Source organism: Vannielia sp. (assembly GCF_029212645.1).
GTDB lineage: Bacteria > Pseudomonadota > Alphaproteobacteria > Rhodobacterales > Rhodobacteraceae > Vannielia.
The window spans coordinates 1-44,166 of record NZ_JARGND010000024.1 but is presented as its reverse complement, the minus strand read 5'-3'; the positions used below and the strand labels follow the sequence as shown (position 1 = coordinate 44,166).

Sequence of the window (44,166 nt, the reverse complement as noted above, 5' to 3'; positions counted from 1 at the left end):
GGAAACAAGGCAGGCGTCATGCGGCTGACAAGGCGAACAAATCTGGCCATGCGGGTGCTGATGTATTGCGCCGTCAACGACGATGGGCCGCATCGCTCGGCGGATATCGCGGTGGCTTGCAATGTGTCGGGCAACCACATGATGCAGGTGGTGCCGGTGCTGCACCGCAATGGCATGGTGCTGGCGTCTCGGGGCCGTTTCGGCGGCGTCAGCCTTGGCCGCGCCGCCGATCAAATCGCTGTCGGGCAGGTGTTTCGCCTGTTTGAAAGCGGCCTGCCCTTTGCCGAATGTTTTGAGGCCAAGCGCAATACCTGCCCGCTCGTGGCCCACTGCCGCCTCAGGGTGGCACTGAAGGCGGCGCTTGAGGCCTTTTATACCTCGCTTGATGAGATCACCGTGGCCGACCTTGTCGAGGACAATAGCGGGCTTGAGGCGCTATTGGCCTTTCAGCCCAGCACCCCGCCCGCCTGCGCCAGCCCCACCGCGCATTAATCCGCGCCGCTGCGCCCCTTTGGCAATACCGGCGCCGTTGTCTCCAGCGCCAAATCAGCATCCGAAAAGCGCCACGGCCCGCGCAGCCCCGGCACGCCCTCCGGTGCAATCTGCATCCCGCGTGCCTTTACCTGCGGGTCTTCCAGCGCCTCGGCGATCGAGTTGATCGGCCCGGCCGGCACCGTCGCCTTTTCCAGCGCCGCCAGCAAATCTGCCGCGCCCCAGCCCCTTGTTTTGCCCTCTATCAGCGTGATCAGCGCCTCGCGGTTCGCTATCCGGTCGCTGTTGATCGTAAAGCGGCTGTCCGTAAGCAGCTCTTCCAGCCCCAGCACCCCGCAGAGCCGCACAAACTGCCCGTCATTGCCAGTGGCGATGATGATATGGCCGTCTGCCACCTCGAACACCTGATAGGGCACCAGATTGGGGTGCCAATTGCCTGTCCGCACCGGGCTTTCGCCGGTGGCAAAGTAGTTCATCGCCTGATTGGCCAGCAAAGCGGTTGCGCAATCCAGCAGCGACATATCCACATGCTGGCCGCGCCCGGTGCTGTGGCGTTGCTCCACGGCGGCCAAAACGCCGATGGCGCCGTAAAGCCCGGTCACGATATCTGTCACCGCGACGCCCACCCTTTGTGGCGTGCCCTCCGGCTCCCCGGTGATCGACATCAGCCCAGCCATGCCCTGGATCAAATAGTCATAGCCCGCCCGCCCGGCATAGGGGCCATCCTGGCCAAACCCGGTCACCGAGCAGTAGATCAGCCGGGGGTTCAGCGCCCCAAGAGCGGCGTAATCCAGCCCGTATTTCGCCAGCCCGCCCACCTTGAAATTCTCGATCAGAATATCCGCATCCGCCGCCAGCTCGCGCACCCGCGCCTGCCCCTCCGGCGTGCGAAAATCGACCACCTCACACCCCTTGCCCCGGTTTGCCGCGTAGTAATAGGCCGCCGTGCGATCTCCCTCGCGCTCAATGAAGGGAGGGCCCCATTGCCGCGTGTCATCCCCTTGCGGAGACTCCACCTTCAACACCTCGGCCCCCAGATCGGCCAGCGCCTGGCCAATCCACGGCCCGGCCAGAATCCTCGCCAGTTCAACAACCTTCAATCCTTCGAGCGGCTTCATCCGCACCTCCCTTGTTTTGCGCCAGCGTGCCCGCCTGCGCCTGTTGCGGAAACACTGCGTTTCCTCTTCGCGCGCCTCCAACCCCTTGGGCGACTCACCCAACCCGGCCTATGCCATGGCGCAACAGGACTTACCGGTAACGCGCCATGAAATTTGCTGCCCTCGCTCTGGCGCTTGCCGCCGGGTTTATATCTGCCGCCCCCGCCGCCGCAACCGAGCGTGATCTGCTCGATTGGGGCCGCTTTTTCACCAATGACGTGCTGGGGGATGGCTATGACCGTTGGCGCACCGGGGCCTATACCGTCTCCATCGCCTATGGTCCATCAAACCACCTTGATGAACTGACAGACCGCTGGGGCGAGATGCTGGAGTTTCGCATCCGCTCCGAAATCATCGCCCCTGCCAGCTTGCAATCGCCCTCCGCCAGCGACCGCCCCTTCGCGGGCACCGTCAGCTTTGGCGTGCACAGCCACTCGATGCTGGGGCAGGCGCAGCTTCGCACCGGGTTTGATCTGGTGTTCGTCGGGCCTCAAACCGGCATGGGAGAGTTTCAAAACGCCCTGCACACCACCTTAGGGCTGAGCGAAACCAAAATCCTCGACGATCAGCTTTCCGATGCGGTCTACCCCACGCTCTCGGGGGAGCTTTCGCGTGATTTCACCATTGGCCGGGCCCGCCTGCGCCCCTTTGCCGAGGTGCAGGCCGGGGTCGAAAGCTTTGCCCGCATCGGTGCCGATCTGACCCTGGGCAGCTTCGGGCAGGGGGCCCTGCTCACCCGTGATGCCACCACCGGCCACCTCTACCAGGTGATCCGCTCTCGCAGCGACCGTGGCTTCTCCTTCGTGCTCGGCGGCGATATCGCCCGCGTCTGGTCGTCCGAGTTTCTGCCCGAGGATATGGGCTATGCGGTGAAAGACACCCGCAGCCGCTTGCGCGCCGGGGTGAACTACCAGGGGGATCGCTACGGTGCCTACTACGGCCTCACATGGCTCACCGAAGAGTTCGAGGCCCAGCCCGAAGGCCAGCTTGTCGGCGCACTCCAGCTTCGCCTCTTCTTCTGATTGTATTGCGCGCCCTGCCGCAGTTTTTTCTTGGTCCGGTGATTCGCGTCGTGTTAACGTTTTGGCAATAAAACGATAAAAACACGAAACGGCAGGCATACAGGCAATGAAAACGGGCTTTCTCGGCACGTTTGTCATCCCCTGGTCGCAGACGGAAACAGATGGGCACGCCGGAGCACCGGTAAAAAGCCTGCTTCCGGGCGCGACCTGGCGCTGGAGCGGGCGCTCTCTTCGGGTCGATGGGCCCAATGAGATCGCAACGCTCGCAGAGGCTGAGGGTGTGGCAGACCTCCACAAACGCGCGGCACGCAAGGTGCGCCGCTTGATCGTCAACCAACGCGCCGCCCTGGCCGAGATGGCCGCTTCTCCGCAAGAGGCGCAGCGCCAGGTGCTTCGGCAAGAGGCCCGCAACGAAGCACTGGCCAAAGATGGGCTGATGGTGGAACAAAGCTTCGCCGTGACCGATGGCACACGCGCCTGGATGGGCACCTGGGTTGAAACCGCGCCCGATGCGCCGGTGCTGTTGATGTTTGTCGGCGAGGTGCCGCCCGAGGGGCGTGATCTGTGGGTGAGCCGCGCCGCAAGCTTTGCCGCCGGGCACCTCCCGTTTGGTGAAACGCCGCAGGGCGGGGTGATCTGCTTCACCGCTGGCACCCGGATCGCCACCCCCGATGGCCCCCGCGCGGTTGAAAGCCTGCGTGCCGGTGACCTTGTGACCACCGCCGATGACGGCGCCCAGCCGATCACATGGCGCGGTGCGCGCCGGATGACAGGCGCCCGCTTCTTTGCCCTGCCAAAGCTCCGCCCGATCCGCCTTGCCGCGGGCGTTCTGGGGCCAGACGTGCCCGAGGGAGACCTGCTGGTTTCGCCCAATCACCGGATGATCATCCGCGGCGCGGCCGCGCGCGCCCTGTTCAATGAGGCCGAAGTGCTGGTCCGCGCCCGTGACCTTGAGGGGCTTCCCGGCATCCGGATCGATACCCAACTGCTGGAGGCAACCTATGTGCACCTGCTGCTGGAGCGCCACCAGATCCTCTTTGCCAACGGCGTGGCGACCGAAAGCTTCCACCCCTCCGAGGCCGATATGGGCACCCTCGATCCCGGTGATCGCGCCCGCCTGATAGGTATGATGCCCGGCGTCGATACCCGCCCCGATGGCTATGGCCAACCCGCCCGGCGCGGCCTCACCGGGGCCGAAGCGGCCATCCTCAAACACGGCCTCAACACAAGCGGCCCGCTCGCCGCTTGACAGGGCAGGGCAGGGCTGTATAAGCCGCCCATTCGCCGGGGTTCATGCCCCGGTGTCTTCATTGGTGTTGGCGGCCCCCGCAAGGGGATGCCCTGTCGCTCCGGCAAGATCCGGGGAGAGGACAACGCCCTTCCTGTCCACGGCCCGAAAAGTGGGAACCGGTTTTCGGACCAAGCCGTGGAAGCAAAGTGAGAAGGAGATCAGCCGTGACCAAACGCACGTCTGCCAAGTACAAACTCGATCGCCGCATGGGCGAAAACATTTGGGGCCGCCCCAAATCCCCCGTCAACCGTCGTGAATATGGCCCCGGCCAGCACGGTCAGCGCCGCAAGGGCAAACTGTCCGACTTCGGCCTCCAGCTGCGCGCCAAGCAAAAGCTGAAGGGCCACTACGGCGACCTGACCGAAAAGCAATTCCGCCGAATCTTCTCCGAAGCCGAACGCCTGCGTGGTGATACCGGCGAGCAGCTGATCGGCCTGCTGGAGCGCCGCCTTGATGCGGTCGTCTACCGCGCCAAGTTCGTGGCCACCGTCTTTGCCGCCCGCCAGTTCGTAAACCACGGCCACGTCACCGTGAACGGCAAGCGCGTCAACATCCCCTCCTACCGCGTGAAAGAGGGTGATGTGATCCAGGTTCGTGAAAAGTCGCGCCAGATGGCCGTGCTGCTTGAAGCCACCCAACTGCCCGAGCGCGACGTGCCCGAGTATATCGAGGCCGACCACTCCAAGATGAGCGCCACCTTCGTGCGCACCCCCGGCCTTTCGGACGTGCCCTACGCGGTGCAGATGGAACCCAACCTCGTCATCGAATTCTACGCCCAGAACTAAGGGCTCAGGGTGGGTTGCACCCACCCTACGGACATTTTTAAAGGGCCGCGCCGGGCAACTGGCGCGGCCCTCTTTGTTTCTGCCCCATGGCAAAACACCCCAACCCCATCAAAAGGCCCCGGTGCAAGGCCATTTCAGCGCCCATTCCGCGCGCCCCGCCTTGGACAATCGCGCAACACAGGCTACCCTCGCCCGGTAACATCGCGCAGGAGCCTCCCCCATGACCTACCCCGTCTACCACCGCATCGACGGCCCCATCGTGATGATCGGCTTTGGCTCCATCGGCAAAGGCACATGGCCGCTGATCGAGCGCCATTTCGAGTATGATCCAAGCCAGTTTCTGGTGATCGAGCCTGATGCCCGCCAGCACGGCTTCCTGCGGGAGCATGGCATCCGCTTCATCGACACCGCGCTCACCCCCGCGAACTACCAGCAAACCCTCTCCGCCCTCTTCCCCGAGGGCAAAGGCTTTTGCGTCAACCTCAGCGTCGATACCTCCTCACTCGATCTCCTCAAGCACTGCCGCAAAATGGGCGTGCTTTATATTGATACCGTGGCCGAGCCTTGGGAGGGCTTCTATTTCAACACCCAAAACAACGCCGAGCGCACCAATTACGCGCTGCGACAGGCGGTCCGTGATGAGGCGGCGGCCAATCCGGGCGGCACAACGGCGGTCAACTGCTGCGGCGCCAATCCCGGCATGGTTTCATGGTTCGTCAAGGAGGCGCTGCTCACCCTGGCCCGCGACACCGGACATGAGGCCACCGCCCCCACCAGCCGCGAAGGCTGGGCGCGGCTCATGCAATCGCTCGGGGTGCAGGGCGTCCACATTGCCGAGCGTGATACCCAGGCCCGCCTCAAGCCCCGCCCGCGCGGCACCTTCGTCAACACATGGTCGGTTGAAGGGTTCATCTCTGAAGGGTTCCAACCGGCCGAGCTTGGCTGGGGCACCCATGAGCCGTGGTTCCCGCCCAACGGCCACCGCCACGAAACCGGCTGCCAGGCTGGTATCTGGCTCGATCGCCCCGGTGCCGTCACCCGCGTGCACACATGGTGCCCCACGCCGGGGCCGCAGTTTGGCTTCCTCGTCACCCATAACGAGGCGATCTCGATTGCCGACTATTTCACCGTGGGGCAGGGGGCCGAGCCTGAGTATCGCCCAACCTGCCACTACGCCTATCACCCGGCGGATGACGCGGTGCTGTCCCTGCACGAGATGTTCGGCTCCGGCGAGCAGCAGGCCACCCATCACATCCTCACCGAAGACGAGATCGTTGAAGGGGTCGATGAGCTTGGCGTCCTGCTCTACGGCCACGAGAAAAACGCGCTCTGGTTCGGCTCGCGCCTCTCCAACGATGAAACCCGCGATCTGGCGCCTTACCAAAACGCCACCGGCCTTCAGGTCACCTCTGCGGTGCTCGCGGGCATGGTCTGGGCGCTCGATAACCCCAATGCCGGGATCGTCGAGACCGACGAGATGGACCACGCCCGCTGCCTTGAGGTCCAGCGCCCCTACCTTGGCCCGGTCGAGGCGCATTACACCGATTGGACCCCGCTGCAAAACCGCTGGGAGCACTTCCCCGAAGGCCTCGATGAAACCGTGCCTTGGGCCTTCCGCAACGTGCTTGCCACCTGAGCCGCCGGGCGGGTTCGTGGGCTTGCGGGCCTGCCTTGCGTAAATCCCTGTGCGTGGCGCATTAACCTGTCGTCGTTTTGCAAATTTGCATATGTATGGGTTGTGCATTGGGTGTGCATGGGGTGTGGCCCTTCCAAATTCGCGGTTAACGGCCAAAATCCCGCCCCGCCTTGCAGAAATCCCCGTACCCGTTAGAACCCCGTGAACGGAGATCAGTATGACAGCCCCCACACCCCAACCCGGCATTCTTGATATCGCCTTGTATCAAAGCGGAAAATCCGCGTTTGAAGGGGTGGAGAATCCGGTCAAGCTATCGGCCAACGAGAACCCCTGGGGCGCCAGCCCCAAGGCGGTTGAGGCGATCAAGGCCGCGCTGCCCTCGCTGCACCGCTACCCCGGCACCGACCACCAGATATTGCGGGACGCCATCGCCGAACACCACGATCTGCCCGCCTCGCAGGTGATCTGCGGCGTCGGCTCCGATGAAATCCTCCACCTGATCGCTCAGGCCTACGCCGCGCCGGGCGATGAGGTCGTCTATACCGAGCACGGGTTTTCGGTCTATCCCATCGTCGCCAAAGCCGCCGGCGCCACCCCGGTTGTGGCCGCTGAAAAGGACCGCGTGGCCGATGTGGACTCGATCCTAAGCGCCTGTAACGACAACACAAAAATCGTCTACATCGCCAACCCCAACAACCCCACCGGCACCATGATCGGCGGCAATGAAATGTCCCGTTTGGCCGCCGGATTGCCCGCTGGCTGCCTTCTGGTGATCGACGGGGCCTATGCCGAGTTTGCCGATGGCTATGACGGCGGCGCATCCATGGTTGAAACCCATGATAACGTGTTGATGACACGCACTTTTTCCAAGCTCTACGGGCTCGGCGGGCTGCGCGTTGGCTGGGGCTATGGCCCGCAAGACATCATTGATGTACTCAACCGCATCCGTGGCCCGTTCAACCTGTCCAACATGCAGATCCAAGGGGCCATCGCCGCCCTGGAAGACGTTGAATTTACGCAACAATGCCTGCGTGACACTCTGCGCCTGCGCGCCCGCCTCGCCGCAGATCTCGCCGCAATCGGTATCCCTTCCGATCCGTCCAACGCCAATTTCGTCCTCGCCCGCTTCGCCGATGAGGCCGAAGCCGAAGCCGCCTTTAATTTCGTTGGAAAACAAGGCTTTATCCTGCGCCAGGTTGGTGGATACGGCCTACCGGATTGCCTGCGCATCACCGTGGGCGACGAGGCCTCTTGCGCAGGCGTCACCCAGGCCCTGCGCGCCTTCAAGGAGGCCCAAGCATGAGCACCCAAATCTACAACCGCGTTGCCCTGATCGGCCTTGGCCTCATCGCATCTTCCATGGCCCACGCCACCCGCCGCGCGGGCCTGGCGGGCGAGATTGTCGGCACTTCGCGCTCCGCTGAAACCCGTGAAATCGCTCAGGAAATCGGCCTCTGTGATCGCATCGTCGATACCGCCGCCGAGGCCGTTGAGGGCGCAGATCTGGTCATCCTTTGCGTGCCGGTCGGGGCCATGGAAGCTGTCGCCAAGGAGATCGCGCCGCACTTGGCCGAGGGGGCCACGGTCTCTGATGTCGGCTCGGTCAAAAAGGCCGTCATCGCCGCCATCGCCCCGCATCTGCCGCCCCACGCCCAGTTCATCCCCGGCCACCCCCTCGCCGGGACCGAGCATTCCGGCCCGCGGTCGGGCTTTGCCGAGCTGTTTGACAACCGGTGGACAATCCTCACCCCGGTTGAAGGTGCTGACCCCCAAGCAACTGAAAAGCTGCGAAGTTACTGGGAAGGCCTCGGCGCAAATGTTGATGAGATGGAGCCCGATCACCACGATCTGGTGCTCGCGGTCACCTCCCACTGCCCGCACCTCATTGCCTATACGATGGTCGGCGTGGCCGATGATCTGCGCCGCGTTACCGATAGCGAAGTCATCAAGTATTCCGCCGCCGGGTTTCGCGATTTCACCCGCATCGCCGCCTCTGATCCAACGATGTGGCGCGATGTTTTCCTTAATAACAAGGAAGCCACGCTCGAAATTCTGGGCCGCTTCACCGAAGAGCTTTTCGCCCTCCAACGCGCCATTCGCACCGGCGATGGCGACGAGTTGTTTGATTATTTCACCCGCACCCGCGCCATCCGTCGCGGCATTATCGAGGCCGGGCAGGATACCGACGCGCCCAATTTTGGCCGGATGAGCAAAAAGTGATCCGCGCCGCGCTGGTCCTGCTGCTCACCGCCGCGCCAGCCCTCGCCAAAGGGCCGGATGCCTCGCTGCGGCCTCTGCCGCGCCCGGTTGAAACGCCTGATACCAAAGAGAAAACCGTAATCTCCAGCAGCGGCGGCAGCACCATTGCGCCGCTTACCGCCACTGGCCTTGTGCGTGGCCCCGACCTGCCGCCAACCCGGCCACCGGCCCGCCCCGCGCAGCCCAAAGCGCCCGTCACCCCGGATGATGCCGCGCGCGTGCCGGTCTTCGGTGCGCCCACGTTGGCCGCCTTTACCCCCCGCGCCAAGCCCCCGGCGGCGCTGCCGCAATTCACCGCCACCACGATCGCTTTCAACACCGGCGCCCCGCGCGCACAGGCGCGCCCCAGCTATATTGCGCGTCTTGTTAAGGAACAGGCAACGCTTACTGAGGTAAGGTTCGGGCGAAAGGACTCAGTCTGCGGCATCAACGCGATCAAAGGCACTGCGGGCAAGACATTCGGCAAGCCAAACTCTGGCTGCGGCATCGCCAATCCGGTGAAGGTGACCTCGATCCAGGGGATCACGCTCACCCAAACGACCACGGTTGATTGCCAAACCGCCAAGGCGCTGAACTCTTGGGTCAGCAAGGGCCTCAAACCTGCCATCGGCTCCAAGGGCGGCGGGGTGAAGCAAATCAAGGTTGTGGCGCATTACGCCTGCCGCAACCGGAACAACGCGAAAACCGGGCGTCTTTCGGAACATGCGAAAGGCCGCGCGGTGGATATTTCGGGCATTGTGCTAAGGGATGGCACTTATGTTTCGGTGCTCAAAGGCTGGGGATCAAAGGCGTGGTCAGCGGCGCTGAAGAAGATGCACAAGCAGGCCTGCGGGCCGTTTGGAACGGTGCTCGGCCCCAATGCCAACCGCTTCCACCGTGATCATTTCCACTTTGATACCGCGCGCTACCGCTCCGGCTCCTACTGCCGGTAAGCGCCTGTTATTCCCGGATTTCATCCGGTTTCACGCCCCAGAGGTCGGTCTTTTTAACCCAGCCTCTCGCGGAGCCAGAGGTGATCCAGCACCACTCGGGCCGGCACTCGCCCAGCTTGGCCACAACCCCGGCTTCCGACCGCGCGTTTGTGGGGGCATCATTGCTGGGGCGCATCCGCAGAGCGGCCATATCCTCCTGCACGATCACAGTGCGAACGCCGGAAATCAGCGAGTAATGCACCCAGCCCCCAGCCCCTTCCTGATCGCGCACGCGCCGCCAGTGGCCAAACTCGGCGGTCACTTCCAGCGGCATGTTGCGGCGCTTGAAAACCCAATCAATCCGGTGGCTTAGCGCTGGTCCGCGCCGCACATTGCCCTCATCTGTCTTGAGAGACACATAGCGCGGCAGCGGCAGGTTGGTGACCGGCCCGCGCTCCTCTGCCGCATGGGTTTCGCCCGCACTCATCCCGATGGCGACCAATCCCCCGAGAATGCTCAGTAAAACCCGGCGCAATGCGTGTCGATGCCCCATGCCCAAAACCTGCTTTTGCCTCATCCGGCGCTTGTAACCCGCGCCTTTTCTTGCGCACACTCTACGCGAAGAATGAGCGTTGTTAAGCAGGAGGATAAGAATGATGGGCGCAGAGCGGCTGAGTGTTGTCGTAACGCGACGGTTGCCGGAGGCGGTCGAAACGCGGATGAGCGAGCTTTTTGATGTGCGCCTGCGTGAAACCGACGATCCGATGACCCGCGAAGAGCTTTTGGCCACCATCCGCGAGGCCGATGTTCTGGTGCCCACGATCACCGATACGGTGGATGCCGGTTTGATCGGGCAGGCGGGCGACAAGCTGAAACTCATCGCCAATTTCGGCGCGGGGATTGACCATGTGGATGTGTCCACGGCGCGCCAGCGCGGCATTCTGGTGTCCAACACGCCGGGCGTTGTGACCGAAGATACCGCCGATATGGCGATGGCGCTGATCATCGGTGTCACCCGCAACATGCCCGCCGGAGCCGCAGTTATGAAGAAGGGCACCTGGAAGGGCTGGAACCCGAACTCGTTTCTTGGCGGGCGGATCGCCGGGCGGCGTTTGGGCATCCTTGGGATGGGGCGGATTGGGCAGGCGCTGGCCCGCCGCGCACGGGCCTTCGGGATGCAAATCCACTACCACAACAGGCGGCGCCTGCGCCCCGAAATCGAGGAAGAGCTGGAGGCAACCTATTGGGAAAGCCTCGACCAGATGCTCGCCCGGATGGATGTCGTTTCCGTCAACTGTCCGCACACGCCCAGCACGTTCCACCTGCTCAATGCGCGGCGGTTGAAGCTGCTCAAGCCCTCGGCGGTGGTGGTCAATACCTCGCGCGGCGAGGTGATTGACGAGAACGCGCTCACCCGGATGCTGCGCGCCGGTGAGGTTGCCGGAGCCGGGCTGGATGTGTTTGAAAAAACCATGGACGTGAACCCCCGCCTGCGCGAATTGCCCAATGTGCTGCTGACCCCGCATATGGGTTCGGCCACCCATGAGGGCCGCATGGAGATGGGGGAGAAGGTGATCATCAACATCAAAACCTTCGCCGACGGCCATCGCCCGCCGGATTTGGTTGTGCCGTCCATGCTCTGACAGGCCGGAAAGGCGGGGAATGTCGCTTTTGGCTGCAAGGTGTCGAAACCCCGTGGAATGCGGCGCGGGTTTTCGCCAGATTACCTGTCAGTAGCCTAGCTCCGGAGCCCCTGCGCCATGAAGACCCACGTCAAAGCCCTAGTCGTCGGCGGTGGCGCCGTTGGCACGTCGATCGCCTATCACCTCGCCCGCGCGGGGTGGCAGACCATGCTGCTGGAGCGCGACGAGTTGACCAGCGGGTCCACCTGGCATGCCGCCGGGCTTTTGCCGCTGTTCAACATGGGCTACGCCACCAGCCATATCCATGATTACTCGGTGCGGTTCTACAAAACGCTTGAGCAGGAAACCGGCCTCAATCCGGGGTTCTATGTGGTTGGCAACCTGCGGATGGCGCAATCGAGCGCCCGGATGGATGAGTATCAGCTTTACGCCTCCACCGCCGAAACCGTTGGTATCCCTTATGAATTTCTGAGCGCGGCACAGATCAAGGAGCGCTGGCCCCTGTTGCGCACCGATGATCTGGAGGGCGCGCTTTTCCACCCGACCGATGGGTACATCAACCCCGCCGATGTGACGATGGCCATGGCCAAGGGCGCGCGCCAGCACGGCGCGGTGATCGAGCGCCGCTGGCAGGTGGATGGCTATGAATGGACGGGCGCAGAATGGCGCGTCACCGTCACCAGGATGGTCGAGCAGGGGGGCAATCTGGTGCCCTCCGAGGAGCAGGCGGTGATCATCGCCGAGCATGTGGTGACGGCCACGGGCAACCACGCGCAGCGCACCGCCCGCCTGCTGGGGCTGAAGATCCCGGCGATCCCGGTTGAGCATCAGTTCATCGTCACCGAGCCTGATCCGGCGCTGGTGGAATACCGCGCGGCGGGCAACCCCGAGCACCCGGTTTTGCGCGATGCCGATGCCAAGTGGTATGTGCGCGAAGAGCGGCGCGGCTGGATCCTTGGCCCCTACGAAAAGAACGCCCCCGCCCGGTTTGAATACGGCGTGCTCGATAGCTTCAGGGCTGATCTCTTCCCGCTTGATCTGGAGCGCATCGAAGAGGAATACATGAGCATGATCCACCGGATTCCCACGTCGGAAACCGTTGGTTTGAAAGATGATTTCAACGGCCCGATCTGCTACACGCCGGATGGCAACCCGCTGGTTGGCCCCGCGCCGGGGCTGCGCAACATGTGGCTGGCCGAGGGCTTTTCCTTTGGCATCACCGCAGCGGGCGGCACCGGCCATTACCTTGCGCAGATGATGGTGGAAGGCGAGGCCGAGATTGATATGGCGAGCCTCGATCCCAAGCGTTTTGGCCCGTGGATGACAACGGAATACGCCGCCCGCAAGAACGAGGAATGTTACGATCACGTCTATGTTTTGCACCACCCCGATGAAGAGCGCCCCGCCTGCCGCCCGCTGAAAACCGCCCCCTGTTATGACCGGATGAAAGCCCGTGGCGCGCAGTTTGGCTGCGTCAACGGCTGGGAACGGCCCAACTATTTTGGCCCGCTCGATGCGCCTGACAGCTTTGACCATGACGCGCGCAGCTTTCGCCGTGGCGGCTGGTGGCAATATGCTGTGGAAGAGGCAAAAGCAGTGCGCGAGGGGGTTGGCTTGATTGATGCAACGGCCTTCACCAAGCATGTGCTCAAAGGGCCGGGCGCCGCGGCCTTCCTTGATTGGTTCACCACCAACAAGCTGCCTAAAGTGGGGCGGATCAACCTCACCTACGCGCTCACCGAGGCGGGCACCACGCGCACCGAATACACGATTGTGCGCCACGCCGATGACCACTTCACGCTGATCTCTGCCGGGGCATGGCAGGCCTATGATGCTGATTTCCTGAAAAAATCCATTGAAGACACGCAACAACGCTTTGGTGGCATGATCCTGATGGATGTGACCGCGCAGCGCGGCGTTTTTGCGATTGCCGGGCCAAAGGCACGCGATGTTCTGGCCGGGTTGATCCGCGACCCAGATCCCGCAACCGCGCTGTCCAACAAGCGCTTCCCGTGGCTTTCGGCCCGCGATATCGAGCTGATGATGTGCCCGGTCCACGCCATCCGCGTCGCTTATACCGGCGAGTTGGGGTGGGAGCTGCATCACCCGATGGAGATGCAGAATTACCTTTTCGATCAGCTCATGGAGGCCGGTGAAAAACACGGGCTCAAGCTGGTGGGCGCACGGGCGCAAAACTGGCTGCGTCAGGAAAAAAGCTACCGCGCCTTTGGTACCGAGCTGGGCCGTGATGCCACCCCGCTTGAGGCTGGCCTCACCCGGTTTGTCGACCTGTCAAAAGACTTCAACGGCAAGGCGGCGATGGAGGCCAAGGGCATTCGCAGCACCTGCGTGACCGTGTTGATCAATGGCCCGGCGGACGCTGATCCATGGGGCCGCGAGGCGCTGTATCATGGGGAGTCCAAGGTGGGTCGGCTTACCTCGGGCGGCTATTCGGTGGCGTTCGGCAAGTCTATCGGCATGGGCTACGTGACGCCCGAAATGGCTGAGGTTGGCACCAGGCTCAAGGTGCGGATGCAAGGCCAGCTATGGGATGCGGATGTGGTCGAAGACAGCCCTTACGATCCAAAAAATGTGGCGATCCGGGTGGACGGTTAAACCGGCGCTGCGGCCGTCTGAAAGTGTATGATCTGGCCCTCACCGGCGGGCCAGATCACATGTTGCAAGCACAGCGGCTTTTGAGCCGCGCCCTAATAGTCCCTCTCAAAGAAAATCCCGATGCCCGCATTGCCATCGGTCGAGGTAGAGCCCTTGGCGGTGACATTGGGCGAGATTTGCAGGTTGAGGTTTAGCTCCGTCGTGCCATCACTCTCAACCACCACGTCTGAATAAATGTTCTTGCTCAGGTATTTACCCGCCCGCACCGCGGTGTCGCCATCGTCGGTTTGGGTCACATCCAAGTCATCAAGCCCAAAGTTTTGCCGCAGGTTGGCAACGATCCCACCGCCCCCGCTCCCGGCCAGCGTCGCCACCGCGTTGGCCAGTTCGAGCGCCTGCAAAGGCGAAATGGTTGAAAGGTCGCGGCCAAAGATCAACTGCGCCAGCACCTCTTCTTCGGGCAGTTCCGGTGAGGAGGTGAAGGTGATTTCCGGGTCAGAGGGCGATCCTTCAACGATGATCGAAATGGTGGTGCCGTTCTTTTCGGTGGTGGCAACCAGCCGCAGCGCGGCATCAAAAGAGCCGGTCATCCGCGCCGACCCTTCCGTGAGGTTGAAGCGTTGTGAAAGGATATCAAGCCGCCCGCGCACCAGCTCAAACGCGCCCACCGGGATCACGTTTTGGGTGGTGCCGGTGAGCCGCAATCGGCCACCCAGTTCCGCATCCAGCCCACGGCCCCGCACATAAACCTGATTGGGCGCGCTGACCCGCAGATCAAGCGCAATCCGCCCACTCCCGCCGCCGCCCGTGCCGTCACTTTCGGTCGCGATCAGCCCGGCCTTTTGCTGCGTGCTTGTTACCCCGGCCCGTTCACCCACATGGGTGATGTCCGGGATATCCGAAAGGCCCGTCATGCCACTGGAAGGAATGCGGATTTCGCTGGCACCAAGGCTGAGTTGCCCGTTCAGCAGCGCCCCGCCGGAGAGCGGCCCGGCGAGGGTGACCGTGCCATCGACCGAGGTGTCATAAAGCGCCGGATCGCGCAGCTTAAAGTCTTGCGCGGTAACGGTCAGGTCGGCCTCTTGCGGCGCTGAAAGACCAACCGAGCCTGTCACCCCCAGCCGCCCGCCTTCGCCGCCACGTGCGCCGATATCAATCAACGCGCGCCCGCCTGAAAGCGTCACCCCGCCGGTGATATCCTCCAATGCGACGCCAAAGCTGGTATCCACCGCGCGCGCGCCCGATGTACGCACCGTGCCGCTCAGGCTTTCCAGCCCCGGCGTGCCTTGCATCGTCAGGTCCAGCGTTGCGCGGCCATTCAAACGGCGCGGTGCGATGAACGAATTGGCTACCCCGAGCGGCGCATCGCCGGTGATCCGCAAGTCGGCCTGCCCCCCCGTCAGCCCGCCTGTCACGTTCACCACACTGCCACCGGGGCCAGAGGCGCGGATATCAAGGCCGATGGTGCCACCTTGCGACGTGACGGTGCCGCTGGCGGTGGCGGGGCCGGAAAAATCAGAGGCGATGAGGCCCAGATCGGCAAGTCGCGCGTCCAGCGTGATCCGCTCCGGGGTGCCGGAGGCGGTCACATCCAGATTGGGCGCATCAAGGCGCGCGCTTTGAATGGTGAGCGGCGCATCGGGGCCGCTGCGGGCCACCTCAGCCGCAATCGTGGCCGTCCCGGCGAGCAGGGTATCAACCACATCGGTGCCAATGCCAAGGCTGGTCAGGGTGCCACCAAGGCGCGCTTCAAAACTGCCCGCGCTGGCGTTCACGCGGCCCGTCGCGGTGATATCCGCCGCACCGCTCAGCGGCAGCCCGGCGAGGCCGGAAGCTTGCGAAAGGGTGGGGGCCTTCAGCGCCAGATCATAGCTTGCATTGCCGTCGCCATAGGGCAGGGCGAGGGTAAGCGCGCCCGTCGCAACCGTGTCTCCTGCGGCCACCCGCAGCGCATTCAGTTGAAGCGGATCGCCCTCGGCATAAGAAAGCGTTGCGTCAAGCGTCACCTGTTCGCCCAGCGCCTGCGCCAGCCCGGCGTCATCGGCGCTCAGCCCGTTCCCGGTGAGCGAAATTTCCCCCTGAAGCGCCGTGACGATGCCATTCTCGGCCTGCGTCAGCACCCCTTCGCCCTGGAGCGTCAGCGCCTCGGCCCCATAGCCGGGCAGGGCGGTTTCGCGCAGCAGGCCAGACAGGCTCCAGCGCTGCCCTTCGGCGGTGTAATCGAGCCCCAGCGTGCCGCCGTCGAGCCGCAGATCGCCCGAGGGGATGCGTACCTGGCCCCCGTCGGGCGCACTTAGCAGAACCGTCAGCTTTGCGGTGTCAAGCTGGGTGCCCGCGAGCGTCACCTTGCCCGAAAGCCTTGCGCTGCCGCTGGCCTCTTGCCCCGGATAGAGCGGCGCAAAATCGGGGACAGAGGCGCTTAGGTCAAGCGCCGTTGCCTCGCTCGCCACCGTGCCGCTGGCCTGCACAACACCATTTGCGGTGCGGGCCGAAACATTGCGCACCGTCAGCCCGGTTTCATCGCGCTTGGCGCTCACCTCAAGGGTGCCATCGCCCGCAAGTAGCGCATCAACCTGTTCTTGCCCGATGGCGAGGTTGGTCGTGCTGCCCGCAATCTCAAGGTCAAACCCGCCTGAAAGCGGCGTTATCGCCCCGGTGATTTCCAGCTCTGCCGCCCCGGTCAGGTCGGCCCCGGCCAAGGGGCCAAAACGGGCGATGCTTTCGGCTTTCAGAACCATGTCGAGCGTGCTGGCCAAGCCGGTGGATACCCCGTCGATCGCGGCGCTCCCGGTGAGGGCAAAGTCGGCCCCGTCCAGCGCCAAACCGGTGATCTGCACCGGCGCATCCTCGGTGTAGGCCAGATCAAACCGCCCGCTCACCGCCTCGCCTATCGCGCGGGCCAGCGCTTCATCTTCCGAGGAAAGGCCCTTTGCGGCGAGGTCCACCACCGCCTGAACCGCTCCCTGCGCCGCGCCGTCGCCCTGGGTGATCGTGCCCTTTGCGCCGATGGTCAGCGCATCGGCCACGAAACCGGTTGTGCGAAAGCCCTTGGTTTCGGCGGTGAGGGTAAATTCGCTGCCCTCGTCGGCGTCAAAGGCGAGCACCACCGAGGCGCTCGAAACCTGTGTTTCACCGTCGCCCGTGGGCAGGGTGACAGGCGCCTTGCCCGGATCGGCGATTTCGGCGCGCAGAGCCATCCGTTGCGGCCAGCCTTCGGGCGACACCACAAAATCGCCCTCGATCACGGCCGTGCGCGCGGTGAGTGAGAGGCCGGAAAGCGCATAGGCCCCGTCATCCCGCTCTGCCGCGCGGGCCGTCAACTCTACGTCCTGGCCAAAGAAATCCCGCATCCCCGGTGCAAAAAGCGGGGTCACATCGCCTGCAATATCAAGGTCCACGGCCCAGCCGGGGCTGGCCTCGTCGCCATTGGTGAGCCGGATGGTGCCGCCCAGCCGCTCCGCGCCCTCCGAGGCCACGCTGAGGCGCGTGGTGAGGTCGCTCACCAACCCCTCGCCCTTGAGCGTGACGTCCAGCGCCGGCGCATCGGGGATGCTGAGCGCCGTCGCGGCAATGCCGCCTGCGGCCTCCTGCATCACCAGATCAATCGCTGCCTCGCCGCTTTCGGGCGCATAGCGAGCGATGAGAGAAATCTCGCCTTCCACCCCGTCCTGGCGCTCCAACGCGAGCGAAACATCCATGCCGCCGCCTTCCAGATGCGCCTCCCCGGTGAGGGAAACCGTGCTCGCCTGCCCCAGCACCGGCGCGCCAAATTCGGCCCGCGCCACCGCCAGCTTTGCGATATCCACCGATACCGGCAGGCTGGGGATGCTAAAGGGCGTTGCCTCGGGCGATGGCGGCGCGTCGCTCACCGGGCCGCGCGGCATCACCACGCGTTCGGCGGAAAACTCGGCCACTTCCAGCCGCCCGCTCAGCAGGGCGGCGCGGTTCCAATCCAGCACCACGCCCTCCACGGTCAGCCATATGCCCTCGTCATCGGCAATGCTGAGGCGCTCGATCGTGGCGCGGGATGAAAGCGCCCCTTCAAACCCGTCGATCACCACGGCGCGGCCCGCGTCTGACAGGGTGCTTTGCAACAGGTTCGTCAGGTAGCCCTTATCCGCCTCTTCCGAGGCGCTGTCTTGCGCGACGGCGGCGAAGGGGAAAATCAGGCAAAAGGCGAGGGTGAACAGCCGCATCCTAAAACGCCTGCCCGATGCCAATGTAGAACGCCACGTCATTGCCATCATCCTCCGGCCCGCTGACCGGGGTGGCCACGTCAACGCGGATTGGCCCGATCCCCGTTTGGTAGCGAATGCCAAAGCCCGCGCCGGAATGGCTGTTGCCACTGTCACCCGGCGTGCTTTCAGAGCCGATCATGCCCCAATCGTAAAAGCCCACAAGCTGGATCTTGTCACTCACCTGCCCGCGCACCTCAATGGACGCGCCCAGAAAGCTGAGGCCACCAAGCTCGGTGCCATCATCCAGCGTCACCCCGAGCGATTGGTAGGAATGGCCACGCACCGTGCCGCCCCCGCCCGAGGTGAACAGGTAATCGGGCAGCGTATCGGTAAGCTCCGGCCCCACGACCGAGCCAACCTGCACCCGCCCGGCAAGGGTAATGCGATCACCCTCGCCAAAGCTGCGGTAGGCCCGCCCGTCTGCATAAAGCCGCGCGCCGCTGCCAGTGCCGTTCAGCCCGGCAAAAGGTGTGGCCTCAACGCCAATGTAATAGCCCTGCTTTGCATCTAGCTTGTTGTCGCGCCGGTCCAGCGTGGCGCTGCCGGGAAAGGTGAGCAGGGCAAAGTCACGCTCGCCCAAATCGTCATCGGTGTGCGAATAAAGCAGGCCAGCGCCGATCTTGTATTCAAACTCATCGTTGACGATCCGGTGAAAGCCGCTTTCCACTTCGAAGGTATCGGCAAGGTAAAGCGGCTCATCCTCATGTTCCAGCGATGCGCTGATGTAGAAATCCGTGTCAGGATCAAAGGTGCCGGGGCGGCCAAACAGCGCTGAAAGGCGGTAATCCACCCCGTTATCATCGCTCAGGCCAAGGTTGGTGACCTCCCCGGAAATCCGCAGCCGCTCCGCCCCGCCAAACAGGTTGCGATGCAGCCAAAAGGTGCTCAGCGTGCCGCCCTCCAGCGTTGTCACCTCGGCGCCAAAGCCAAAGCGGCGTCGCTTGTCTTCCTTGAGGGTCGCAATCACATCAAGCGTGCCGTCGGGGTTGGCGGTTTTGGCCTCGGTGAGCGAGACCACACGGAACGCCCCGGTGCGTTGCAGCCGGGTTGAGGCGCTGTCGATCTCATCAGGCGAAAAGGTTTCGCCCTCCGGCAGGCTGGCGATGTCGCGAATGCGCTCGCCGCGCACGTCCTCGTTGCCCTTGATAACCAGCCGCCCAAAGCGCAGCTTGCGCGCCGGATTCAGCCTGAGAGACACATCAAGCGTGCCGCCGGGATGGCGCGCGGTAATGCTCTGCCCCGCGAGCGATGCCTTTGCGTGGCCGGCATCGCGCCAGGCTTCAATGCCAGCGTTGCCGGCGCTTTCGATCAGCGGCAGCTTGGCAGGCTCCCCCTGGCGAAAATCTTCTGGCAGTTCGGTGCCCCTTGGCACCGGGGCCACCTCGGCATGACCAAACCTAAAGGCTGGGCCCGGCTCAACCGAAACCGCGATGCGGCTCACCTGGGCAGGCACCGCGAAGGGCGAAATTTCGGCAGCTTCGCGTCCATCCAGCCGGATGGAAACCACCGGGCCATAAAACCCTTCGCCATACATCGCCGCCACTACGCGGCCATAGTCAGCCTGCGCCGCCGCAACCAGCGCCTGCGGGTCTTCGTCTCCGTCCAAAAGCTGGGATCGGGTGGAGAGTGCGCCAATCACCGCTTGTTCAAGCGTGTCGTCCCCACCAGCCACCGAAAGGCTGATCTTCACCTCGGCCTGCGCGGCCCAAGGGCTTAACAACAGGGCACAAACTGCGGCAAAACCCGTTTTATGAAACCTCGAAATCACCGGCGAAACGCGCTCCTTGAAAGATGCGACGAATCTACGCGGTTTTGTCCTGTCCGCAATGGGGCATTGGCCCCCTTGCCGGTCACGTTTTCCTGTCATGCCCCTACCTGTCGCTGCGGTCTTTTGCCTGCCTTTCAGGATAGAACGCAGGTGTCGCCCATAGGGTTCCGCAATATCAAGCGGTTGGCAGATGGCGCTGGCCGCCCGGCAGGGGCCTCTCCCCAGAGCCGCCCCGCAATGGCACCGCGTCAGCCCGCCGTTTCCACCCCGAATTTCTCAACCAGCCCGACAAGCGCACCATAGTCTGAAAACGCCGCCGCGTGCGGCAGGCTCGCCACCTCGGCCTTCCGGTAGCCTTCGGTGTAAAGCAGGAAGGGCACCTTTGCGCGGCGCGCGGTTTCGGCATCCACCTCGCCGTCCCCCACAAAAATCTGCGGCCCCTCGCCAAGCGCGGCAAAGGCGGCGTGCAGCGGGGCCGGATCAGGCTTGTGGGTAGGCAGGCTGTCACCGGCCAAAACCACCTCGAACAGGCGCTCGAGGCCCAGATGCGCCAGCACCGCATTGCAAGGCACCAGCGGCTTGTTGGTGCAAATCCCAAGGCGGTGGCCGTCATCGCGCAGCCGCTCCAGCGCCTCCAGCACGCCGGGGTAGACGCGGGTTCTGGTGATGAGCGTGGCGTAGCTTTGCACAAAAGCCGCCAACAGCCGCGCCTGTTCGCTCTCGGCAATCCCCCGTGCGTGGCGCACTTTTTCGATGAAGGCGGCAGCCCCCTGGCCCACAAAGCCGCGCGCCTCGGCCAGGGTGATCGGCTCGGCGCCCTCGGCCTTCAGCAGCGCGTTTGCGCCCGCGTGAATGTCCGGCGCGCTGTCAATCAACGTGCCGTCAAGGTCAAAGACGATCCGCGCCATGGCTCAGGCCGCCTCTCTTGCGCCCTCGGCCGCTTCGCGAATGGCGCGCATGTTGGCGCCATAAACCTCGGGGTTGCTCACCGACCCGCCCTTGAACACCGCCGACCCGGCGACCAGCACATCGGCCCCTGCCGCCACCACCAGAGGCGCGGTTTCAGGGGTGACGCCACCGTCAATCTGGATATGGATCGGTCGATCCCCGATCATCTGGCGCAGCTTGCGGGTTTTATCCACGCCGGAATGGATGAACTTCTGGCCACCAAAACCTGGGTTTACCGTCATCACCAGCACCATGTCACACAGATCAAGCACATCGGCGACGGCCTCTGCCGGGGTGCCGGGGTTCAGCACCACGCCTGCCTTCACGCCCTGTGCGCGGATCGCCTGCAAGGTGCGGTGAATATGCGGCCCCGCTTCGATATGGGCGGTGATCATATCCGCCCCCGCCTCGGCATAGGCCTCAATGTAAGGGTCCACCGGGGCGATCATCAGATGCACATCCATGAAGGTTTTGACATGCGGGCGAAACGCCTTCACGGCGGGCGGGCCAAAGGTGAGGTTGGGCACAAAATGCCCGTCCATCACATCCACATGCACCCAATCCGCGCCCTGCGCCTCAATGGCCTGAATTTCCTCGCCAAAGTTGGCAAAATCGGCAGACAGGATCGACGGGGCGATCTTGATGGAACGGTCAAAGCTCATTCGGGCGGCCTCCTTGGGCGGTCGGTCATGCTGAAGCCCGCGCTTTTTTGGCGCGGCTCGCAGGGGTGTGCGCTTGGGTTATGGTCGTCAGGGCCGCGCCGTCAAGCGCGCGCTTCGTCTCGGTCAGCCAGGCGCGGCCTCTCTGGCATCCGGCGCGGCAGCGGCATAGGCTGGTGCCACCCACCGCCCACAAAGGCCACGCCCCATGCCCAAACCGCTTGAAAATATCCGCGTGCTTGATCTCACCAACGTGCTTGCAGGCCCGTTTTGCTGCCACCAACTCGCCCATATGGGGGCCGAGGTGATCAAGGTCGAGGCCGCAGGCCGGGGCGATCTGGCCCGCCAGTTGGGGGCCGATCCGGCGCTGAACGAGGCAGGCATGGGCGTCAGTTTTCTGGCGCAGAACGCGGGCAAAAAGTCGGTCACCGTCAACCTCAAGCACCCGCGCGGCAAGGCGCTGTTTATGCGCTTGCTGCAAACCGCCGACGTGCTGGTTGAAAACTTTCGCCCCGGCGTGATGGACCGTTTGGGCCTTGGCTATGAGACCCTGCGCCAAACCCGCCCGCAGCTGATTTACTGCGCGATTTCGGGCTTCGGGCAAGAGGGCCCGTGGATCCACCGCCCCGCCTATGACCAGATCATCCAGGGCGCATCCGGCGTCATGTCGATCACCGGCGATGCGCAATCCGCGCCGCAGCGGGTGGGGTATCCGGTGTCCGATACAGTTGGCGGGCTCACCGCTGCCTTCGCCGTGGCCGCCGCCCTCAATGCCCCCAATCGCGGCGCGTTTCTCGATGTGTCGATGCTCGAAAGCGTGCTGGCCACCATGGGCTGGGTCGTCTCCAACCACCTGATTGCGGGGCAAGAGCCAGCCCCCCAAGGCAACGAAAACCCCACCTCGGCCCCCTCCGGCACCTTCGAGGCGGCGGACGGGCCGATCAACATCGCCGCCAACAAGGATGAACAATGGGTGCTGCTGACCGATCATCTCGGCCTCGCCGCGCTGCGCGATCAGCCCGAATACGCCAACCGTGAAGCCCGCAAAACCAACCGCCTCGCCCTGCGCGCGGCGCTGGAAACCGTGCTCAAAACCCGCCCGGCGCGCGATTGGGCCAAGGAGTTGAACGCGCTTGGCGTGCCTGCGGGCGCGGTGCTCACCGTGCCGGAGGTGCTGGCCATGCCGCAGGTAACGGAGCGCGGATTTCTGTCGCATTTTGAGGATGTTGCGGGCGTGGGCCGGGGCATTGACGTGGTGACAACGGGCATAAAGCTGGATCACGCCCCCCTCACCGTGCCCACTCCGCCGCCGCAACTTGGCGAACACGCGGGCGAAATCTGGGGCGCGCTGGGCGTCAGCGAGGATGAGCTTGAAGAGCTGCAAAAGGAGGGCGCGATATGAGCGACCGGAATGACGTTTCTGACTGGTGGCGCACCGAGATCATCGACATGGAGCCAGGCCGCATCGCCTTTCGCGGCTACCCGATCGAGGAGCTGATCGGCAATGTCACCTTCCCACAGATGATCTGGCTGATGACCCGCGGCGATCTGCCCACGCCGGGGCAGGCGGCGCTGCTGGAGGCCGCGCTGGTGGCCGCCGTCGATCACGGCCCGCAAGCGCCCTCCATCGCCGCCGCCCGCATGGCGGTAACCTGCGGGCTGTCGCTCAACAATGCCATGGCCTCGGCGGTGAACTTTCTGGGCGATGTGCACGGCGGGGCAGGGGAACAGGCGGTGGAGCTTTATACCCGGATTGAGGCCGCAGGCGGCCCCACTGCCACCGCCGCCACCGTGGCCACATGGCGTGAGGAGAACGGCAAGTATCTGCCCGGCTTTGGCCACCGCTTTCACAAGCCGGTTGATCCCCGCGCCCCGCGCCTTCTGGCACTGGTGGATGAGGCGGCCGCAGCGGGCGAGGTTTCGGGGCGGTTTGCCCAGATCGCCCGCGCCGTCGAGGCGCACCTGGCCGAAACGCGCGGCGCTCCCGTGCCGATGAACATTGATGGCGCGACAGCGGTGATCTTTGCTGAACTGGGCTTTCCCGCTCCGCTGGCCCGTGGTCTCTTTTGCCTGTCGCGCTCGGTTGGCGTGCTGGCCCATTCATGGGAGCAAATGGGCCAGGGCGGGCGCAACAAGGGGCCAACGCCCCCCGCCTACCGCTGGACCTATGATGGCCCGCCGCGCCGCGATTTGCCCTAGGGTTTTTGCCGCCCCGCCCGCGCTAAAAGGGCGGGCACGAGGACTGTCAGCATCAACAACCGGGCCACATGATGCGCCGCCACAAAGGCCGGATCGAGGCCGAGCGCCAGCGCCATTGCTGCCATCGCTTCCACGCCGCCGGGGGTATAGCCAACGACGAGCATCGCCGGTGTCAGGCCAAGCAGCACCATCGCCGCGCCCACCGCGAGCAGCGTCATCACCACGTTGACCCCGGTCACGAACACCCCGGCGGCCAGGCCCACCCGCAGGGTGTTCCATGTCTGGCCGGAAAACCGGGTGCCGATCATCGTGCCCATCACCACAAAAGACGCCACGCTCAACACCGGCGGCAACCGCCCCGGCGTAAGGTCAATCGCGTGGCCTACCGCGCTCACCGCCATGCCCGCCAGTAAAAACGCCGCTGGCAGCCGCATCCGTTTGAACACCAGCCCTACCCCCACCGCCGCCGCCGCCATCCCGGCCAGCATCCCGAAAGACATCGCCTCGGGGGGCAGCACATGGGTGCCGCTTGCGCCAAAGACACTGGCCACGATCACCGGCACCACAAGGGTCAGGAACAGCACCCGGATGCTTTGGATCACCGCGACCCGGCCCGGATCGCCGCCGGTCTCCAACGACAGCGTCAGCACGTAGGTCAAATGCCCCGGCGCCCCGGCGAGCACCGCGTCTTGTGGCAGAAAGCCCAGAAAGCGCTGCAACCCAACCTGCGTCACCAACATCCCCAGCAACAAAAAGAACCCGAGAACGGCCAGGCTGAGAGGCCATGTTACCGCCGCTCCCAGTGCCGCCGGGGTGACCCCGGTGCCTATGTTGATACCGACCAGCACAAAGGCGACCAGCGCCAGCGCCTTGGGCAAAATCATCCGCACCCCGAGCAAAGCGGCCATTGAAACGGCGAATGCCGCGCCTGTCAAAGGCGCCACCGGAAAGCCGATGAGCGTGAAAAGCCCGGCCCCCGCCAGCCCGATCCCCAGCGACAGCCCGGCGCGGCCCAGCTCTTGCCAACTGACCCGGCTCATCGCGCGCCAGCCTCAATCGCCATCGGCCACCCCCCGCGCACGCGCCCTTGCGCGTCGTGCGCGGTAACTGGGCACCAGCACCAGAAGCAGGGCAATCACCAGCAGGCCCAGCGTCATCGGGCGCTCCAGCACAAATCCGATCCCATCATAAAGCTGCATCGAGCGTGAAAAGTTATCCTCCAGCATCCGCCCAAGGATAAAGCCTATCAGCAGCGGCGCCAGCGGATAATCGGCAAAGCGCAGCACCGTCGCCCCCACGCCCAAGCCCACAAGGATCAGAAGTTCGGTGGCGTTGTTCTGCCCGATGTAGCTGCCCATCAGTGTGAAAAACAGGATGAACGGGATCAGGTAGGTGCGCGGGATCGTCAGGATCTTGGCGATATAGGGGATCAGCGGCAGGTTTAGGATCAGCAGCACAAGGTTGCCGATATACATCGAGATGATGACAGCCCAAAAGATCTGCGGATCGTCCACCATCAGCCTTGGCCCCGGCGTGACGTTCAGCGCGATCAACGCACCGAGCAAAATCGCGGTGGTGCCCGAACCGGGAATGCCCAGCGTCAACAGCGGCACAAAAGAGCCGGTGCAGGCCGCGTTGTTCGCGGTTTCCGGCGCGGCGAGGCCCTTGATCGAGCCTTTGCCAAACTCCTTTTGCTCCTCCTCGCTGGCGATATTGCGCTCTACGGCATAGCCAAGGAAAGAGGCAATCGTTGCCCCCGCCCCCGGCAGCACCCCGATGAAGAAGCCCTGGATAGATTGCCGCCCGATCACCGGAGCGATCTTGCGCGCCTCGGCACGGGTGATCCTGAGGCCGCTGATCTTGCCGCCACCCTCACCGCTCTGGGCCGAGCGCGCCGGGTTCAGCACAAGGAAAATCGCCTCGGGCAGCGCAAACATCGCCATCGCCAGCGTGACAAAGGCAAAGCCCGATTGCAGGTCCATCAACCCCATGGTGAAGCGCGGCATGTTGAACAGCGCGCCTTCGCCCACCGTGGCCATGATGAGGCCCAGCAGCGTCATCAATACCGCCTTGGCCACGTTGCCCGTGCCCGCAAAGGCGGCAATGGCCGAGAGGCCCACCACCATCAATGCAAAGTACTCCGCCGAGTGAAAGAGCAGCGCCACGGTAGACAGCATCGGCGCAAATATCGCCAGCAGGATCGCGCTGATCGTGCCCCCCGCAAACGACGATACCGCCGCAATCGTCAGCGCCTTGCCCGCCATCCCGGCCCGGGCCATGGGATAGCCGTCAAAGGCGGTGGCAACCGTGCCCGCGACCCCCGGCGCGTTTAGCAATATCGAGGATGTCGAGCCGCCGAAGATCGCGCCGTAGTAAACCCCGGCTAGCAGGATCAGCGCCGCTGAAGGATCGCCCAGCGTGATCGCCACCGGGATCATGATCGCGATGATCGACATCGGCCCAAGGCCGGGCAGCATCCCGATGAAGGTGCCAATCAGGCAGCCGCCGATCACCATCATCAGGTTGATCGGGGTGAAGGCGGTGCCGAGGCCAAGGAGAATTCCGTCAAGCATCTGTCATACCCCTCAGAAAATCATCGACGGCCAGGGCGACAGGTAAATGCCGAGAACCCCCTCAACCAGATACCACACCACCCCCGCCGCAACCGCGGCCACCGGGATGAGAACGTAAAGCTTGCGCTCACCAAGGATCACCGCGCCCAGCACCAAAAAGCCCATCGTCGCCAGCAAAAAGCCAATCGGGCGCAGCGCCAGCGCATAAAGCACCATCAGGCCCAGCAGCATCAGCGCTTTGCCAAGGTGATAATCCTGAAGCCGACGATAGTTGATATCCGGCTCCTTTTCCTCACCCGGTGCGGTCTTTTCGAGGCCAAGCAGGATGATCAACGCGGTCACTACCGCCAGCACCGACAAGACCTTCGGAAAGGTCGAGGGCCAGATCGGGTTGCGCTGCATGAAGGGCGGAAGGGATGCGTCCATCGTGAACCAGGCCGCGTAGCCATAGGCCAGCGTGATGCCCAGTATCACGAGCGCGATCCAACGGTCCAAAGCCATCGAAAGCCTCCAGGGAGAAAAGCTGCAAAAGCGGGGCAGAGGGGCCCCTTGGTGAGTCCGGGCAGCGCCATGCCGCCCGGCCGCATGTCAGGTTATCCGGTGCGGATCAAAGGAAGCCGAGCTTCTTCATCAGGTCGCCGATTTCCTTTTCCTGCTTCTCCAGGAAGGCTTTGAAATCGTCACCGCTGTTGTGGATGTTGACCCAGCCATTGCGGGCGCGCACGGCTTCCCACTCGGGGGTGTCATACATCTTGGTGATCGCATCCTGATAGGCGGCAACCTTGTCTTCAGCCAGACCGGGTGCGCCAAAGAAGCCGCGCCAGTTGATGAAGGTGGTCTCGATGCCCTGCTCTTTCATGGTGGGGGCGTCGCCATAGGCGTCCACACGCTCGTCGGAGGTTACGCCAAGGATCTTGACCTCGCCTTGCTCCGCCAGCGCCACCGCTTCGGAAAAGCCGGTGGAAAGCGCCTTGATCTCGCCCGAGAGCAGCGCCGCCATGGCCTTGCCGCCCGCGTCATAGGGGATGTATTTCACGTCCAGCGCATCCTTGCCCGCCGCTTCCATCACCATGGCCACCACAACGTGGTCCATGCCACCGGGCACCGAGCCGCCGCCAATCGCGGTGGCATTCGGGTCGGCGTCAAAGGCGGCCAGCAGATCATCCATGCTGTTGAGCGGGCTGTCCTTGGGCACCACGATCGCGGCGTAATCCCCGATTGTTCCGGCCACCAGCGTCAGATCGCGGAAGTTTTGCGGAAACACGCCGGTGAGCGAGCGGATGATGATCGGGGTGGAGTTCACCATCAGCGTGTTGTCGAGGCTGTTGGCGTTTTCGATCAGGTAGGAAATGGCCTTGCCGCCCCCCCCGCCCGACATGTTCTCGTAAGACGCCGTGCCAACAAGGCCCGCCTCCGTAAGCGCCTCGCCGGTGCCACGCGCCGTGCCGTCCCAGCCGCCGCCAGCGCCGCCGGGGATCAGAAAGTGAATTTCGTCCACAACCTGATGGCCCTCGGCGTAGGCCGTATGGCCCAGTGACAGGGCCGCAGCAGCGGCAATCATCAGGGCACGGCGGCCCAGTTTGAATTTTGTCATAGTAACCTCCCAGTTTGACAAATGCGCCCTCCGGCGCGCGGTCCGTCTTTTTGTATCGCCCACGCTGGCACACACCTGACGCTTCACTCAAGGCTTTCGAAGGCGCGCCAAATTGCTCGTGCCTTATCCCCATAGCCCTTTCGCCCTGGCCTGCGGGCGCTTGGCAAATCGCCGTGCAGTGAGCCACGCGCGCCGCCCCGCCATGGCGCGGCTGTCGCTCCCGTGGTCAAAGACACCCCTGTTTTTCTGGGGGATACGCAACCATACGGTGATTGCCACGCGGGCTGTTTTGCACGCCCACGCGGCCCAAACATCCCGCGCCTGGGGATCAAACCACCGGCGCGGCAAACCAAGCGCTCCACGCCAAAACCGTTTGATTATTTTGCAGCTTTCGCGCCGCGTGGCCCTTTCGCCTCTCCAACCGGGTCGCGATCCGCCGCCGCTTTCCCCATCGATTCGTGGCCGAACCCCGCCTCAAGTTCCCCTCACGCGCCTGCCGCGCGCGCGCACAAATTCCTGCATTTCTTTCTCGCTCGTCACCGTCTATTCCATGAGGGCAGCACAGGGAGGCCCGGATGCAAGACCACGGCAGCTACGACTATATCGTCATCGGAGCGGGCAGCGCAGGCTGCGTCCTTGCCAACCGCCTCAGCGAAGACCCCGCCACGCGCGTGCTGCTGCTCGAAGCGGGCGGCAAGGACAATTACCACTGGGTCCATATCCCCGTTGGCTACCTTTATTGCATCGGCAACCCGCGCACCGACTGGGGCTATAAAACCGCCCCCTGCGAAGGGCTTGGCGGGCGCTCACTGGGCTACCCTCGGGGCCGCATCCTTGGTGGCTGCTCGTCGATCAACGGGATGCTCTACCTGCGCGGCCAATCGGCTGATTATGACGGCTGGCAGCAAATGGGCCTCTCCGGCTGGGGCTGGGACGATGTGCTGCCCTACTTCCGCAAATCCGAGGATTACTATGCCGGTGCCGATGAAGCCCACGGCGAAGGCGGCGAATACCGGGTCGAAGAGCAGCGCCTCAGCTGGGAAATCCTCGATGCGTGGAAACAGGCCGCCATTGCCGCCGGCCTGCCCGCTAGCGATGATTTCAACCGCGGAGACAATGAGGGCGTTGGCTACTTCAAGGTCAACCAAAAGGCGGGCTGGCGCTGGTCTACCGCCAAGGGCTTCCTGCGCCCGGCCAAAAACCGCGCCAACCTCACCGTGCTCACCGGCGCTCAGGCCGAGCGGCTCACCTTTGAGGGCCGCCGCGCCACCGGCCTCACCTTTCGCCACAAGGGAGAAGCCGCCGAGGCCCATGCCCGTCGCGAGGTGATCCTTTCCGCCGGGGCCACCAACTCGCCGCAACTGCTCCAGCTTTCGGGCATCGGCCCCGGCGCTTTGCTGCAAGAGCACGGCATTGAGGTGCTGGCAGACCGCGCCGATGTGGGCGGCAACCTGCAAGACCATTTGCAAATCCGCTGCGCCTATAAGGTGCACAACGCCCTCACCCTCAACACGCTTTCGGCCACGCTCTACGGCAAGGCCAAGATCGGGCTGGAATATCTGCTCAAGCGTTCCGGCCCCATGTCGATGGCCCCAAGCCAGCTTGGCGCCTTCGCCAAAAGCGCGCCCAATATCGCCACGCCAGACCTTGAATTTCACGTTCAGCCGGTCTCGCTGGAGGCTTTTGGCCAGGCCCCCCACAGCTTCCCGGCGATCACCGCCTCGGTCTGCCATTTGCGCCCCGAAAGCCGTGGCCATGTGCGCATCACCTCGCCCGACCCGCAGGCTCACCCCGAAATCCAGCCCAATTACCTCTCCACCGAGGCAGACCGCCTCACCGCCGCCCGCGCCATCCGGCTGACCCGGCGGATCATGGAGCAATCGCCGCTCGCGCCCTATCTCCCCGAAGAGTTCAAACCGGGGATGGAGGCGCAAAGCGATGCCGAGCTGGTCGATGGGGCGGCGCGCATCGCCTCCACCATCTTCCACCCGGTCGGCACCGCGCGGATGGGCGATGACACCGCTGCCGTGGTGGATGCCGAACTGCGGGTGAAAGGCTTTGAAGGGCTACGCGTGGTCGATGCGTCGATCATGCCGCGCATCACCTCAGGCAATACCAACGCCCCAACCATCATGATCGCCGAAAAAGCCGCCGACATGATCAAGGCCGCCGCCCTAGCGCCAGCCTGATCCGGCCCTGATCGCACCACTTCGGCTGGCCCTTTCGGCCCGCCTCCGCTACCGTGGCGCCATGCGCTTTATCCTGGCCCTCGCCCTGCTCATCGCCCTCGCAGCCCCCGCCGCCGCCCAGAACCGCGCCGCTATTGAGCGCCAGTTTCAAGGCTGGCTCGAAAGCACCATCTGGCCCCGCGCCCGCGCCAAAGGGGTGTCGCGCGCCACCTATGAGGCGGCTTTCAAAGGCACCCGCCTCAACTGGAAACTGCCTGATCTGGCGCCACCGGGCACCAAGCCAAAAACCCCGCGCACCCAGCGGCAGGCGGAGTTTGGCGCACCGGGCAAATACTTTTCCGCAGGCTCGGTCAACGGGGCCACCTCAACGGGCCGCCAAATGGCCAGGCGCCACGCCGCTGCCCTCAAATCCACCGAGCGGCGCACCGGCGTGCCGGGCCGTATCATTCTTGCGATCTGGGGCCGCGAAAGCGCCTATGGCCGCGCCAAGATCCCGCATAACGCCTTCGAGGTGCTGGCCACCAAAGGCTTCATGTCGACCCGTGCCGCCTATTTCACCGATGAGCTTGTCGCCGCCCTGCAAATCGCCCAAGCCCGCCACGCCCCGCCCGGCGTGATGAAAAGCTCATGGGCCGGGGCGCTGGGCCAGCCGCAATTCATGCCCACGAATTTTCTGAAGTACGCCGCTGATGGCGATGGCGATGGCCACGCCGATATCTGGCGCTCCGAGGCTGATACCATCGCCTCCATCGGCCAATATCTGGCGCGTCATGGTTGGGTAAAGGGCCGCGACTGGGGCTTTGAGGTACGCCTGCCGCCGTCGGTCTCCTGCACGCTCGAAGGCCCCGACCAGGGCCGCCGCATCCGCGATTGGGCCGCCATGGGCATCACCCGCACCTCCGGCAAACCCTTCCCCGGCAAGGAACTTTCCGGCGAGGGCTTTTTGATGCTGCCCGCGGGTCGCCATGGCCCGGCCTTCATTGTCACGCCCAATTTTTTTGTGCTGAAAGATTACAACATGTCAGACCTCTACGCGCTGTTCGTTGGCCATGTGGGGGATCGCATTCAATATGGCGTTGGCGATTTTGCGGGCAAATGGGGCCGTGTCGGCGGGCTGATGCGCTCGGATGTCGCCGCCATGCAGCGCGCGCTGGAGCGGAGCGGCCACGATGTGGGCGGTGCTGATGGGCTGGCGGGGTTCAAAACCCGCCGCTCCATAGGCCGCTGGCAAGAGGCCAAGGGCCAGCCCGCCACCTGCTTCCCCGATGCCGCAATGAAAAAGGCGCTTCGCTAAGGCCGTCTCTGCGCCCCTGGGAGAATCGTCTATCATCACGCTCCAACCGTCCATTTCCAGGTGCGCTGAAATCTACGTGTGATATTCAATCCTCATGGATATCGTACTGATTACAACGGTCATCGCGTCGCTCTTCCTCGTGATCGGGGTGTCAGAGCCACTGGCCGCGCGTTTGCGGCTGCCCTACACCGTTATTTTGGCCAGTGTCGGCATCCTGATCGGCGCGGGCGCGCTGTTTTTCCTTCGCACAGACCTGACCGATGCGCTGAACCCCGTGGCCGAGGCGATCCTCGGCCTGCCGATCAAATCGAACGTGTTCCTCTACGTGTTCCTGCCGACACTCCTGTTCCAAGCGACCTTGGGGATGAACCTCAAGCGCATGATCGACGATTGGGTGCCGATCTTGATGCTGGCAATCGTGGCGGTTGTCGCGGCGACAATCTCTGTGGGCTATGCGCTTTCCTGGGCCAGCACGCTGCCGCTGATGGGCTGCCTGCTGATCGGCGCGATCGTTTCCACAACAGACCCTTCGGCGGTGGTGTCGATCTTCCGCTCCATCTCGGCCCCCCGCCGGGTGGCCCGGATCATCGAGGGCGAAAGCCTGCTGAACGACGCTGCCGCTATCGCGCTCTTTGGCCTGTTCATGGGCTTTGTAACGTTGGGCACACCCAACCCCACGCTGATCGACGCGCTCGCGCAATTTCCCCGCCTCATCCTGGGCGGCGCCCTGATCGGGTGGCTCACCGCCCGCTGTGCCGTTTGGGTGATGGCCGCCTTCGAGCGCTACGAACTGGCGCAAATATCGCTCTCCGTGGCTCTGCCCTACCTCGCCTATATCATCGCCGAACAAAGCGTTGGCGCTTCGGGGGTGATCGCGGTTGTCGTGGCGGGCCTTACCCTCAATCTCACCGGGCCGGGGCGGCTGCCGCCGCAGGCGTGGATCAACCTGCGCGAGGTCTGGGACTTGCTGGCGCATTGGGCGGGGGCGCTGATCTTCATCCTCGCCGCGCTCCTGATCCCGCGGCTCCTTGAAGACGTGCGCCTTGGCGATCTCGCCCTGCTTGGCGTGGTCATTCTTGCTGCGATTGCCGCCCGCATGATGATCCTGTTCGGCCTGCTGCCCATGCTCACGATGCTGCGGGTTTCTCCCCCCGTTGAGCGGCGCTACCGCGTGGCCATTTTGTGGGGCGGGCTGCGGGGCGCGGTTACACTTGCCCTGGCTCTCGCCGTCACCGAAAGCGTGCGCGTGCCCGATGAAATTCAACGCGTTGTCGGCATTCTTGCCACCGGTTTCGCGCTGTTTACCCTTCTGGTTCAGGGCACAACGCTGAGGTTGGTGATCCGTTGGCTCGGCCTTGATCGCCTCTCCCCGATTGATGACGCGCTGTCGCGCCAGGTGGTCGCCGTGGCCCTGCAAACCGTGCGCGAAGACGTGGCGCGAACAGCCGAAAACTATGATCTGACCCATGATATCGTGCGCGCCGAAGCCAAGGAATTTGGCGTGCGTCTGGAAGCGGCCGTCAAATCCGCCGAGGAAAGCGACGATATCCTCGAGCGAGACCGCGTGACCCTGGGCCTCATCTCCCTCGCCGCTTTTGAGCGCGACATCATCCTTGAACGCGTCCGCGAGCGCACGATCTCGGCCCGCATGGCCGAACAGGTGCTGCACAACGCCGACAGGCTGATCGAAGCAGCACGCACCGGCGGGCGCAGCGGCTACCAGCGTGCCGCGCGCCGCTCTGTTGCCTATGGTCAATCCTTCCGCGCGGCGGTGATCCTGCACCACCGAATGGGCATCTCAAAGCCACTTGTCCGGCTGACGGCGGATCGCTTTGAGCAGCTCTTGTCCCAGCGGTTGATCCTCAAGGATCTGGGCGCCTTCATCGAGGGCCGCATCCGCCGCATCTATGGCCGCCGCCTTGCTGATCTGTTGCAAGAAATGATCCTGCGCCGCATCGAGGGCGTTGAAACGGCCCTCGACGGGCTGCGCCTGCAATACCCCGGATATGCCGAGGAACTGGAGCGCCGCTTCATCCGCCGAACGGCCCTGCGGATCGAAGAACGCGAGTACACCACAATGCGCGAAGACGGCGTGATCGGCTCCGAGGTTTACACCACCCTGATGCAGGATCTCTCCGCCCGCCGCGCCGCCGTTGAAGAGCGCCCCCACCTTGATATCACCCTTCAACGGGTTGAACTGGTGCGCCAATTCCCGCTGTTTGAAGACCTCGACGATGCCAGCGTAAAGCGCCTCGGCCGCGCCCTGAAAACCAAATATGCGAATGCGGGCGATGTGCTCGTCCACAAGGACACCACCGCCAAACGCGTGTGTTTCATCGCCTCCGGCGCGGTTGAGCTGGAAAGTGCGGGCCAAACCTGGCGTCTGGGGCGGGGCGAGATGTTTGGCCAAATGGCGATTCTCATGCAAAAACGGCTCCGGGTGGAAGCCCGCGCCATCGCCCCCTCCACCCTGCTCATTATGGATGAAGAGCGCTTCCGCCGCCTGCTGTCGCGCAGCGAAACCCTGCAATCGGCGGTGCAAGCCAGCGCCGAAAAGCGCGGCATCGCCCCCGATGCCTTCGCCTCGACGCAGGAACCGGAATAGGGCTTGCCAAAGCCCTGCCAGCCGCCCCGCCGCTCCATTCACACTCAGGCCTCACGCCGTGGCGGTGGGCTTTCCCATGAAGACATAGCCAATGCCGTGCACTGTAATCACAATCGTCGGCGCTTTTTGATCGGGTTCAATCTTGTTGCGCAACCGTCCGATCAGCACGTCGATTGTTCGGTCAAAGGGCTGCCATTCCCTTCCCGCCAGACAGTCCAGAAGCTGATCGCGCTGCAACACCCGCCCCGGGCGTTGCGCCATGAAGCTCAAAAGGTCAAATTCGCCTCGGGTCAAGTGAACGTCTTCACCTGTCGATGATGTCAAGGAACGCGCGGCCCGATCCAGCACCCAGCCGTTGAATTCCTGAACTTCAACTTCCTGCTGATTGGGCGTCACCGGCACAGCCATGCGGCGCAGGATGTTCTTGGTGCGCACCAGAAGCTCGCGCAGGCTGATCGGCTTGTCCATGTAATCATCCGCGCCGATTTCAAGCGCGACGATATGATCAACATCTTCGGTGCGCGCACTCACCACAATCACCGGCACGTCCGAATGGCTGCGCAACTCTTGCAACAGGGTCAGCCCGTCTTTGCCTGGCAGCCGGATATCGAGCACCACAAGGTCAATCACATGGCGTTCTAACTCGCGCTCCATTTCATCCGCGTCGCGCGCACGCACCACGCGGTAACCTTCAACTTCGAAGTAACCGGCAACCGCTTCAAGACTGGTCGGATCATCTTCGACGACCAGAATCTGTTTTGCCAGTTTCATACAGCGCTCTCCGTCATTTACACGGCGTTTACATATTTTTACCAACGGTTCAAAGCCCAAAAGTAAGACGTTTACAGCCGCCCTCTAAGACCAGACCAAGACGGAGGCGTAAAAATGATCAAACGAATATGGAATAAGTTTTGGGGGCCCGCTGGTGCACTGTCCCTTGGGGTCCTGTTGATTGGCGGTTTTGTCGCCGGAATCATCTTCTGGGGGGGTTTTCACACCGCGATGGAAGCCACCAACGAGATGGAGTTCTGCATCTCCTGCCATGAGATGCGTGACAATGTTTACAAGGAGTATGTGCAATCCCCGCACTACATGAACGCATCGGGCGTCGGCGCGGTCTGTGCTGATTGCCACGTGCCCAAGAAATGGCTGCCCAAGATGATCCGCAAGGTCCAGGCCTCGGGCGAACTCTACGGCCACTTCGTGACCGGGGTGATCGACACACCCGAAAAGTTCGAAGCGCATCGCGCCGAGTTGGCGCAAAGCGTCTGGGCGACGATGGAAGCCAATGACTCGCTGGAATGCCGCAACTGCCATGCGGTCGAGCATATGGATTTCGAACAGCAAAGCCCGAACGCGGCCAAGTTGATGCAAGCCGGGATTGCGCGCGGCGATACCTGTATCGATTGTCACAAGGGCATCGCGCACAAACTTCCGGATCTGTCGCAGGGCTTTCGCAAGAAGTTCGAAGAGCTTGAAGAAGTGGCGGCGAAAGGCGTGGATGGCGATAACCTTTATCCGTTGAAGACAATCCCGCTTTACGGCTCGGCAGAGAATGCCAAAGCCGGAGAAGAGGCCATCGGGCAGGTTCTGGCCGCGACGCACCTCAAGGTTGAGGATCGCGACAAGGGCATGGTCAAGGTCAGCGTCGAGGGGTGGCAGCAGGATGGCGTGGGCCAGGTGGTTTATGCCCTGCGCGGGCAACGGATCTTCGAGGCAACGGTGAAGAAATCGGCCGTTGACCGGATCGAGATCCATGGCACCGAGACTGACCCTGACACCGATCTCGTCTGGCACAAGGTCAGCCTGTCAGCCTGGGTCGCGCCGGAAGATATGATCGCGGATATCGAGCCGCTCTGGGACTATACCTCAGAGATGTACACGGCAAGCTGCGGCGTGTGCCACTCCAAGCCCGAGCCGTCCCATTCGCTGAGCAACCAGTGGATCGGAACGCTGAAGGCGATGAAGCGGTTCATCACGCTCGACAAGGAAGAGTACCGCCTGTTGCAGAAATACCTGCAACTGCACGCAAAAGATACCGGTGGAGCGCATCATGACTGACACCCATATGATCCCGCGCGTTGTTGCATATCGCTGGCTGGCACAGTTCTTTCTGTGCCCGCCGGATCTGGCCAAGCTGGAAAGCTACAATTCGGTTGAAGGCCGCCAGTTCCTGACAAGCCTGCAATACGATCCGGTGCTGGCATCTCCGGCAAGCTGGTTGAAAGACGCGGTGGCCAACGCAGACACCCTCGCGCACCTTCAGGCCCGGATCAGCAGCGCGTTTACCGGCGCGTTCGATATGGGCGGCCCGCGTGCGGCCTTGCCCTATGCGTCGGTGTATCTGAGCGACAATGGATTGCTGTTCCAGAAACCCGCCCGCGACATGATCGCTCTTTTGCAGGAAATGGAGATGCAACTGCCCGAGGGGGTAAGCGAACCCGCAGACCATCTGGGGGTGCAGCTTCAGGTGGCGGCAGAGCTCCTTGAGCGTGAGGAACAGGGCGAACCGGTGCCAATCCCGGCGGTGGCGTTTCTGGACCAGCAGGTTCTCACCTGGCTGCCGGCGTTCCACCAGCGATGCGCCACACTTGCGGAGGATAACCCGATCCGCATCTTTGCCGATGCCGCTCAGGCCTTGGTGCAAGACACTGTCCACCCGGCCGAACTGTGCCGCGAACCTGTGTGAGGATTGGGGTCCGTTTACCGTTCGTTTACACATCGTTACACGCGGTTAAATCTTTCCCCATACCCCATTCACATCGGTTTGAAACACTCACGATAGCAGCGAATTCGCACCTTTGCCGGGTTCGCAACGTTCCATGAAGTAATGGAGGATATGATGTCCATTCATACGACCAAAACCGTCACCCGGCGCGGCCTCTTGAAAGGGGCCACCGCATTGGGCGCTTTCAGCGCCTTTGCGCCGGCCTTGTTGCGCGCAGGCGCGGCTCAGGCCGCCGAAGCGGGCGATATTCTGTCCGGGTCCCACTGGGGCGCTTTCAATGCGACCGTGGAAAATGGCGTCTGGACCAAGATTACCCCTTGGGATCAGGACCCGCGTCCAACCCCGATGCTCGAAGGGGTGATGGACAGTGTCTATTCGCCATCGCGGATCAAATATCCGATGGTGCGCAAAGCCTTCCTGGAAAACGGCCCCGGTGCCAGCCCTGAAAATCGCGGCAGCGAAGAGTTTGTGCGCGTCGATTGGGATACGGCCCTGGAGCTTGTCACCAATGAGTTGAGACGCGTCAGCGAAACGCATGGCCCGGGCGGCCTCTATGCCGGCTCTTATGGCTGGCAAAGCCCCGGCAAACTGCACAACTGTCAAAACCTCCTGCGTCGTACCCTGAACGTCGGCCTGGACGGCAAGTTCGTGAACGACTCGGGCGATTATTCGGCCGGTGCCAGCCAGATCATCATGCCGCACGTATTGGGCACACTGGAAGTCTACGAACAGCAAACCGCGTGGCCTGTCGTGGTGGAAAACACCGACGTTCTGGTCTTCTGGGGCGCCGATCCGGTCAAGACCAACCAGATCGGTTATGTCGTCCCGGATCATGAAACCTACGCCCACCTGGAGGAGTTCAAGAAAACCGGCAAGAAGGTGATCGTGATCGACCCGATCCGCACCGAAACCGCCAAGTTCTTTGACGCCGAGTGGATTCCGGTCCGCCCGCATACCGACGTGGCATTGATGCTCGGTGTGGCCCATGCGCTTTATTCCGAAGACCTGCACGATCAGGATTTCCTCGATGAATACACCGCCGGGTTCGAGAAATTCCTGCCCTATCTCACCGGCGAAAGCGACGGTACGCCGAAGACGCCGGAATGGGCTGCAGAGATCTGCGAAGTCCCGGCTGACCAGATCAGGGAGCTGGCCAAGCTCTTCTCCGATAACCGCACGATGCTGACCTCTGGCTACGCTATCCAGCGTCAACACCATGGCGAGCAATCGCACTGGATGCTGGTCACGCTGGCCTCGATGCTGGGTCAGATCGGGCTGCCGGGTGGCGGCTTTGGTCTCAGCTACCACTATGGCAATGGCGGTTCGCTTTCGGCAAATTCGGTCATTCTTTCGGGCCTGTCGGATGGCGGAACCGCTGTTGAAGGTATGGCTTGGGCAACCGAAACAGGCGCGGCCTCGATCCCGGTTTGCCGGATTGTCGAAATGCTGGAAAATCCCGGCGGCGAGTTTGATTTCAACGGCACGCGCGCAACCTATCCAGAAGTCAAAATGGTCTATTGGGTCGGCGGCAACCCGTTTTCCCACCACCAGGACCGCAACCGCATGGTCAAGGCCTGGCAAAAGCTGGAAACCGTGATCGTGCAAGACTTCCAGTGGACCGCAACGGCACGCTTCGCCGATATCGTGCTGCCCGCCACCACATCCTATGAGCGTAACGATATCGAACATATCGGGGACTATTCGCTCAAGGCGATCCTCGGCATGAAGAAAATCGTCGACCCGGTGTTTGAATCCCGCACCGATTTCGATATCTTCACCGATATCGCCACGCGGCTTGGCGCAGGCGAAGCCTTCACCGAAGGCAAAGACGAAATGGCCTGGATCAAGGGCTTTTACGAAGACGCCGCCAAACAGGGGCCTGCCAAAGGCGTAGAAGTGCCCAAGTTTGATGACTTCTGGGATGCCGGCGTCGTTGTCTTCGAGGTTCCCGAAAGCGCCAGCCAGTTTGTGCGCTATGCCGACTACCGCGACGATCCGCTGCTTGAACCGCTGGGCACGCCCACCGGCAAGATCGAGATCTTCTCGCGCAATATCGAGAAGATGGGCTATGACGATTGCGGCCCGCACCCGACGTGGATGGAACCCATTGAACGGCTTGGTGGCAACGAGCCCTATCCGCTGCATATCGACAGCGGCCACCCCAATAATCGGCTGCACTCGCAGCTTTGCGGAACGAAAATCCGTGAAGGATACGCGGTGGCCGGGCGCGAGCCTTGTGTGATCAACACGGCCGATGCCGAAGCGCGCGGCATTGCAGATGGTGACGTTGTCCGGGTGTTCAACGATCGTGGCCAGGTGCTGGCCGGGGCGGTTGTGTCTGACGACATTCGGCCAAGTGTCATCCGCATGTATGAAGGCGGTTGGTATGATCCGGTCAACGCTGGAGAGCCCGGCTCGCTCGATGCTTATGGCGACGTGAACTGCCTGACGGTTCCCATCTCCACCTCGAAACTGGCGCAGGCCAACTGCGGCCATACCGGCCTTGCCGACGTCGAAAAATTCACCGGCGATCTTCCTGCCGTGAATGTCTTCGAGGCACCTGCCGGGGGCTGAACCACTCTAAAAACCCGGCGCGCGCGGTGTTCGCGCGCGCCGATTTCAATGAGGTGCGGGCATGCGATATCTGAGCCACCTTGCAATGACGGTGACACTCGCGCTTTTCCTCAGCACCCCGACGCACGCCCAAAACCCACCGGCTGTGAGCTATCTGGACGGAACCGTCGCTCTCAGCGCCGCGCCTGATCACAGCATGCCCCCGATAGGCAAATTGCTGGTCACGGCCCCTTTGCGCCCTCTCTCTCGCGAGGGCGACTGGCTTCGGGTTTCCATGCAAGGATGGACACAAGCAGGCGCAGAGCGCGCCATCTACGCCGCTCCCGGCATTCGCGTGCTGCACGCGGTCCTGTCCAGTTCCGCAGTTGAGATGCTGGTGTTTTCCGAGCAGATCGCAGACCCCGACACCGCGCAGCTCTGGACGAAGACCGAGCTTCAGGGATGGATCAAAACCCCTGATCTGAAACCCAGCCTGCGAGACATCTGGGCACGGGCAGAGCCGCTTTTCGCCCAGCGTTGCACCGCCTGTCATCAAAGGCGCATCCCGCACCACTACACGGCGAACCAATGGACCAGCCATCTCAAGGTCATGGGGCCGCGAACCGGATTGCCGAAAGACGATCAGTTCCTGATCCGGGCCTATTTGCAATATCATGCCAAGGACGCGGATAGGCTTGCCCGCGCCGCTGTGCAGTGATCTTGATCGGGCCAAACGCACAAAGGCGACGTGCGAAATGACGCCCCAACACAAGACCGGACCATGTTGAACCTGAAAACGCTGATAAAAACACACGAGGATTGGTTGATTGACCGCGTATTGCTTTACGCGCAGCAAAAATCCTACACAAAAAACTCCTCCACCTTGAGAGAGGCCTGGCGCAACTCGATCCGGGGGCTGAGCGCACCGCTGATCCAGTTCAGCGACGCGGCCCGACTCCCCAACTTTTCACATACGGCGGCGATAAAGGACGCCACAAAGTTTGGTGTGGCTCAGGCGTTGCAGCATCGTGCGCAGGGGGTTGATGTGCTCGACTTCGTCGGCGCGCTGAAAATCCACCGCGATGCGTTTCTTGACCTGATCCGCGAAAAGGAACCTGACGGCGATGAACGTGAGCCATTGCGAGACCTGATCCTGGAGCTTTTTGACAGTATCGAGGTGGGCCTGCTGGCTGCCTGGGGAACCACAAGCGCCACCGATCAACTGGTCGAATTGCAAACGCGCAATCGCGAACTGACCAATGAAAAAAACAAGTACCTCACTGTATTTGAAAGCATAGCAGAACCGGCGATCCTGCTGGATTTAGAGAACAGTCCGACCCACGTAAATGCCGCGGCGCACAGGTTGCTGTTGGGTGAGGACGACCCTGGCGCGGGCTATTACGGCGATTTGAGTAACCCGCTCTTGCACGTCATCGTGCGCAAATTGCTCTCGTCCAGCGAGGCGTCTTCTGATCCCGTCTCATTATACACCCCGCACGGCGAGCGGCTGTTTGATGTATCGGTCCAACAAATGCTTGATATCAGTGAAAAATTCTCCGGAAGCGTGATCATTCTTCAAGATATCACCGATTACCTGAATGCGATCAAAGCGGCTGAGGCGGCGGATCATGCAAAATCGGTGTTTCTGAACACGATCACCCATGAAATCCGCACCCCGCTCAATGGCATCCTGGGTCTCACCCGTTTGATGGAAGACGCCGAGCTTCCGGCTAGCAAAGTCCCGCAGTTGCGCAGCATCCAGGCGTCTGGAGAGATGCTCTCTGCCGTGATCGAAAACGTATTGGGGCTGTCAAAAGCGCAAGCGGACGCGTTGCAACTTGTGAAGCAGGATTTTCATCTGGGCACCATCTGTGATGCCCTTTATCAGGTTCTGGAGCTTGTCGAGGGCACCCAACAACCCAGACTGATGCGCGACATCGCCGCAGACGTGCCAATGCACCTTCACGGCGATGGCCACAAGTTGCGCCACGTGCTTTTGAACCTGCTGTCCAACGCCCTGAAATACGCCGGTGAGGGGCCTGTCACCCTTGTTGTGACTTCTGAATGCGTTCTGGAGGACGGTCGGCATCAACTGCGTTTCGAAGTCGTGGACACCGGCCCCGGAGTGCCGGAAAACGCCGTCGACACGCTTTTTGAACCCTTTTCCCAAGCCGGCCAAAACAGCCCGTCCGCCTCCGGTGGAAGCGGGCTGGGGCTTGCGATTTGCAAACACCTCGTAGAGTTCCTCGGCGGTGAAATCGCCTATCGCCCCAACCCGGCGGGCGGCAGCATTTTTGGGTTTTCGATCGCCGTCGAGGTGGCCAAAGACCAAAAGCCGCAAACGCGAGGGGCCTCTGATTGCCGGGTTCTGGTGATCGAGGATGACCCGGTCAATGCCACCGTGGTCGAAGCCTACCTGGAAGAACTCGGCAACCATGTGACGCTGGCGCGCTCCTATCCCGAAGCGGAAACCGCCTTGGCCAATCCCGATTTCGATATCGTGATCACCGATTACAGGCTGGGCCAGAACACCGGGCTGGATGTTGTCGACGCCCTGCGCGTTGCCGAACGCAAGTCCGGGCGCTCAATCCCGATCGTGGTCATGACCGCCGCCATCCCGGCAAACAGCCACGAGCAAATTCAGCAACTGGGCATCGACCTGTTTCTTGAAAAGCCTTTCTCACGATACGAACTCGCCAACGCCCTGTCCGGCGTCCGGCGCGAGGAAGAGTCAAATAGCGCCTCAGAGCACAGCAACGCACCCCAGGGTATTCGTCGCCAGGACCTCAATCAGCTGCTGTCGGATCTTGGATTTTCCCGATGCCAGAAAGTTGTTCACAGTTTTCAAAGCACCTTGCCCAACCTGTTGGCGGGCATGCGCGCCTGCGAGCAAAAGGGCGATATAAATGGCATCCGCGAACTGGCGCATCAGTTGATTGGCGCCTCGGGTTTCATAGGGGCGCGAAGATTGGTTGATCTCGCCAAGGCATTGAAAATCCAGTGTAAAAACAACGATATGGAAAAGGCGTCGAAAACGCTCGAAGACCTGCACAGTGAGGGCGAATTGGTGTTGCAGGCGCTTGAAGCTGACTGGCCAAAACAAGGTGATCGCAGGGATTCGGACCAGGTGTGAAGGTCGATCCCATGATGAATGACGTGATCCAAAAACAAGACACAAAAACCCATTCGTACGGATCACGCGGCCCTTCAGCCGCCCGTCTGGGATCTCAGGTTTTGAGAGAATAGTTGGCTGGGGTGGTAGGATTCGAACCTACGATACACAGTACCAAAAACTGCTGCCTTACCACTTGGCTACACCCCAACGGCGAGAGGCTTCATAAAGCCGCCCGGCGGCGCTGGCAAGCCCCCCATGGTGAGAATTCGCGGCTTTATTCCACCGCTACCGTTTCGTCGAGGAGGTCGTCCTCGTGGCCACCCTCGGCGCGTTCGGCGGCGACCATCGCTTCCAGCTCTTTTTCCTTGGTCGCGCCCACGTCGGCATCCTGCTCCACCGGCGATTGCGGCGGGGTTGCGGCCTTGGGCGCCGGGGCTTCCGGTGGCTCTGCTTTGGCGCTCTCTTCTGCCACCATAAGGGCCGGAGCAGGGGCGGGCAGGGGGCCAACTGGCGGGTCAAGCCGCAGGCGGTAGGTGGTGTCGGGCACGCTCAGCCCTTCGCCCTCAAGCGCCCCCTTCACCTGCCGCAGCGCCTCGCCCTTGGCCAGCACCAGCGAGGTGGCGGTCTGGTCTACCCAGCCGGTGACGTTGAGGATGATGCCAGCGTCGCTGATCCGGTCGATCCACACGCTCGCAGCGGGGGTGGCGAGCGTGAAGGGCAGGCCGTGCACCGTGCGTTCGGCCAGCTTGCGCACCTTCTCCATATCCACCTCACCCTCAAATCCGATCTCGAACTGAAAGCGCCGCTCGCGGTTGCGCGAGTAATTCACGATCCGGCTCTTGAACACCGTCGCGTTGGGGATGCGAATGTGGTTGCCGTCCCAGCTGAGCATGATCGTGGCGCGGCTGGTCAGGCGGATCACCTTGCCCTCGTCACCGTTGATCTCGATCGCATCATTGGGCCGAAACGGTTGGCGGATCGACAGCATGATCGAGGCGATGAAGTTTTCAACCGTGTCCTTCACGGCAAAACCAATCGCTAGGCCAATGATCCCCGCCGCGCCCAGAATGGTGCCCAGCAGCGCGGTCGCGTTGAGGATATCCAGCGCCGCCACGATCCCCGCCACCACAAACGCCAGCCGGATCAGCATGCGGTAAATGTCAGCGATAAAGGCGTTGGGCGCGAGCCGCTCCCACGGCTGCTTCAGGCGCGCCAGCATCACCCCAAGGAAGGCCACCGCCACGAAGGCCGCAGCGGCGATCAGCAGCAGCGGCGCCCAGGCGACCATCTGGCTGATCCGCTCCTGAAAGCGCTTTACCGCAGGGTTCAGCCGCTCGGCGACATTGGTGCTTGCGGTGACGTTGTTTTCAATCGCCACCACGCCCTGAACGCGGGCCACCAGATCATTGAGTTGCCTGGCCTTGGTGGCGTCCAGCGTGGTGCCCCGCAGGGTGACGATGCCGGAGTTGACGATCACCGTCACATCCTCAAACCCCTCCAGCTCGGCGAGGATCGCGCGGATGCGGCTGGCAATGGCAGCGTCCTGCTCGTTGCTCTCGTCCACCCCGATGGTGCCGGTGGGCTGGGCGGTGCCGTCTTGCGCCGGGGCCGGGGCGGGCAGGGCGATGATGAGAGTGAGGCAAAGCAAAAGGGCGCGGAAGGCAAAGGGCATCGGGCAAAATCCATAGGCTGCAATTGCCCCATGCTATGCGCGGCGCGGCGCGGGGAAAACCCCCTTCACGCCGGGCGCAGGCCGCTGCCCGCCCCCCCGGTGGGCTTGCCTGAGAACCGCGCCTAGAGCGTGTCGCGTTCATTCGAATTCACGCGACACGCTCCAACTTATTGATTTCGCATGTTCGAGAAGCTCAAAACCGGTTCCCACGTTTGAGCA

At 62.9% G+C, this 44,166-nt stretch carries 32 protein-coding genes and 1 tRNA gene; 20 read left to right on the top strand and 13 right to left on the bottom strand.

Annotation, left to right across the window (positions count from 1 at the left end):
• Positions 1-492 (top strand): Rrf2 family transcriptional regulator (locus tag P1U55_RS09505; protein ID WP_301047337.1); only part of this gene is annotated, 492 nt, incomplete at its 5' end.
• Here P1U55_RS09505 and P1U55_RS09500 read toward each other — a convergent pair.
• The gene (locus P1U55_RS09500; protein WP_301047336.1) at positions 489-1,610 is read right to left on the bottom strand and encodes a CaiB/BaiF CoA-transferase family protein; all 1,122 of its coding nucleotides are present in this window, start codon (positions 1,608-1,610) and stop codon (positions 489-491) included. The two genes, P1U55_RS09505 and P1U55_RS09500, sit on opposite strands and share 4 nt — an antisense overlap.
• A gap of 146 nt (positions 1,611-1,756) precedes the next feature.
• Between P1U55_RS09500 and P1U55_RS09495 the strand changes: the two genes are divergently transcribed.
• The 7 genes from P1U55_RS09495 to P1U55_RS09465 all read left to right on the top strand — a co-directional run bounded on the left by P1U55_RS09495 (position 1,757) and on the right by P1U55_RS09465 (position 9,574).
• Entirely contained in the window at positions 1,757-2,671 is a 915-nt protein-coding gene (locus tag P1U55_RS09495) for a lipid A-modifier LpxR family protein (protein ID WP_301047335.1), read from the top strand.
• Between the two features lie 106 nt (positions 2,672-2,777).
• The gene (locus tag P1U55_RS09490; protein WP_301047334.1) at positions 2,778-3,920 is read left to right on the top strand and encodes a Hint domain-containing protein; all 1,143 of its coding nucleotides are present in this window, start codon (positions 2,778-2,780) and stop codon (positions 3,918-3,920) included.
• Positions 3,921-4,126: 206 nt separating this feature from the next.
• Positions 4,127-4,747, top strand: coding sequence for a 30S ribosomal protein S4 (gene rpsD, locus P1U55_RS09485; protein WP_301047333.1), 621 nt, complete (start codon positions 4,127-4,129; stop codon positions 4,745-4,747).
• Between the two features lie 220 nt (positions 4,748-4,967).
• Complete coding sequence (locus P1U55_RS09480; protein ID WP_301047332.1) at positions 4,968-6,383, top strand: saccharopine dehydrogenase NADP-binding domain-containing protein; 1,416 nt, start codon at positions 4,968-4,970, stop codon at positions 6,381-6,383.
• Between the two features lie 217 nt (positions 6,384-6,600).
• The gene (gene hisC / locus P1U55_RS09475; RefSeq protein ID WP_301047331.1) at positions 6,601-7,686 is read left to right on the top strand and encodes a histidinol-phosphate transaminase; all 1,086 of its coding nucleotides are present in this window, start codon (positions 6,601-6,603) and stop codon (positions 7,684-7,686) included.
• Positions 7,683-8,603: a prephenate/arogenate dehydrogenase family protein gene (locus P1U55_RS09470; protein ID WP_301047330.1), complete on the top strand. Its 921-nt coding sequence runs from the start codon at positions 7,683-7,685 to the stop codon at positions 8,601-8,603. Before hisC ends, P1U55_RS09470 begins: the two co-directional genes overlap by 4 nt.
• Entirely contained in the window at positions 8,600-9,574 is a 975-nt protein-coding gene (locus P1U55_RS09465; RefSeq protein WP_301047329.1) for an extensin family protein, read from the top strand. Before P1U55_RS09470 ends, P1U55_RS09465 begins: the two co-directional genes overlap by 4 nt.
• 7 nt (positions 9,575-9,581) lie before the next feature.
• Here the strand turns inward: P1U55_RS09465 and P1U55_RS09460 are convergent, their stop codons facing one another.
• Positions 9,582-10,040 carry an SH3 domain-containing protein gene (locus P1U55_RS09460; protein WP_301047344.1) on the bottom strand — a complete coding sequence of 153 codons (459 nt, stop codon included), beginning with the start codon at positions 10,038-10,040 and terminating at the stop codon, positions 9,582-9,584.
• Positions 10,041-10,209: 169 nt separating this feature from the next.
• Between P1U55_RS09460 and P1U55_RS09455 the strand changes: the two genes are divergently transcribed.
• The gene (locus P1U55_RS09455) at positions 10,210-11,196 is read left to right on the top strand and encodes a D-glycerate dehydrogenase (protein ID WP_301047343.1); all 987 of its coding nucleotides are present in this window, start codon (positions 10,210-10,212) and stop codon (positions 11,194-11,196) included.
• A 117-nt stretch (positions 11,197-11,313) separates the two neighbouring features.
• Complete coding sequence (locus tag P1U55_RS09450; protein ID WP_301047328.1) at positions 11,314-13,812, top strand: FAD-dependent oxidoreductase; 2,499 nt, start codon at positions 11,314-11,316, stop codon at positions 13,810-13,812.
• A gap of 92 nt (positions 13,813-13,904) precedes the next feature.
• Here P1U55_RS09450 and P1U55_RS09445 read toward each other — a convergent pair whose 3' ends face one another.
• The 4 genes from P1U55_RS09445 to rpe all read right to left on the bottom strand — a co-directional run bounded on the left by P1U55_RS09445 (position 13,905) and on the right by rpe (position 21,428).
• Positions 13,905-18,008, bottom strand: a complete 4,104-nt coding sequence (locus P1U55_RS09445) for a translocation/assembly module TamB domain-containing protein (protein WP_301047327.1) — start codon at positions 18,006-18,008, stop codon at positions 13,905-13,907.
• 1 nt (position 18,009) lies between these two features.
• Positions 18,010-19,770: a BamA/TamA family outer membrane protein gene (locus P1U55_RS09440; RefSeq protein ID WP_301047326.1), complete on the bottom strand. Its 1,761-nt coding sequence runs from the start codon at positions 19,768-19,770 to the stop codon at positions 18,010-18,012.
• A gap of 296 nt (positions 19,771-20,066) precedes the next feature.
• A complete protein-coding gene (gph, locus tag P1U55_RS09435; protein WP_301047325.1) occupies positions 20,067-20,726 on the bottom strand; it encodes a phosphoglycolate phosphatase in 660 nt (219 codons plus the stop codon).
• A 3-nt stretch (positions 20,727-20,729) separates the two neighbouring features.
• Positions 20,730-21,428, bottom strand: coding sequence for a ribulose-phosphate 3-epimerase (gene rpe, locus P1U55_RS09430; protein ID WP_301047324.1), 699 nt, complete (start codon positions 21,426-21,428; stop codon positions 20,730-20,732).
• Positions 21,429-21,633: 205 nt separating this feature from the next.
• Between rpe and P1U55_RS09425 the strand changes: the two genes are divergently transcribed.
• A complete protein-coding gene (locus tag P1U55_RS09425) occupies positions 21,634-22,827 on the top strand; it encodes a CoA transferase (protein WP_301047323.1) in 1,194 nt (397 codons plus the stop codon).
• Complete coding sequence (locus P1U55_RS09420) at positions 22,824-23,624, top strand: citryl-CoA lyase (RefSeq protein WP_301047322.1); 801 nt, start codon at positions 22,824-22,826, stop codon at positions 23,622-23,624. Before P1U55_RS09425 ends, P1U55_RS09420 begins: the two co-directional genes overlap by 4 nt.
• Here the strand turns inward: P1U55_RS09420 and P1U55_RS09415 are convergent.
• The 4 genes from P1U55_RS09415 to P1U55_RS09400 all read right to left on the bottom strand — a co-directional run bounded on the left by P1U55_RS09415 (position 23,621) and on the right by P1U55_RS09400 (position 27,791).
• Complete coding sequence (locus tag P1U55_RS09415; RefSeq protein ID WP_301047321.1) at positions 23,621-24,664, bottom strand: AbrB family transcriptional regulator; 1,044 nt, start codon at positions 24,662-24,664, stop codon at positions 23,621-23,623. The two genes, P1U55_RS09420 and P1U55_RS09415, sit on opposite strands and share 4 nt — an antisense overlap.
• A gap of 12 nt (positions 24,665-24,676) precedes the next feature.
• Complete coding sequence (locus tag P1U55_RS09410) at positions 24,677-26,197, bottom strand: tripartite tricarboxylate transporter permease (protein WP_301047320.1); 1,521 nt, start codon at positions 26,195-26,197, stop codon at positions 24,677-24,679.
• A 12-nt stretch (positions 26,198-26,209) separates the two neighbouring features.
• Positions 26,210-26,698 carry a tripartite tricarboxylate transporter TctB family protein gene (locus P1U55_RS09405; protein WP_301047319.1) on the bottom strand — a complete coding sequence of 163 codons (489 nt, stop codon included), beginning with the start codon at positions 26,696-26,698 and terminating at the stop codon, positions 26,210-26,212.
• 106 nt (positions 26,699-26,804) lie between these two features.
• Positions 26,805-27,791, bottom strand: coding sequence for a tripartite tricarboxylate transporter substrate-binding protein (locus P1U55_RS09400; protein ID WP_301047318.1), 987 nt, complete (start codon positions 27,789-27,791; stop codon positions 26,805-26,807).
• A gap of 575 nt (positions 27,792-28,366) precedes the next feature.
• Here P1U55_RS09400 and P1U55_RS09395 point away from each other — a divergent pair.
• The 3 genes from P1U55_RS09395 (at position 28,367) to P1U55_RS09385 (ending at position 33,879) form a co-directional block, all read left to right on the top strand.
• Positions 28,367-29,980 carry a choline dehydrogenase gene (locus P1U55_RS09395; protein ID WP_301047317.1) on the top strand — a complete coding sequence of 538 codons (1,614 nt, stop codon included), beginning with the start codon at positions 28,367-28,369 and terminating at the stop codon, positions 29,978-29,980.
• Positions 29,981-30,041: 61 nt separating this feature from the next.
• Positions 30,042-31,274 (top strand): lytic murein transglycosylase, encoded by a 1,233-nt coding sequence (locus tag P1U55_RS09390; RefSeq protein WP_301047316.1) that lies wholly within the window; start codon positions 30,042-30,044, stop codon positions 31,272-31,274.
• A gap of 94 nt (positions 31,275-31,368) precedes the next feature.
• Positions 31,369-33,879: a cation:proton antiporter gene (locus tag P1U55_RS09385; protein ID WP_301047315.1), complete on the top strand. Its 2,511-nt coding sequence runs from the start codon at positions 31,369-31,371 to the stop codon at positions 33,877-33,879.
• Positions 33,880-33,930: 51 nt separating this feature from the next.
• Here the strand turns inward: P1U55_RS09385 and P1U55_RS09380 are convergent, their stop codons facing one another.
• The gene (locus P1U55_RS09380; protein WP_301047314.1) at positions 33,931-34,710 is read right to left on the bottom strand and encodes a response regulator; all 780 of its coding nucleotides are present in this window, start codon (positions 34,708-34,710) and stop codon (positions 33,931-33,933) included.
• 54 nt (positions 34,711-34,764) lie between these two features.
• Here P1U55_RS09380 and torC point away from each other — a divergent pair, with 54 nt between their 5' ends.
• The 5 genes from torC (at position 34,765) to P1U55_RS09355 (ending at position 42,293) form a co-directional block, all read left to right on the top strand.
• Positions 34,765-35,940 carry a pentaheme c-type cytochrome TorC gene (torC, locus tag P1U55_RS09375; RefSeq protein ID WP_301047313.1) on the top strand — a complete coding sequence of 392 codons (1,176 nt, stop codon included), beginning with the start codon at positions 34,765-34,767 and terminating at the stop codon, positions 35,938-35,940.
• Positions 35,933-36,568, top strand: a complete 636-nt coding sequence (locus tag P1U55_RS09370; RefSeq protein ID WP_301047312.1) for a molecular chaperone TorD family protein — start codon at positions 35,933-35,935, stop codon at positions 36,566-36,568. Before torC ends, P1U55_RS09370 begins: the two co-directional genes overlap by 8 nt.
• Positions 36,569-36,721: 153 nt before the next feature.
• Positions 36,722-39,181, top strand: a complete 2,460-nt coding sequence (torA, locus tag P1U55_RS09365; RefSeq protein WP_301047311.1) for a trimethylamine-N-oxide reductase TorA — start codon at positions 36,722-36,724, stop codon at positions 39,179-39,181.
• 274 nt (positions 39,182-39,455) lie between these two features.
• Positions 39,456-39,878, top strand: coding sequence for a hypothetical protein (locus tag P1U55_RS09360; protein ID WP_301047310.1), 423 nt, complete (start codon positions 39,456-39,458; stop codon positions 39,876-39,878).
• Between the two features lie 63 nt (positions 39,879-39,941).
• Positions 39,942-42,293 (top strand): ATP-binding protein, encoded by a 2,352-nt coding sequence (locus P1U55_RS09355; RefSeq protein ID WP_301047309.1) that lies wholly within the window; start codon positions 39,942-39,944, stop codon positions 42,291-42,293.
• A gap of 114 nt (positions 42,294-42,407) precedes the next feature.
• Here P1U55_RS09355 and P1U55_RS09350 read toward each other — a convergent pair.
• Positions 42,408-42,482, bottom strand: a tRNA-Gln gene (locus P1U55_RS09350).
• A gap of 67 nt (positions 42,483-42,549) precedes the next feature.
• On the bottom strand, positions 42,550-43,947 hold the full coding sequence (locus P1U55_RS09345; protein WP_301047308.1) for a mechanosensitive ion channel domain-containing protein: 1,398 nt from the start codon (positions 43,945-43,947) through the stop codon (positions 42,550-42,552).
• Positions 43,948-44,166 lie beyond the last annotated feature (219 nt).

What these genes read in the sequence shown, in the direction of transcription:
- P1U55_RS09500 (WP_301047336.1), bottom strand. Translation starts at nt 1,610, where the DNA reads ATGAAGCCGCTCGAAGGATTGAAGGTTGTTGAACTGGCGAGGATTCTG.
- P1U55_RS09495 (WP_301047335.1), top strand. Translation starts at nt 1,757, where the DNA reads ATGAAATTTGCTGCCCTCGCTCTGGCGCTTGCCGCCGGGTTTATATCT.
- P1U55_RS09490 (WP_301047334.1), top strand. Translation starts at nt 2,778, where the DNA reads ATGAAAACGGGCTTTCTCGGCACGTTTGTCATCCCCTGGTCGCAGACG.
- P1U55_RS09480 (WP_301047332.1), top strand. Translation starts at nt 4,968, where the DNA reads ATGACCTACCCCGTCTACCACCGCATCGACGGCCCCATCGTGATGATC.
- hisC (WP_301047331.1), top strand. Translation starts at nt 6,601, where the DNA reads ATGACAGCCCCCACACCCCAACCCGGCATTCTTGATATCGCCTTGTAT.
- P1U55_RS09470 (WP_301047330.1), top strand. Translation starts at nt 7,683, where the DNA reads ATGAGCACCCAAATCTACAACCGCGTTGCCCTGATCGGCCTTGGCCTC.
- P1U55_RS09460 (WP_301047344.1), bottom strand. Translation starts at nt 10,040, where the DNA reads ATGAGTGCGGGCGAAACCCATGCGGCAGAGGAGCGCGGGCCGGTCACC.
- P1U55_RS09455 (WP_301047343.1), top strand. Translation starts at nt 10,210, where the DNA reads ATGGGCGCAGAGCGGCTGAGTGTTGTCGTAACGCGACGGTTGCCGGAG.
- P1U55_RS09450 (WP_301047328.1), top strand. Translation starts at nt 11,314, where the DNA reads ATGAAGACCCACGTCAAAGCCCTAGTCGTCGGCGGTGGCGCCGTTGGC.
- P1U55_RS09445 (WP_301047327.1), bottom strand. Translation starts at nt 18,008, where the DNA reads ATGCGGCTGTTCACCCTCGCCTTTTGCCTGATTTTCCCCTTCGCCGCC.
- gph (WP_301047325.1), bottom strand. Translation starts at nt 20,726, where the DNA reads ATGGCGCGGATCGTCTTTGACCTTGACGGCACGTTGATTGACAGCGCG.
- rpe (WP_301047324.1), bottom strand. Translation starts at nt 21,428, where the DNA reads ATGAGCTTTGACCGTTCCATCAAGATCGCCCCGTCGATCCTGTCTGCC.
- P1U55_RS09425 (WP_301047323.1), top strand. Translation starts at nt 21,634, where the DNA reads ATGCCCAAACCGCTTGAAAATATCCGCGTGCTTGATCTCACCAACGTG.
- P1U55_RS09420 (WP_301047322.1), top strand. Translation starts at nt 22,824, where the DNA reads ATGAGCGACCGGAATGACGTTTCTGACTGGTGGCGCACCGAGATCATC.
- P1U55_RS09415 (WP_301047321.1), bottom strand. Translation starts at nt 24,664, where the DNA reads ATGAGCCGGGTCAGTTGGCAAGAGCTGGGCCGCGCCGGGCTGTCGCTG.
- P1U55_RS09410 (WP_301047320.1), bottom strand. Translation starts at nt 26,197, where the DNA reads ATGCTTGACGGAATTCTCCTTGGCCTCGGCACCGCCTTCACCCCGATC.
- P1U55_RS09405 (WP_301047319.1), bottom strand. Translation starts at nt 26,698, where the DNA reads ATGGCTTTGGACCGTTGGATCGCGCTCGTGATACTGGGCATCACGCTG.
- P1U55_RS09400 (WP_301047318.1), bottom strand. Translation starts at nt 27,791, where the DNA reads ATGACAAAATTCAAACTGGGCCGCCGTGCCCTGATGATTGCCGCTGCT.
- P1U55_RS09395 (WP_301047317.1), top strand. Translation starts at nt 28,367, where the DNA reads ATGCAAGACCACGGCAGCTACGACTATATCGTCATCGGAGCGGGCAGC.
- P1U55_RS09390 (WP_301047316.1), top strand. Translation starts at nt 30,042, where the DNA reads ATGCGCTTTATCCTGGCCCTCGCCCTGCTCATCGCCCTCGCAGCCCCC.
- P1U55_RS09385 (WP_301047315.1), top strand. Translation starts at nt 31,369, where the DNA reads ATGGATATCGTACTGATTACAACGGTCATCGCGTCGCTCTTCCTCGTG.
- torC (WP_301047313.1), top strand. Translation starts at nt 34,765, where the DNA reads ATGATCAAACGAATATGGAATAAGTTTTGGGGGCCCGCTGGTGCACTG.
- P1U55_RS09370 (WP_301047312.1), top strand. Translation starts at nt 35,933, where the DNA reads ATGACTGACACCCATATGATCCCGCGCGTTGTTGCATATCGCTGGCTG.
- torA (WP_301047311.1), top strand. Translation starts at nt 36,722, where the DNA reads ATGTCCATTCATACGACCAAAACCGTCACCCGGCGCGGCCTCTTGAAA.
- P1U55_RS09360 (WP_301047310.1), top strand. Translation starts at nt 39,456, where the DNA reads ATGCAAGGATGGACACAAGCAGGCGCAGAGCGCGCCATCTACGCCGCT.
- P1U55_RS09355 (WP_301047309.1), top strand. Translation starts at nt 39,942, where the DNA reads ATGTTGAACCTGAAAACGCTGATAAAAACACACGAGGATTGGTTGATT.
- P1U55_RS09345 (WP_301047308.1), bottom strand. Translation starts at nt 43,947, where the DNA reads ATGCCCTTTGCCTTCCGCGCCCTTTTGCTTTGCCTCACTCTCATCATC.